This window comes from Sphingomonas paeninsulae (assembly GCF_003660165.1).
GTDB lineage: Bacteria > Pseudomonadota > Alphaproteobacteria > Sphingomonadales > Sphingomonadaceae > Sphingomonas_O > Sphingomonas_O paeninsulae.
Genome location: NZ_CP032828.1, coordinates 172,670 through 230,340 on the forward strand (window position 1 = coordinate 172,670; position 57,671 = coordinate 230,340).

Here is a 57,671-nt window from a genome sequence, read left to right on the forward strand (position 1 = left end):
CCGATTTCGACGCGATATGTTCGGCTTTTCCGTGCAGCGGCTGATGGAACCGGCGGTGGGCGGCCTCACCGGCGCCCTTATGGCGATAAGGACGCCTAGCGCTCCGCCCAGCGTCACGGCTATCGCGATCGGGACTGGGAGACATGGGCTGGTACCGTCGAGCTGCGGATCCCGAAACTGCGTAAGGAACTGATACCCAATCCGGTGAGCTCAGACTCATAATATTCCCAGCAGCCAAGATGGCTGCGCAGACTGAACGAAGATCCCAGTCGTTGGCAATTCCATATGGAATTGGATGACGCCGCTCATCCGTAGCCCTTGTGATTTCGCCGCATTTGAATAGGCAAATCACATAAGTCTGGCCATGTGGAATGAGGACGCGCTTAGTGGTAACCCACAAAAATATCTGCTTGCTACGGTGCCGCGCCTCGTCTTGTGTTGCGAGCTGCCCAAAATGAACACATTGCCGACTTGGCGCTCGTTGCTCTACGTGCCCGTAAACGTGCAGCGGTTTATCGATCGCGCGGTCAGGACCGATGCCGACGCGGTTCAGCTCGATCTCGAGGACAGCATTGCTCCTTCCGAAAAGGACAATGCTCGCGGCGTTGTAAAGAGTGCGGCTGCTTACATTTCAGCCAGTGGTAAGGATGTGATTGTCCGCATCAATCGCCCCCTTGGCTTGGCTGTTCGCGATATTGACGCCAGCATATGTCCAGAGGTTACCGCACTGTCGCTTCCTAAGGTGGAGAGCGCTGATCATGTGCGACTGATCAGCGAAACGATAGCTGAAGCAGAATCACGCGCTGGACTCATCGTCGGATCCATCAGGCTGATCGTGGGAATCGAGACACCGCGGGCGTGGCTTCATATGGAGGAGATTGCATCGGCCGACCCTCGGATCGTGGCGATGTTATTAGGAAGTGAGGATTTCGCCAGTGCGATCGGTATGAGCCCCAGCCCTGAAAACCTGCTAGGTCCGAAGCAGAGTCTCGTGATCGCAGCTGCATCGGCCGGCATTCTGGCGCTCGGCCTTGTCGGAAGCTTCGCCAATTATAAGGATACGGCGGCGTTTCGCGCCATGGTGGAGCGTTCCCGGGCTGTCGGCTTTCGTGGATCGAGCTGCATTCATCCGAGCCAGATTGCAATCTTGAACGAAGGTTTTAGTCCAAGCAAAAAGGAGGTTGATGCCGCGCGACGGGTAGTCGATATGTTCGACCAGGCTCGGTCTGAGGGACACGGAGCATTGGGGGTGGATGGTGCAATGGTAGATCTTCCCGTTATGCAGAGAGCGCGGGCACTGCTGGCCCTCGATGCGCGCGTCCAAGCGCAAAGGGGATCAATGATTTGACCCATCATCGAGTCTTTTTCTTCCAATCACCAGCCAACGCAAAGCGGAAATGACGCCTGCGACAATCAAATCCGCTCAACGCACTTTGAGGATTTTCGAACTGTTTGCTGAGTTGCGCCGCCCGGCGCGGGTCGCCGAACTCTTTCGTCGACTGGATCTTCCCCAGTCAAGCACATCGAAGCTACTGCGTTCCTTCGCAAAACTCGGCTATCTTCAATATGATGGAGAGCAGCGGACATATTATCCGACGCTCCGAATCACCCTGCTCGGCAGTTGGTTGCACGACCAATGGTTTGGGCATGACAGCCTGCTGGCGACAATGGAATCGTTGAGGTCCACACTGGGAACGAGCGTCCTACTTGGCATCCAGAACGACAAGCATGTGCTGTACATGGTTGCGTTGCAGGCGCTCGTTGCTCCACGTCCTGCGCTTTCAATCGGAACGCTGCGACCGATTTGCGTGGCGGCCGCTGGCAAGGCGCTGATGATGGGCAAAACCGACTATGAGATCGGGCTGCTCGTTCGGCGCATTAATTCCGAAGAGCCCGATCCCACTCGATATATCAACCTCGCCGAATTCCTTACTGATATCGAACAATGTCGAACCCGCGGCTATGCGCTTAGCGATGGCGCGGTAATGCCGGGCACCGGCGTGGTTGCAATGCCGCTGCCGCGGTTGCCCGGTCAGCCAGCCATGGTGCTGGGTGTCGGCGCAACGCTCGAGTGGTTGCGTCCGAACCTCAATTCTGTTGTCGACGCACTACGGAATAAGCTGACTGCGCTCGCAGCGGACACGCAGACTCAGCCTTTAACGCCAATGCCGGGAGGATAAAGTCGTTTCGCTGTCGATAGGAATTTCTAAGCCCCGCGCCAAAGCAAAAGTCCGATGGTTGATCTCACCGTTTCGATCACGCCGGTTCCCTGCCAATTATCATGGACGACGTTATGCAGCTTGGAGGGTTCGGCCGTAATTCAACGTTTTGGTAAAGACGGTGTTATCCGCAATCTTATTTTACAGTGCATGCGGAGCATGCAAACGCGGCATTTGATGCCCAGTATGAGCATGACGTCCGGATATGTCATTTGCTTGTCCCACCTGTCCAAAGAAAAGTTTAAGGCAGTTCGATTACTACTTTTCCAAATATGTTGGTTTGCCCATAATAATCGAACGCCTTGTCCGCATCGTCAAATGCTACGACGCTATCGACAATCGGACGGAGCTTCGCCAAGCCTATGGCATTCAACATTTCCCGCATCTCTGCGAGGCTGCCCAACGTAACGCCCTGCAGGCGCACCGCTCGCATCACGATCATCGGCAGGTTCACGGTCGGGTCCGAGGCGGCCAGCACACCGACGCTCAAGATCACCCCTCCACCCCGAATGGCGCGAACCGAATCATTGATCGTCCCCGCGACCTCGACGATCGCGTCCGCCCCTCGGCCATCGGTCAACGCACGTATTTGCTGGGGCCACTCTGCGTCCCCATAATCGATAACGTGATCCGCACCCAATTGCTTCACGCGCTGCAACTTTTCGAGGCTTGACGAGGTGACGACCGTTCTGGCGCCAGCGAGTTTTGCGAACTGCAAGGCAAATATTGACACGCCGCCGGTGCCCTGAATGACGATTGTCTCGCCAGGCCTTACTGCGCCATGCGTAACAACTGCGCTCCAGGCGGTCAGGCCAGCACATGTCAGCGTCCCTGCCTCCACGAAGCTGAGATGGTCCGGCACGTGAAGAATAGTGCTGGCGCGAAACAGCCGATGTGTCGCGAGTGTACCGTCATCAGGGCCACCATACATGATGCGATCGCGATCCGTCCGGAACGGACCGTCCTGCCAACCGGGTAGTCCGTGGTTCACTACACGGTCACCGACCGCGAAGCTTTTCACGCCGATGCCCACGGCAATGACATCTCCGGCTGCGTCGGAACAGGGTATCAGCGGCAATTCTTGCCGGGGGTTATACGCGCCACGGAGTTGCAGCACATCGCGATAATTGAGCGACACTGCCCGAATCGCGACCAGCACTTCGCCTGGCCCCGGACCCGGAATATCGCGCATCGCGCGCCGCAGCGCGCGCGCGCCACCTGGCCCGCCTCCAACAATTTCCCAAACCTGAGCAAGCATCTCGAAGTCCCTTTCAGTCTTGATCCTGCCAATTAATTCGGACTGCAACGCAATATTGGGCTGAACCCGATGGCATTCGCTGACGAATGACTGTCCGCGAGGCATTCAGTTTCTCGCTAATGCTGCTTTCTTCTCCGCGACCGCTGCCGAGTTCCCTCCGCACGAAAACTATATCGGTCGAACGGTGTCCTCTTACCGTTCCCACGATTGGTTTCGTGCGGCCGAAACCGGCGCCGCCGTGTCTTGCCACCACCCAATGAGTAGCGTTGAACTGACCATGCACGACGCTCCACCCCTCATCACGCATTACCGCGATCGAGAGTCTGCTTATCGGTCAACGGTGCAGGTGGCGAAGGGCCACCTTGTCGACTTTGCCGGTAGGCACATGCGGCAGTTCGTCGACGAAGATAACGGTCTTGGGGCATTTATAGCTGGCGATCATTGAACGCGCGAAAGCTATCAGGTCAGCGCCGCTGAACGAGCTGCCGGGACGGCGCACCACTATTGCGCAGACCGTCTCACCCCATTTTTCATCCGGAAGGCCGATGACGGAGGCCTCTTGAACCTCGGGGTGGGAGATAAGCGCGCTTTCAACCTCCGGGCTGTAGATATTCTCGCCACCAGAGATGATCATGTCCTTCATGCGGTCAACGACGTACAAGAAGTTGTCCTTCCCGATGTAGCCGATGTCGCCGGTATGCAGCCAGCCGTCGCGGATTGCGTCAAGTGTCGCAGCATGGTTATTCCAGTAACCGTCCATGACTTGATCACCCCGCAAACAAATTTCGCCATGGCCGCAAGGGGGTAGTTCCTCACCGTCATCGCCGATTATGCGCATTTCGGTGTGCATGAGAGGCTGACCAACTGAGCCGACGCGCTTGAGTGCTTCCTCGTTGCCTTCAAGTACAAGATATTGACGACGTAAAACCGTGTTGCCACCCTCGGTTTGGCCATATCCGTTGGAAAAGACGGGGCCAAAGGCCGAAATTGCGCGGCGCAAAAGCGGCACCGGCATCGCTGAACCGAACGAGATAACCGACTGCAGGGTTGATAGATCATACCGATCAAATGTGTGCAGCTCCAACATGAGTTGCAGCATGCTTGGCACGAGCGCTGAGATCGCTATCTTGTCATTCTGGATCGAAGCCAAGGCGGCTTCGGGATCAAAACTGCGATGGATGACAAGACGACCGCCGCGCAGCATCTGCGCAAGATAGATTGATCGTGCACCCTGATGGAACAGTGGCATGATGATGAGCGCCGCCGTTCCGATCGCGCTGCCATGTTCGATTGCTTGCGTCAGCCCCAGGGAGATTGGCTGCTTATGCCGGCACAACACGCCTTTAGGCCGTCCGGTGGTGCCGCTGGTGTAGATGATGCTGACGAAATCGTTGGCGGTTGCACGAAATGGCGGACCAGCGGGATCGCCGCTGGCTACATAGCTTTCGTAGTCGACCGCCCATGGCGGTTTCTCTTTCCCGATGCAGATGAACTGGGTTATTGTTTTACAGCGCGTACGCAATTCATCAACCAAATCAGCATAACCCGACTCAAAAATCAGCACGGATGGCTGTGAGTCATTCAGTATCCATTCGACTTCTGGCCCGGCGAGGCGAAAATTCACCAAGACGAGAATGAAGCCACAAACTTCTGCAAGGCCATAGGCTTCGACATATTCGGATCCATTCATCGCCAATATTGCGACGCGATCCTGCTTTCTGGCACCACCCCGATAGCAAGCGCTACCGAGCTGACGCACTCGCGCGGCGAAGCTCGCGAAAGTGACATCGCGTCCGTCACAGCTGATGAATATCTCATCGGGAAGATTTTTGGCATTCCGCTCGATGGCGTCACCCAGATTGTCGATCAAACTCATTTCGCTCCCCATCGCCGACACTCAGCGATCACCGCTGATGACCTGACCGGCCGTTTTGCAGGGTCCTATGCTCAGCTTTTCTAAAGTTAATGCCGAGTTGCCTAGGACACCCGATTCAACGCGGCATCTACATCGTCCATGAGTTCAGCCAACCCGTAAAACCAATCCTTCATAATAGATATCGAATCATTCCATGGCGAATGCCCTGCGGCACAACCGTGGCTACGGTTGCGCGAGGTCACCAACTTCACTCTAAGTGCAGGCGGTAGCGATAAGGCGAACGAACCATGAGTTGTCGAATCCGCCACCAACAGGGAATGGAGAATTACGTGCAATTCCTTTTAACTCTCGCGCGCGGCGCATCGCATTATCGCGTGGCGACGATACTCAATATGAGGGCCGCGAAAAGCAGCTCAAGGACCGCATGATGGCCGGAGGAGCTCTTGAGGGGATTCGCGTCGTTGACCTGACCAGTGTGGTCGTGGGTCCGGTGGCGACAATGTTTCTCGCTGATTATGGCGCCGACGTGATAAAAGTTGAAGCACCGGGTGGCGATTTGCTTCGCAAGCTCGGCGGCGCTTCGAAAAGCGGCCAACTCTCACCTAAGTTTCTCCACTTCAATCGCAACAAGCGCTCTATAGTGCTTGATCTCAAGCAGGCGGAGTCGATGGCTGCGCTCAGGAGATTGCTCGAAACCGCCGATGTCTGCGTAAGCAACATGCGGCCAAAGGCGATGGCGAAGCTGGGTCTCAGCATTGAGGGATTGCGAGAAATCAATCCAGCGATGATTTATTGCGGCCTTGTTGGATTCGGACAAGGTGGACGATATCGATCCAAGCCCGCCTATGACGGCATTATTCAAGGTGCTGGCGGCTTGACGGCAATTTTCGAAAAATCGGACGGCGAACCTCGCTTCGTGCCGATGACGATCGCCGATCACACCGTCGGTTTGATCGCCTCTCAGATGATCACATTGGCGCTCTATAAGCGTCAGATGACCGGCGCGTCCGACGCGATCGAAGTGCCAATGTTCGAGAATATGGCGGCATTCGTGCTATCCGAGCATATGGGGCAACTGAGCTTCGACCCTCCCCGCGGCGAACCCGGCGACTTACGTGTTCTCGACGCCGGGGCAAAGCCAGTTGCTACAAAGGATGGCCATATTTGCATTTCGGCCAATACTGATGCGCAGGCCTTTGCCATGTTTCGCGCCATCGGGCAGCCAGACCTGTGCGTAGATGCCAGGTTCAACTCGGTAAAAGCGCGTTATGATAACGTCAGCGCATATTTCGCACTGCGAGAATCGGCTCTGCTCAACAAGACGACCTCGGAATGGATTGAAATATTCGACGAGGCCGATGTTCCCGCAGGCCCAAGCCATACGCTCGAATCCCTTTTCCATGACGAACACTTGAACGATGTTGGGCTGTTTCAGACGCGGATTCATCCAACCGAAGGCGGTATCGTCGACATCACACTACCGAATAAATCGCAAGCATTGGCCCGCACAAATTATATGCTGCCACCATTACAGGGTGAACACACCCGTGAAATACTAACGGAATTGGGTTATACTGCTGCCGATATCGACAGCACGTTCGTGTCAGGCTCAGTTGCGGAACCTTACGCGCCAGTCACCAAAGACACGCTCAAGCACGCTTAGCCAGGAGAACATGATGCCATTGAAGCAAAGAGTGGCGGCGCTTACAGGCTCAGCGAACGGCATCGGTCGCGCTGCAGCGGTAAGGCTGGCGAGTGACGGCGCCAATGTTGCCTTGCTAGACAGGGATGCGGATGGCCTCGGCGAAACCGAACGGCTCATTGTCCAAAGCGGCGGACGCGTAATGACGCTGGTCGGCGACCTTACCGATGCGACCTTCGTCCAGGGCGCATTTGCACGTATCGCCGGCGAACTTGGGCCAGTGGACATCTTGTTGAATAATGTTGGCCAAAGCGCACGCGAAAAGGCGTCCGAGTTCTGGTGCTCCGAGCCCGCGCTCTGGGACTTCATGATCGACATCTCTTTGAAGACAACGATGCTGTGCTCGCATCAGGTGGTCGGCAGCATGCGTGAGCGTAAGCGCGGTCGCATCATTAATATCTCTTCAGAATCCGCATATATCGGCAGCAAGAATGCGACGGCCTATGCCGCTGCAAAGGCCGGCGTAATTGGATTTACGCGCTCTCTAGCCCGCGAACTGGCGCCGTTTCATGTTGGTGTAAACGCGGTGGCGCCGGGGTATACACGCACACAGGCACTCGATCGACTACCGCAGGAAATCGTGCAAAAGGCCATCGCCGAAATCCCGCTTGGTTTCGTCGGCGAGCCGGAAGACATCGCACATGCGATCGCGTTCTTTGCAAGCGATGAGAGTCGCTATATTACTGGGCAGACGTTGCTCGTGAACGGTGGTCGCTGGGCGAATTAAGCTGCGAACCAGCAGCCGACTAAGCAGCGGTATGGCATTGCTGCAGCTGTTGACAATGAGCTCCCAAGGTCTCCGCGATATCAAACCAACGTGGCGATTGCTATGCGGCCATTGCGGGCAAAATGATATTTGAGCACATTGCTGCCGTCGACCGACAAGGGACCGCAATGGACTAACCTCGCTTCGAGGGAATTCGGCTGGGTTTGTCGTCTGCCTAATGATATCGCCGTGGAGGTCGGTTCTGTCATCGACCCCGCAGTGCACTCGACGAACGTCCATTCGGTCATTCTCGTGGCTGAATCGAAACGCCGCATTCTATCTAGAATTAATCCGCGCGCCGGTTGCCTTTTTGGCCCGATATTACGAGAGTTTTGGTAGCGGCGCTTGTGAACTTAGGGATGCAGTTTTTTTCGCTCAGGCTCGATCGATCTCGCCGATTGCCGAGGTTTAAGTGGCGATGGTGCCTGATCACGGCCGGAACATTAGAGACTAATCCGGTTCGTATAAACCGCATGAGAGATAATAAATGAGTGAAGAGTGGAAAAGCTGATGCAAGCCGCCGACAAGCCAAGCACTGATCCTGTTTCGCCGGATTTCGACGTCGTCATCGTGGGGGCGGGCATCGGGGGCCTTTACTCTCTGTATAAGCTTCGCAGCCTCGGCTTTCGGGTCCATTGCGTGGAAGCCGCGGAAAGTGTCGGCGGAACTTGGTATTGGAACCGTTATCCCGGTGCTCGCTGCGACATTGAGAGCTTGCAGTACTCCTATTCTTTCGACGAGAAACTGCAGCAGGAATGGGAGTGGAGCGAGCGTTTCGCCGCACAGCCGGAAATCCTCCGCTATCTGGATCATGTCGCCGACCGGTTCGACCTGAAGCGCAATATCAGTTTCAACACATGGGTTGCGGGAGCCGATTTCGACGAGGCCGGCCACTTCTGGTCCGTGAAGATCAACAACGGCAGTACAATCAGCGCACGCTTCTGCATCATGGCGACCGGCGCCCTGTCGGCCCCACGGAAGGGTATGTTTGAAGGCGAAGATCGCTTCAAGGGCGAAATATATCACACAGCACTTTGGCCGCACACCAATCCAGATCTTACGGGCAAGCGCGTCGGCATCATCGGCACCAGTGCATCGGGCACCCAGGCCGTGCCGCATCTCGCACGGCAGGCAAGCCATTTGACCGTCTACCAGCGCACCGCGAATTTCAGCATTCCCTCCCGGATTGGGCCCGTCGATCCGGCCGAAGTTGCGGAACAGAAGGCGAATTATTCCGCCATTCGCGCCGAACAGCGCCGTTCGACAACCGGCGCGGTTTTCGAATTGCCGCATTGCGGCGCACTTGAAGTCGATGAGAAAGAGCGCGAAGCCATTTATGAACGGCGCTGGACGATCGGCGGTTTGAGCTTCCTTCGCAGTTTCAATGATCTGTTCACCAACGATGAGGCCAATGCGACCGCGGTGGCGTTCGTGCACAATAAGCTTCGTGAAAAGGTCAAGGACCAAGAAACCGCCGAGAAGCTCCTACCGCGTTCGCACGCCATCGGAGCGCGCCGGATCTGTACTGACTACGGCTATTACGAGGCCTTTAATCGCGACAATGTCAGCTTGGTCGATATTCTCGCCGATCCGATCGTCCAAATCACCGAGAAGGGCATCCGGACTGAGAGTGGCGAGATTGAACTTGATGTAATCGTCATGGCGACCGGATTCAACACGATGGTCGGCGCGCTGACCCAGATCGACATTCGCGGACGCGGCGGAGAGTTACTGCGCGACAAATGGCAGGATGGTCCTAAATCCTATCTTGGCATGGTCATGGCTGGATTTCCGAATCTGCTTACCCAGGCGGGACCGCTAACGCCGGGGACGTTGGGCATGTTCTATATGCTCAACGAGCAGCAGGGTAACTGGATTGCCGATCTGCTCGTACATATGCGTGACAATGATATCATTGAGGTCGAGGCAACGAGCGAAGCAGAAGTAGAATGGGTGCAACATATCCAAGATATTGCCAAGCATACGCTGCATTATAAAACGCCTGAATCTTCTTATTTCTTCTATGGGACGGACGGCAACCGAGTCTTTCTCGTCTTCATAGGTGGCTTCAACGTCTACAGCGATATTTGTAAAAAGGTCGCGGGCGAGGATTACAAGGGTCTCATTATGCGGGCTGCAGGCGGCGTCAATCAGGGCCAAGCCCCCTCTCCGCTCTTCCGCGAGAGCGATGGTAGCAAAGTGGCCACGGTATTCGAATAGCCGACGGACAAACCAAGATTAAATCGGAGTTTCGTACGGGTTCGTGGCAGGCAGCCGCAGGAGGTCGGTCCGGTGCCATCATTCCGGGTGCTGCATTGTTTTGTTTAAGGTCGATCTCGCTACTGCGTTCGAATGTCAATTTTCATAACGAGTTCACCCGCGGGATTAAGCGCCCAGAACAAGCCACCCTCGGTGTCAGCCACGCCGTACAGCGATGCCGTCTGATCCTCGAACAATGGTCTGACTGCCCGGACGTTGTAGCTCGAGACGGACTTACCGAGCCGTTGCCGAGCCATTTCCAATAGCAGCAAGGTTGTCAAACCGCCATTGGCGACCATAGCTGGGTAGCCCTCGACCTCGGTGGCATACGTCCGGTCATAGTGTATTCTATGCCCGTTGAAGGTTAGCGCCGAATAACGAAACAGTGCCACCGGATTGGCAATAAAACTACCCTTCCACGCGGGTTCGGGCAACTTTTCGGGAGCCTTGTCGACCGCGGACCGGTTGATCGGCTGCTCTGGACCAAGGTAAACGACTTGCTGATGTTCAGTCATGGCCAATCCAGCCGGTCCGTTAATCTCGTGACGAATGGTAACGAACACCATCGGGCCGTTACGCCCCTCCTTTGGCGTGACTTCGGTAATCGTGGATCTCCTTTCGACGGGATCCCCGATGCGTAGCGGCTTGACGAGTTCGACCGAGCGACCAGCGAATCGACGCCTCGGCAGCGCTATGGGCGGCAAGAAATCGCCGCGCAAGGGATGGCCATCCTCGCCTATGTCACTTTGCCGAGCTACGCCGGGGAACAGGACCGCGGTCCATGGAAACGGTAATTCATCACCGCGTTTAAGTTCGTCGAAGTCCAGGTCGAGCAGCGCCCCCAAGCGACGACACAGCGGGAGCGAGACCTCGTCCTGCTCGATGCGAACACGATCGGAATAGTCGACAATATCCAAACCTTGGGCCTCGTTATTCACCTCCCAGGACCGGGAGCAGTATTGTTCTTATTAGGCGCACAATTGCATCAGCAGAAAGCCCGAGAAGCCAGCCAGCACCCCAACCGAGAGCTTATTCCAAACGGAATGCCTGCGCCCTTGTGCGCCGTCGCCTTGCCCAACGGTCGGTAAATGGTCCACATCAGACTGAATTGGGGCAGAGGTTCCGACGTGTTTGGAGGTTTGGAGGTCAATGCCCGGGTTTGACGACAATGCCCCCTCGCCGGCCTGCGCGTAATCGACATCGCGACCTTGCTGGCGGGGCCGTTGATCGCAACGCACCTTGGCGATTTTGGCGCCGACGTCATTAAGGTCGAACATCCCTCAGGGGACGCGTTGCGGCATACGGGTTTCCGAAAGGATGGCGTGCCGCTCTGGTGGAAGGTCGGCGGACGCAACAAGCGGAGCATCACGCTCGACATCAAGCGCGGACCCGATGTGCTCAAGAAGCTGGTCAAGGATGCTGACGTGCTCATCGAGAGCTTCCGGCCGGGCACGCTTGAGAAATGGGGCGTCGGATGGGAAGAACTGTCCGCTATCAATCCGCGGTTGATCATGGTGCGAGTCACGGGTTTCGGTCAGACTGGACCTTATCGCAACCGCCCAGGCTTTGGAACACTTGCCGAAGCCATGAGCGGGTTCGCGCATATAACGGGCGAACCCCAAGCCTCACCAACGCTACCGCCGTTCGGTCTCGCCGACGGCGTCGCGGCACAATATGGTGCCTTCGCGACGATGTTTGCTCTCTATGAGCGCGACGCGAAGGGCAGCGGCAAGGGTCAGTTCATCGACTTGGCAATCTACGAGCCGCTGTTCGCGTTGCTCGGCTACCAGCCCACGCTTTATGACCAATTGGGAATCGTTCAAGGCCGCACCGGCAACCGGTCGCAGAACAACGCACCGCGCAATACATACAAGACGCGCGACGGGCGCTGGGTCGCGCTGTCGGCATCGACGCCCTCGATCGCGGATCGGGTGCTCCGGTTGGCCGGCGGCGATGCCTTCGCCGCGGATCCCCGCTTCGCCACTGCGGCGGGCCGGGTAGCGGCCATCGATGAGATCGACCGGGTGGTCGGCGGATGGATCGCGGCCCGCGATCTGACTGAGGTCATTCGCATCTTCGAGGAATACGAGGGCGCGATCGCTCCCGTCTACGACATTGCCCAGATCTTCGAAGATCCGCAGTATGCCGAACGATCGGACATCATAGCCGTCAACGATACCGAATTGGGCAGCATCAAGATGCAGAACGTCTTTCCGCGGCTGTCGCGCACGCCTGGCAAGGTTCGGCATACAGGCCCACGAGTGGGCGAACATAATGAAGAAGTATACCGCGAACTGGGACTCGACGCCGACCAGATCGCGCTCTTGCACGAAGGGAATATCATATGAGCGATGCCCCCAAGGATCGGTATCTGTTCGTGGTCCTGACCAATCCGGTCGAAGGGCAGGAGGAGATATATAATGATTGGTACACCAATCAGCATTTGCCTGACCTGCTACGAATTCCCGGTTTTATGGCCGCGCAACGTTTCGAGCTGACAGAGACGCAACGACTTATCCAATTCCCCCATCCCTATCGCTATGCGGCGATTTACGAGCTCGAGACCGATGATCTTGCAGCAACCTGCGATTTGATGGGCCAGGCGTCAGCCGAAGGCATGATGACCTCGACACCGTCGATTGCGCACGAGCGGATCGGATCAATCTATGCTCCCATTACCGACCGCGTGACCGCGGCGGGCTTCGAGTAAGCGCGATGGACATCATCGCGTCCGAGCTGCGTTTTCCCGAGGGGCCGATCGCGATGCCTGACGGATCGTTCCTGGTAGTTGAGATCGCTGGAAAGACGCTCACGCGGATAGATGCGCAAGGCCGTAAGAGCGTCATCGCAATGCTCGGTGGAGGGCCTAACGGCGCCGCCATTGGCCCGGATGGCGCCTGCTATGTCTGCAACAACGGTGGGCTTGGCTGGCATTCCGATCCCGACCAAGGCCTTCGTCCCGCCGGCACGCCTGCTGATTACGATGGCGGAAGGATTGAGCGCATCGATCTTACCACTGGTGAGGTGACGCGTCTCTACGACCGAGCCGGTGATCATCTTCTCAGCGGTCCTAACGACATCGTCTTTGACCGCCATGGCGGTTTTTGGTTTACCGACCTTGGTAAGTTCCGGCCGCGCAGCGCCGATCATGGTGGTGTCTATTATGCAACCGTCGACGGAGCCTCCATCCGCGAGGTGATCTACCCGATGTCGAGCGCGAACGGCATCGGTCTGTCGCGCGACGAAACACGGCTGTACGTTGCGGAGACAGCCGGTGCGCGGATATGGGAATTTGAGCTCTCTGCGCCCGGAGAGGTCGTTCGCCAGCCATTCCCGTCCCCCAATGGCGGTCGGATGCTGTTTGTATCGCCGCGCTTTCAACGCTTCGACTCACTGGCCATCGACGCAGACGGAAATATTTGCGTAGCCGCCATCTTCGAGGGCATGATCTTGGTGATATCGCCCACCGGGGAAGAAATCGCCGCACTTCCAATGCCCGACGTGTTTCCGACCAACATCTGTTTTGGGGGAGCCGATTTGCAAACCGCGTACATCACGCTTTCGGGGCACGGTTTGCTCGTTGCGCTGCCTTGGCCACGACCTGGGCTGCCGCTCAACTTCCTCAATGACTGACAGGTTTCGGGCATTCTGATTGGAATGCATTGAGCGCTTCCAACCGATCCGCAGGATCATGGTTGAATTGCTGATGGCGGCTCTGCATGGTCTTCTGCGAAGCGAGTATCCAATATGCCGATTACAGGGAAAATAGCGGCTGTCACGGGGGCGGCATGGGCATCGGGCGTGCATCGGCTCTGCGGCTGGCGCGCGACGGCGCACATGTTGCTGTGATAGATCGCGATGCAGATGCGATAGTCGAAGTGGTCGATGCCATTGGAGCCGCAGGCGGGCATGCCTTCGCCGCGATCGCGGATTTGCTGGACACTAAGGCGATAACGGACGTTTTCGCCAGGATAGAAGCCGATCTAGGTCCGGTCGACGTCCTGGTGAACAATGTCGGCCAGAGCGCTCGCGAGCGGGCAAAGCCATTCTGGGAAGGCGACCCCGAGATTTGGGACTTCACCCTCGGCATTTCTCTACGCAGCACAATGGTCTGCACCCGCCAGGTAATCAACGGCATGCGTGAACGCCGACTGGGCCGGATCATCAACATGTCATCGGAATCAGCATTCTACGGGCATGAGCTCACGATCGACTATTCAGCGGCGAAGGCCGGTGTGCTGGGCTTTACCCGCGCGCTTGCCGGTGCGCTGGCGCCGTGCCAGATCACGGTCAACGCTATTTGCCCCGGCCTTGTGCGGACCCGCGTGATGGACCAGCTTCCCGCCGATCACATACAGAACATGGCAGCCGCCATCCCGATGGGCTATATTGGTGAACCCGACGACATTGCTGCTGCGGTCTCTTTCTTCGCCAGTGAGGGTAGCCGATTCATCACCGGACAATCGCTTCTGGTCAACGGCGGCAAGTGGATGATTTAACCGGCTCGGCCGGATAAAGGAGAGTATCAATGACCGTGCAATGGAAAGATATGTTCTCGGCGAACGAGGCCCTCGGGACCGGACCGGTCTCGATCGATCCCTATGTTTCCGAAAGCTATTTTGAACTGGAGCGCGAGCATCTGTTCAAGAAGTCCTGGCTGCACGTCGCACGGGCGAACGAGATTCCCAATCCGGGCGATTTCATCACCCGCGAGATCGAGATCGCCAAGGCATCGATCATCATCGTCCGCGGCAAGGATATGAAGATCCGCGCTTTCCACAATGTCTGCTCGCATCGCGCGGCGAAGCTCGTCTGGGTCGAAAAGGGCAGCCAGGGGCGGTTCGTTTGCCCTTATCATGCGTGGACCTATGACCTCGAAGGCTCGCTGCGCGGTGTTACCGGCGAAGACAAGTTCGTTGGCCTTGACCGCAAGAACTGCGGACTTACGCCGGTCGCGTGCGACCTATGGGAAGGTTTCATCTTTCTGAACTTCGATCGGCAGCCCAAACAGACGCTGGCCGAATTCCTGGGCGGCTTCGCGGATTATGCGTCGGGCTATCCGTTTGACGATGCCACATCGGTTGCGCATCTCGAGTTCGGCGATTTGCACTGTAACTGGAAAGCCGCGATCGATGCATTCCAGGAAAGCTATCACCTCGGCTTTCTCCATAAGCAGACGCTGACCGGAGTCTTCTCGGGTAAGGACAACCCGCTGAGCGATCCCCTCGCCTTTCAGACCTATGGGCCCCACCGTACCATCTCGCTCTGGGCAAATCCGGATCACAAGGCTGGGCGGGTCGAGAAGCTCTCGCGCCAGTTCGGTTCGACGATAAACTCAACGACCGGCGAAACCCGCGCCGCCACCCAAGCAAAGCTGTTCGCCCAAGCGCCAGGTCTCAATCCAGCACGTCATCCCAACTGGGCGCTCGACGTCAACGTTATTTTCCCGCACACGATCTGGCTGGCGATTCCGGGCGCTTTCACTGTCCATCATTTCTGGCCGATAACGGTCAACCGGACGCGCTACGAAGCTTATAGCTATTATCCTGAGCCCAAGCGGGCGAGCGAGCGCTTCAGCCGCGAATATGGCTTCTGCCATTTCCGCGGTGTGGTGTCCGAGGACGTCTACAATATGGAATTCAGCCAGACGGCGATGGAATCCGGCGCAAAAAAACTGCTTCAGCTTCAGGAGAGCGAGATTTGTATCCGGCATCACTTGGCTGCGGTCGATGATCATATCCGTGCCGAAATGGTCGCATAATGTCGACGATGATAGTGAACGACCGCCCCCTCCCCATGGGCTTCGAGGATCTCGAACCCTTCGTCGCCGAATGGGCATTGCCACTCAACATGGCGCGTTACACCAAACGTGTGAACTCGACGATGGACGAGCTGAATAGCTTTTACGCCGCGATCGAGCCTCGCGCAGAAGAAGCGCTGCGACTCCTCGACACATATTCGATTGCCGAGATAGAGGGTCCCGAAGCGCGGCTGATGCACCTGTTGTTGATGCTGATCGACGTATCCTTAGCCGTTGAAGTCTATCGCATGCCCGCCCTCCCCTTGTCTCCCGCTCCGCAACGCTACGCCGTGACGATGGATAACATGTTCTTCAATTGACGATGGCGCGCTAACCAGGGACAAATGACATGAGCGACCCTTTTGAATCGCGACCTTCAAGCGGACCGCTGGTAGGCTTAAGGGTTGCCGAATTTGCAGGGCTTGGCCCCGCGCCTCATGCATGCATGCTGCTGTCCGATATGGGTGCCGAGATCGTACGTGTCGATCGGCCGGGCAGCGTGCCGCCCGATCCGACCGACGCCACCGTCAGGGGGCGACTTGGCACCGTAGCGCTGAACCTCAAATCGGCGGATGACGTCGAGGCCGCGTTGCAGCTGATCGAAAAGTCCGACATTCTGATTGAAGGCTTCCGGCCAGGGGTGATGGAACGGCTCGGCCTGGGTCCTGACGTAGCGCTCGCACGTAATCCGCGCTTGATCTACGGTCGGATGACTGGGTGGGGACAAACCGGCCCACTCGCGCAAGCAGCAGGCCATGATATCAACTATATTTCCCTCAGCGGTGCGCTGGCTGGTATCGGACCTCGAGATGGCAAGCCTGTTCCCCCGCTTAATCTCGTTGGCGACTATGGCGGCGGATCGCTTTATCTGACCGTTGGCCTGCTTGCTGCGCTACTAGAGCGGACCCGATCGGGGCTTGGTCAGGTTGTGGATGCGGCGATTTGCGATGGTGTGGCATCACTGATGGCCCTGCCGAACTGGCTATTGCAGCAACGTGGCAGTGATGCCCGCGAAGAACGCGGTTCGAATGTCGGCGACGGGGGGCGTTTCTTTTACAATAGCTATGCATGTGCGGACGGTCGATACGTTTCGGTAGGAGCATTTGAGCCACAATTCTATCAGGCGCTGTGCGAAGGAATGGGCGTTGCGGACGATCCCGATTTCAAGGAGCAAAAGCTCGGATATTTGGAATCGCGCAATCTGATCGCACGTGCCGAGACAATTTTTCGCTCAAAGACGTCCGCCGAATGGTGCGCGATTTTCGCTGTCAAAGATGCCTGCTTCACTCCGGTACTCTGGCCGAGTGAGGCACCTCACCACCCCCATAATGCCGAGCGGGGAATCTTTGTTGAACTTGGCGGCGTTCCACAGCCTGCACCTGCACCTCGGTTCGGTCGGACGCCCGGAAGATTGCAGGGCCTGACGCCGATCAAACCGCTGCAGATTGCCGACGTCCTGGCGGCGTGGGATTGGGAGGCGGCTAACGGAAAATGGCGATCAATATAATGAATGCGGCGGGAGAATGAGGTGGCTGGGACGGACAACGGTATCTACGTGGACAGCGCGCCGGAACGGCGTGCTGACCAGAAGGTCACCACTGTGATGCCTTCGGGTACGCAATTCCGGGCCACGATATCGCACGGGCAGGATAGTTCGATAAGGGAATTTGAGATCAAGGTGTTCTTTCAGGGGCAGCTAAGCGGCGAAGCTGCCCATATCCGTCCCATCGAGCGGTGGTGCGACCGCTAAGATAGCCGCCCGTGAGATTGATATGCTACCAGCCCAGTGATGCAGTATGGGGCGGCAGAGTTTCTTCGAGCGGTCGTGCTTTCGTGGCCATCTCGCTTAGGGATCGTTGCAGACATACCGTATTCCACAGGATTGCGGCGGTGAGGAGCGCTACCCCCTGATGCGCGGTGCTGCTGCCCTTGCCGACTTCGGTCGCGAAGAAGATTAAGCCGGTGAAAGCAGGCCGCGCGGGCGAGCGTGTTTTGGCTCTCTCATTTGTCGAGCTCGATTGTGGATCACGCCGCAGTTGCGGGTTTTCGAGCCAGTCGAGCGTGTTGTTGAAACGAATAGGCTTTGCTGATCGGGATGCGGTCCCGCGGGGTAATAAGGGTTCAGCGGGGCGCGATCGGCGATCTGCCGCGCGCTTAGTCCGGTAATTCTGTTCGACTGAATATCCAGGGCCCTTCAGGCAGGGGATGGGCCGCTTCGATCTCGCCTGCTTCGCCAGTAACGCGAAGCGTCTTGCCGGTAACGCCGACTGCGCGCTGCCTTGGCCAAGTTTAGTCACGGCTCATTTCCATCCGAGGCGGCGCGGGACACCGGGATCCTGAAATACAAAGTGGGTCGCGTCGCCCGCAGCAGCGTCAACAGGTCAATCTGCGCCAACACGGGGAGCTACGTCGAAACGCGCCTTGGCCAGGCTCCGCGCCCAAATATTCAGGCCGGGATCTCAAGACGGCGTTATGAATCGACCTGGCAATACTAAAGCGAATGATCTGCGCACCAGCCCGCTCGACAGTCGCGTAAACATGTACCGGACGGCCTGCCCAAGGTGCCGCCGATAGAAAACTTCGTGGACATCAGTACCGTGGGCGTTCTGTCGACGCGTTGTATAGCACGCAGCAGCCACATTCATCGCTCGGCTAAGCCGCCGGGGTAATTTGGCGCTGAACTCAAAATGCAACGGTCGGGGTGAGACCCGACCGTTGCTTCACCTGCGTTCATGCGCGACAACGACCGACAGTCTCTGATCACCGCTGGATGAAAGGCGGGGTTACTTCACTATGCTTTTCAGATGGCACACCGGCGCGCCGTCGCCGCCGATATTGAGACAGCAATCGGCAACCATTTTTCGGGCAAAAGGGATCACGGCATATTTGAAGAGCGGCGGGCCATGGGAATGGGCTGCGACCATGGCGAGCCACGCCTCTACCCGCACCACTCAGCTTTACGATCGCAGGCCCGATGATGTGACGCTTGATGACGTTGAGCGGGTGTTAATTGGGTCTAATAGCCCATGAGCTTGAGCACCTCGCTGCGACTCCTTGAGTCGTCGAGGAAACAACCCAGCAGGCGGCTTGTCGTCATTGTGACCCCCGGCGTACGGACGCCCCGACCGGTCATGCAGCCATGCGTCGCCTCGATGACTACCGCGACCCCCTGCGGATTGAGGTTATCCCAGATTGACTGGGCAACCTGCGCGGTCAGTCGCTCCTGGACCTGAAGTCTACGCGCATAGCCGTAAAGGACACGCGCCAGCTTCGAAATGCCGACGACTCGATCCTGCGGCATATAGGCGATCGACGCTTTCCCCGCGATCGGCGCCATGTGATGTTCGCAATGCGACTGGAACGGAATGTCCTTCAGCAGGACGAGCTCGTTATAGCCGCCGACCTCCTCGAAGGTGCGTGATAGGTGATAGCCGGGGTCTTCCTGGTAGCCCTCACAATATTCTTTCCACGCCCGGGCAACGCGCTTTGGCGTATCGAGCAGTCCCTCACGGCCAGGATCGTCACCGGCCCATGCAATCAGCGTGCGTATTGCATCTTCTACATTTTTGGGAACGTGCGGTTTTTCCTTTGGCACGTGTGCGAGCGGCGTCATGGTTTCCATTCTCAACTAACTAATTACGGTTCTCGCGTTTAGCCATAGCCAAACGCGTCTGGCTGGAGTGAGAAAACATTCCGCCTAGCGGACATAAATTGAGGAGGCTTTAACTTAGGCATAAAACCAGATTTGAATAACTCACTATTTTCTGAGCGCGGATGGGTTCTATTTGCCATGATACGGGCCGCCTGACCCGGACTGTGGCACTCTCTCGCTTACTCAAACAAGCATGGAGTGCTTCTTTATTACAGCTTCTCCGTCAGTTCAGGCACGAGCTTGAACAGATCGCCGACCAGCCCGATGTCGGACACCTGAAAGATCGGCGCATCCTCGTCCTTGTTGATGGCGACGATGATTTTCGAATCCTTCATGCCCGCAAGATGCTGGATCGCGCCCGAGATGCCGATTGCAATATAGACTTCGGGAGCGACGATCTTGCCGGTCTGGCCAACCTGATAGTCGTTCGGAACATAGCCCGCGTCGACTGCCGCACGCGATGCGCCGACACCGGCACCGAGCTTGTCGGCGAGCGGTTCGATGATCGTGTGGAAGTTTTCGGCGTTCTGGAGCGCGCGGCCACCCGAGACGATGATCTTTGCGCTGGTCAATTCGGGGCGTTCCGATTTCGCGATTTCGGCGCTGACGAACGTGGCAACGCCAGCGTCGCCGGTCGAGGTCACGGCTTCGATCGTGCCGCTGCCGCCTTCGCGTTCAGCCTTTGCGAAAGCCGTGCCGCGAACGGTGATGACTTTCTTGGCATCCGACGTCTGCACGGTCGCGATCGCATTACCGGCGTAGGTCGGACGGGTGAACGTGTCCGGGCCATCGACCGAAAGGATTTCGCTGATCTGCATGACGTCGAGCAAAGCGGCAACGCGGGGCGCGATGTTCTTGCCGATGGCGGTCGCAGGCGCGAGAAACGCGTCGTGATCGCCCATCAGTGCGACAATCAGCGGCGCGACATTTTCAGGAAGCGCATGTTCGAACGCGGCGTCATCAGCAACATGAACCTTGCCGACGCCAGCAATTTTGGTCGCCTCGGTCGCAACGGCAGCGATGCCTTTGCCCGCGACGATCAGATGCACTTCGCCGAGCAATGCGGCGGCGGTGATGACAGGAAGCGTTGGGTCCTTGACCGTGCTGCCGTCGTGTTCGACCCAGACCAGAGTCTTCATGCTACAACTCCCAGTGTCTTCAGCTTGGCGACCAGTTCATCGACGTCGGCGACCTTGACGCCCGCAGTGCGCTTCGACGGCTCGACCACTTTCAGCGTGGTCAGACGTTTTGTGACATCAACGCCATAATCGGCGGGTGTCTTTTGCGCCATCGGTTTGGATTTCGCCTTCATGATGTTCGGCAGCGACGCATAGCGTGGCTCGTTCAAACGAAGATCGGTCGTGACGATTGCGGGGATTTTCAGGGAGACCGTTTCCGATCCGCCATCGACTTCGCGCGTGACCTTGACCGTGTCGCCATCGACTTCGACAGCACTGGCGAAGGTGCCCTGTGGACGACCGAGCAAGGCAGCAAGCATCTGGCCGGTCTGGTTCGAATCGTCGTCGATCGCCTGTTTGCCGAGGATGACCAGCCCGGGCTGTTCTTCCTCGACGATCTTGGCCAGCAGCTTTGCAACGCCAAGCGGTTCGACTTCGGTTTCGCTGACGATCAGGATCGCGCGGTCGGCCCCCATGGCGAGCGCCGTCCGCAGCGTTTCCTGCGATTTCTGTTCCCCGATGGAAACCACGATCACTTCGGTAGCAACGCCTTTTTCACGAAGGCGCAGGGCTTCCTCGACGGCGATTTCGTCGAACGGGTTCATGCTCATCTTGACGTTGGCCAGGTCGACGCCCGAACCATCCGCCTTAACGCGCGGTTTCACGTTATAATCGATGACCCGCTTGACGGGGATGAGGATCTTCATAGTGTTTACCTGTTTCGCATCGATTTAGGCCACGTAGCAACAACCCAAACGTCATGCGACTGCATAATCCCAGACCACCGCGTTGAACGAGCGCAGCTTCATGTGCTCAGCGCCGGCGGGGATGCGTGTGACGACAAACAGGGAATTTCCCGTCAGACAGCTCGCCCTCACTTGTGGACATTGTCGCTTGACAGGATGACCGGTCGATGATCGCGGTCTTGCGCATCTTTTTTTGAGTAATTGTCACGACGTGATTTCCTGCTAACGTCCAATCGCAGTCGCCGCAACGCTTGAAGGCGGCAAAGCAGCTCAAGACCTTGATTACAATTTAATAGATGATCCGGATGTCATTTTGGGCCATGGCCGGATAACCGTCCGACTTTGTATTGCGCGAATGTTGCGACGCCGTTCCCCGTCTCGGTTAATCACTATCCTCTACCTAACGCACACGTGCTGGACCGATAGCTTGCCTTTTTGGCTGAAGCTGCGAGACAACGCGGCGCAACCTACACGGGTGGTGAAGAACTGTACGTAGTTGACGCGTCGATTGAGGTGCGCAAAAGTTCGGATCCGACTAAATCTCGGTCCATTACGCTCAAAGCCGTCGATTGTGAACGCCCCGGCTGCGTCGGGCTCGTTGTCACATAGGTACATGCCGGGGCGTGGTGGAGATCAGCAATCAGCGATTATGGCCTTAGCGAGCAGCGTCAGCTTGCGTCTCCGACAATACCCGCAAGACATTTCCGCTCCATAGTTTGGCAATGTCCCCGTGCGTGTATCCGCGTCGCTGCAAGGCCGCCGTGATATTGCCGGTCTTGCTTTCATCTTCCCACCCAATCAGGCCGGTGACGCCGTGATTGAAGTCGGTGCTGAGGCACACGTGATCTATGCCAATGGTTTTCACTGCGCGGTCCACGCTGTCGAGATATTGGTCGATTGTTGCCTTGGGGGCGACTCTGTTGAGTTCGGCATAAAGCGCCTCTCGCTTGGCAACAGTCAGCCCCTCATATCCGTTCTTCAGCACCCCATAACGATCGAGGACTTCTTGGAGTTTCTCCGCCGACGATGCTATGAGATAGTTGCTGAAAGCGACGATGCAAACAGCGCCGCCTCGGCCGGCGACAGCTTGCAATTCTTCGTTTGTCAGATTGCGGATATTATCGACCACCGAGCGGACGCCCGAGTGCGTGGCGAGCACGGGCGCCTTGCTGAGTTGTACTGTTTGGAGAAGGCCCTGCGTCGTTAGCTGGGAGACATCAAGGACGACCCCATAGCGGTTTGCGTCTTTAATCCATTGTCTGCCGAGGGCGCTAATTCCGTGGTTCGCACCGGGGATATCGCGGGCAAACGGCCTGGATGAATCGGCGAGCTCGTTGTTGCCGGCGTGGACGAAGCCGATGACCCGGACGCCTAGGTTAGCAAGCGATCGGACGGCGTCCTTGTCTTGTGCATAAGGCGACCCATTTAAGACGGTGAGCACGATAGCCACCCGCCCCGAAGCCGCTATTTTTGTTATGTCGGTCGGCGTGAGGGCAATGGCCGCCTTGTCCGGATGACGTGACGCGATTTCGCGGATTGCCTTAAGCTTGGCATCAGCGGTGTTGCGTTCGATACGATGTCCCTCCGGAGTCGGTGCATTTCTTGGGGCGTGAATCGACAAAAATATCGCTCCAACGCCGCCGGCGCGAAGCTTATCGATATCGACTTCGGTTCCAGCATCGATCGTGCCTTTCCGATCGGGATGCTCAAGCGGATCTGGAACGTCGGCATGCGCGTCGAGGACCAGGATTTTGCTGGGCTGTGAACCAGCGACGGCAGGTACCGCTGACGCAGCGATGGCGGCAACGCAAATTAGCGACAGTTGCATGGCGAAGATGTAGCGACGGTTTTTCAATTTACTTTTCCTTAAAAACGAGCCGCAACTCGTGCATAGTAACGGCCGCCGTCCGCCTCGTACGGGCGATAGGTCGGGTATCTGGCGCCAATGAACGACAGGCCGCTCGTCGAGCGATCGGGGTAGTTGCCCAGAAAGTTTTCCGCACCGATCGTGAGCTTTATTTCCTTTGTCACGGCGTAGGACGCCGAAATATCCAGGAATATCTCGGAACCGTAACGCTGATTGTCAGAGGGAGCGAAAAATGGAAGCGTGTCGGTGAATGCGCCATAATAACGGGCCCGACCTGCTAGGCCGATCTGGCCAATGACATATTCCGCACCGAGATTTGCTGTGTGATGAGGCAGCCGGTCCTGCACTTCCTGCTCAAGATTAGCGTTCACTATTTTTGGGTCACCGCCGGTGATCTTAGATTTATTATAATTATAGGCCGCCGTGACCAAAAGGCGCCCAATTCCGAGACGCGTGCTGTACGAACCTACTATGTCCACGCCGTCCGTGCGAGTGTCGTAGCCGTTGATAAAGAACCGGAAGGTCGATAGCTGCGCCGCTTGGCTCACGCCTTGCGCCACCAAGATGGCCCGTTGGGCCGAGGTCAGTGTCAAGGTCGAAGTGAGACCAAGACGATCGCGAATCTTGATGCGATAATAATCGACCGAGAGAGTCAGTCCTGCCACCGGTGTAAGAACGAACCCAGCGCTGTAGTTGGTCGCCCTTTCAGGCACTAGCGGCTTGCCGCCCGCCGCGGCTGCGATCGGGTTGGTCGATGGGATCAGGCCGTTGGTCTGAATGACTTGTTGGGCAGGGGGCGGAACATTGGGATCGGGACTTTGGGTGGTCATGGTCAGATTTTGTTGACCGACAGTTGGCGCGTGAAAGCCCGTGCTGAGGGCGCCTCGCAGGTTAAGCCACGATGTGGCCTTGAACCTCGTCGCTAGTTTGTAGTTCCAGGTTGAGCCGAAACCGTCGAAATCCTCAAACCGCAGCGCGCCGCTGAGGTTCAGGCGTTCGGTAAGATCAATATCGACGTCCGCGTACGCTGCGCGACTATCGCGCGACCAGCGTCCTGCCTGATCAGGCGTGGGAGATGGAAAGCCATTAGAGCCAGACGGCAGATCGTTGAGTGGACCGATGACGTAGGCCGCTTCGTCCCCTGCGCGGATTTCATAACGCTCCCTGCGCCATTCACCGCCGAATGAGACGCTGATCGGTCGAAACAGACCGGCGTCCACCAGCCAGGTGAAATCGGTGTTGACGGCATATTCGGTTTGTGTCTGCGCGCCAGCGTTGAATGACGTCGGCGATACTGGACCGAGCGATGCATTGATCGTATTTCGAATATTGTAGTCGATCCGATTGCGGCCGTAGCGCCCGCTCAAGTCCCAGCTCAGCGTGTCGGCAAGTTTTCCCCGAGCGCCCGCCACTAAACTTGCGTCCCTCGATTCGGCGGAGAATTTTGGTACAAATCCGGTCGGATAGATGTCAGCTAGGTGGTAGTTCGGATAAAGGAACGGCGGATTGTCCTGATAGAACGATCGAGCAAATATGGCACCCGTCGGATCCCGGAACAGGAAGTCATTCTTACTTTTGGTGCCATTGAAGTTGCCGAAGCCGTATAACTCGAGGCCTTCGGTAAGTGTGTATTTGGCGTTTCCAAATATCTTCCAGCTCTCAACCGCTGGTTGGCCAATCTTCGAAACCGCTGAACCGCGATCGGTTGCCTCTGAGTTGCTATATTCGCCGGATAGGCTGGCAACACCGCGATCGCCCAATTTAACGCCCGCGCGGCCTGCGACTTGATATGTTGTGCCGTCCCCCGCGTAATATTGACCACTCTGGGCATCGAGGCTGTACCCAACGCTTTCGTCCAGTATAAGATTGATCACCCCAGCGATGGCGTCCGATCCATATTGAGCGGATGCTCCGTCACGGAGCACTTCAATGCGGTTCAACGCGATCTGCGGGATCTGACCGAGATCGACCGCTTGCGATCCTTGTTGAGGAGTACTGATGTAGGCGGAGCGATGTCTCCGCTTGCCATTTATCAATACAAGCGTTTGATCGGGCGAGAGGCCGCGTAAGGTCGCCGGGCGTACGAACGCGGCGCCGTCATATGCCGGCAAGCGCTGCACATTGAAGGATGGTATTAGCCGAGCCATTTTATCATTGAGGTCCGACGATGGGGTGGCAGAACGCAGGTCGTTCGCGCTCAGGACGTCAATAGGCACGTCTGAGTCTGCGGCGGTTCTTGCCGATCCACGCGTACCCGTGACTACGATCGTCTCGGCATCGGTGGGACGCGCTTTATCTGCGTCTTGTGCACACACCGCTGTCGTCCCAAACGCCATCGCAGCCAAAAAGCTCGGTATGGCCGTCCATGGAGACGTGATGGAAAGCGTTCGCTCACCGCCGAAGATTTTATTTTGGCTCATCGATTATTCCCTCCCTTGTTAGTGACAGAAACTATAGCCCCATCCGACCGAAAACTTGTTCCAAACTATGCTCCTAGTTTGATTTTTACGGCAATAAATACCTATGATCACTGATCAAAGCAGAAAATCTTTCTGCAATTGAAGACTGGCTTGTTGAGTTTGGACCTCGCGAATCAGAAGGTTCGAATCAGATGATCAACTGAGAAGCGGCAAAGCTGTGGTCGACTTGATCTCTTGCATTGCAAACGAGGAACTGACGTCATGAAGGTCGGCAACCTTCGTCAGCTTGCGATAAATGCGATCATAATCGGCGATGTCACGGGCAACGATCTTCAGGAGATAATCAATTTCTCCACTCATCCGATAAAATTCGACAACTTCCGGAATTTGGGAAACGCCTTCGGCAAACGCATCGAGCCAGTCCTCACTGTGCTTCGCTGTGCGGATTGCCACGATCACCGTAACTCCTAAACCAAGGCGATCGCGGTTGAGAATAGCAACCCTGCGCTCGATAACACCTGCTTGTTCGAGACGCTTTATACGTTTCCAGCAGGGTGTCGTGGACAAGCCGACGGCCTCGCCAATTTCAGCGACCGATTGCGTTGCGTCATTCTGAAGGATGCCAAGAATTTTTCGATCGATCCTGTCTAGAACAATATTCTCTGCCATTATTAATTCCTAGAACGAATCCGTTAAAGATAGCCGAATCGGTAGCAACAAGAGAACCATATTTTCAACATAACTGTCTATATTTGTTTGGCCAAAAGCCAAGCAAACGGAGGACGCTTTAATGTTGAAACGCTATTTTAAGGATCACCTGCACAGCGTGGACGAGAGTTACGGTGAGCATATGAAACACGCGCTCGGCTTTGCCTTCGCTATGTTTCTTGGCGGGACGGCATGCCTGATCCACGCGTTCCTGCCTTTCCTTTTTGAAACGACAGGCAGCGGCCGTGTCCGGATGTTGCACGATAGTATGATAGCTAACCGCCACCGCACGTTGCACGAACCATTGGACGCTGCGCCGTCCGCTGCTGAATAACGTGACGGTCATAGCGCCAGATTTTAGACTTTTCCCATGCGCCTAATGCTGCCAATGGCGGCCGATCTTTACGGCGACCTGATTGACAAAGGTTCGCAGACCTGGCGTAATATCCTGCCCGGTTCGGCGGTCGTGACGGCAGCGACCTTGGCGGCGGCTTATCTCGCGGACCGTTATGGAGTTCCGTTAACGTTGATGAGCCTGCTTGTTGGCCTGTCTTTGAATTTTCTTGGCAATGATCCCCGACTCACAACTGGTTTTGCGATGGCCTCCGGCAGGCTTTTGCGTATCGGCATAATTCTCCTTGGCGCGCGCGTTACACTGGCCCAAGTTGTAGGTATTGGCCCGCTAGCGCTGTTTGGCATCGTCCTGATCGTTTCAGTGACGATAATGTCTGGAGTCTGGACAGCAAAATTGCTGGGGCATCGAGCCCCATTTTTTGGCATCTTGGCGGGTTCGGCAGTTGCTATATGCGGCGCATCTGCCGCGCTTGCTGTTGCAGCAATACTTGGCGAGCGTCGGATCGACAAAACGCAGTTGACACAGGTCCTTCTCGGTATTGCTGCGATGAGCGCCACGGCCATGTTCCTTTATCCTATCCTCGCTCACTTTATCCATTTCAATGACCGACAGGCAGGTTTTCTTCTGGGCGCCGCGATCCACGACGTCGCGCAAGCAATCGGAGCGGGATATTCATTCTCGACGTTGGCGGGAGAGACCGCCGCTATCGTGAAATTAAGCCGGGTTGCGCTGCTTGCCCCCGTGCTAATGATCATTTCTTACAAATATCCCCAGCCGGACCGCGCGTTGCGCGTTTCCGCCTTTCCTGGCTTTGTCGGCGGATTTTTCCTCATGGCCGCTGCCAACTCATTTGGCCTGCTCGCAGGCGCCAGGCACTACACCGATTTCGGGGCGACCATGTTGCTGGCGGCTGGCGTGGCAGCCACGGGAATCCGTGCACCGATGTCGGCCCTGAGCGCGGCCAGCGCTCGACCGCTTTTGGTCATCATCGTTGCATCCCTCGTCGCGCTCCTACTTTCGCTCGGTTTCGCGTCAATGGGGATGGGCTAGGCGCGACCTGCCATGGCCCTCTGTAGCACTTTGGATGAGGGAGGTACGCAAGGCCAGGCTGGCGTGACAGTATTTCAAAGCAAATATCAGTTCGCCCTATCAACGCTTGGTTCACCGATGCCGTTGTTGGCTGCCGCTGATGGGAGCCAACGACAGCGGCGTCAGCAGCGCGTCGATTCCTGGATTGTGACTGTAGCCTTCGACGCGCACGCGATCATGCTTTCGTTTGCGATCGGACGCGTGTCGATCTGGCGATCGACAGCAAACTGCGACCCTGTGACACGTCAAGATCGTAAAGTTGGCGATCAGGTCCGCGGCCTCACGGTCTTTATTCATCAAGCGACCGAAAAGCCGGTTCGGATCGAACCGATAACCGATTCCAAATCAGCTTATTCGCATGAGCATTTGAGAGTCGCAATTGACCTCCCGAGCCGCGCACGAAGATCCGCGCCAATCGCCACTAGATCATCGTCGCTAGGGCGCCCAACAAGGTCGGCGGCCCGGACGTCGAGGTAGAGCACCGTCGGGAAGGCAGCCGGGTTCGCAGACATGGGCTTTTTCTGGCACAATATGCCCGTGGTCGGATCTGCCGTTCCGACGAGCAGCTTCAGGCGTGCGACCGTCTGCGCAGGCTGTGATTTTGCACCCGAGGGCCGTGCATTCGGGTCCATTGCAGTCCATCGAGCAGCGCCGATGTCCCAGCTCGGCGTCAGCCGCATTACGCCGTCACCTACGCGAGGCCAATAGAAGCCGCCGCTCTAGATAGCCTTGCTCATCGGCATCAGGTCAGTGTTGCCCCAGACCAGCCAGCTTGATCCGGTTCGTGCGCCTTCCGACTTCGCTCAGGAGAGCGTTCGAATGGGAACATACGCCACACCCGAGATCGGCTTGAGGCCAAGCTCATTCTTGACGAGCGCTGCCAGGCCGACTGCCCCCTTCCTGAAGTCGCCCGGCCGTGTGGCAACCATGACTATTGTTCGGTCCGGCGACTGGCTCACGTCGCCTGCCTCATCGCGGTAATGACGCGTTCGATACGCGACCGTGACACTTCCGAGACCTTTGATCGTCATCGCACATGTATATCGCACATGGATCACGATCTCCGCAGCTGTTGATCGCGACGGTGTAGCCACATCGCGCTCGTGAACCACCACCGGCACAAAGCCATCTCGCGCAACGACGTGCAGCGCCCACCGGTATCACATCCATCCTTTGAGGGCGGCGACGGCCCTTGCTTTCGAATATTGTTTTGACACCCGACACCAAGCTACCCCTCACATGTGGGACAAATCATATTCAGGTCAGCGACCGACGATATGTGGTGGAAATTTGGCACTTGCGGAAATCCGCTTAGCAAAAACCAGGCCCAAACACTTCGTCCACCAAGGCTTCTTCTCTGCCGTGACGATCATGAACATCGTAAGCGCCAAATCTCTCCCACATATCGGCGATCGGTGATCTGAGTATGGTTTGCCCCTCATGTGAGGGGTAGCTTGGTGTCAGGTATCGAAACAACATTCGAAACGACTTTCGAAAGCAAGGGTGGCCGTCGTCCTCAGCGTATGGACGTGATCCCGGCGGGTGCTGCACGCCGGATGTGGGCACCCGATGCCAAGGCGCGGATCGTCGAGGAGAGCTTTGTCGCCGGTGCAAATATCGCGGCGATCGCGCGCTCCAATGACCTTTTACCCCAGCAGCTTTATGCGTGGCGGCACACAGTGTTGAAGGCGCGTGAGATGGCGTTTGTGCCGGTGGTTGTCGACGAGCCTGGCCTGCCGTCGCCGTCAGGATCATCCGCCGCGGAGATCGTGATCCATGCCGGTGCGATAACGATCCATGTTCCCGAAAATGTCACGGCTGCGCACATCGAACGCGTGCTTACCGCGATCAGGCAGGCGACGTGATCCTTCCGCCGGGACCGCTCAAAGTGATGGTTGCGACCAAGCCGGTCGACTTCAGGAAAGGAGCCGTCAGCCTGGCAGCGCTGGTCGAGAATGAGCTTGGTTTGAAGCCGTTCTCGGGCGTGGCGTATATCTTCCGCTCGAAACGCGCGAACCGGATCAAGCTGCTGGTCTGGGACGGCACGGGACTGGTGCTGGTGAGCAAGGTTCTCCAGACCGGCGGCTTTTGCTGGCCGCGGGTTGGTGACGACGTGATGCGACTGACGCCGAGCCAGGCGTCGGCGCTGTTCGAGGGTCTGCAATGGACCCGAATGCATGCGGCCCGGGTGCAAAAACCGCAGGTTGCGCAGTAGGTCGCACGCCTGAATCTGCTCGTCGAAATGGTGGTTGCGACGGCGGAAAAACATGCCAGAAATAGTCCATGTCTGCGAGCGAAGCCGACCTTCCCGACGATGTCGGAGTCCTCAAAGCGATGATAATCGCAGGGCTCGAACGCGAGGCGCGGATGCAGCATCTGCTCGATCAGCTGAAGCGGGCAACGTTCGGCAGGCGCTCTGAAAAGCTCAGTGCCGATCAACTGGCGCTGGCGCTCGAGGATATCGAAGTCGCGCAGGCCGAGCTGTTGGCGCTCGCCGAACAATCGCCGGTCGGTCCGAAAGCCGAGAAGAAGCGCAAGGAAACCACCGAACGCGCTTCGCTGCCAGCGCATCTGCCACGGATCCGCGAAGTGATCATGCCGGTCGAAACCGAATGTCCCTGCTGCGGCGGTGCGCTGCACTGTATCGACGAGGATGTCGCCAGTCGGCTCGATGTCATCCCCGTCCAGTATCGCGTGATCGTGACCGTGCGCCCGAAGATGGCGTGCCGCACATGCAGCGACGGTGTGTTCCAGGCACCCGCGCCAAAGCATGTCGTGCCCGGCGGCCTTCCCACCGAAGCGCTGATCGCCGACATGATCGTCAGGAAATACGCCGACCATGGTCCTTTTTACCGGCAGGCACAGGCACTGCGTCGCCAGGGCATCCAGATCGATCGCGGTACGATGTGCAACTGGTCGGGGCGTAGTGCCGCGTGGCTCGGGCGGATCACCCGGCGCATGAAGGCTGAACTGCTGTCGGGCGACCGGCTCTTTGTCGATGAGACCACTGCGCGGGTGCTGGCACCGGGCACGGGCAAGACAAAGACCGGCTATTTATGGGCGATCGCCCGCGACGACCGTGCTCATGGCGGGACCGATCCGCCGGCCGTGGTCTACAGCTACATGCCGGGGCGCGGCAAAGTCTGGGCCGCGCAGTTGCTCGGCAGCTATCACGGCATCGTCCAGTGCGACGGTTATGGGGCTTATAAGCATATCGAGGCCTCCGATCGTGCCGGTGGCGCGGGAAAGCTCGCCTTTTGTTGGGCGCACGTGCGGCGCGGCTTCTTCGACGCGACAAAAGGCGGCAACGCACCGGTGGCCGATGAGGCGCTGCGCCAGATCGCCCGTCTGTACGCCATCGAGGCCAAAATCCGGGGATCAGACCACGAGCATCGCCGCGCAATCCGTCGGGCTGAATCCGCACCTCTGGTCACGGCGATGAAGCTCTGGATGAAAGACATGCTGCCCAGGCTACCAAGAGGCTCCGGAACGGCAGGCGCAATCGGCTATGCGCTCAATCATTGGAACGGCCTCAATCGCTTCCTCGATGACGGGCGCATCGAGCTCGACAACAATACCGTCGAACGTTCGATGCGACCGATAGCCCTGCAAAGGAAAAATGCGCTCTTTGCTGGGCACGACCTCGGTGCCGAAAACTGGGCCATCATCGCCAGCCTGGTCGAAACCTGCAAGCTCAACGCCATCGATCCGCAAGCCTATCTGACTGACGTTCTCGGCCGGATCATCCACCGCAGCGACGGCGATCCCGTTGATGATCTGCTGCCGTATAACTGGACTGACAGCCGGGCCGCGAACCTGCCGAGCATCACTGCGCAAGCCGCGTAACCAATCCCCGTGGCGATGATTTAGCGCTTACTGAACATCAGTATGTCGCAATTAATACTTTTTGGGGGCATCCGACCCACATTTTCAATAAATCAGCACCTCATGGCGCACACAGAGTTATGCCGAACCGGATTGTGCGGGGATATTCTGCAATCTTTCCCGCAAAATATTCTTGAGGACTTTCCCTTGAAAATTTCGAGGAAGCGTATCGACAAGCTCGATCCGTTCCGGAATCTTTTGGCGAGCCAAGCCAGCAGCGATCAAATATTTTGAGATCTCCTGTTGGTCGATGCTACATCCTGTTTCGACGATCAGAAAACAGGCGACTCCCTCTCCTAGCCTTTCGTGAGGCATTGCCACTACCGCCACGTCAGTAATGGCTGGGTGGCAGATTAGAACATCTTCAATCTCACGTGCGCTAATATTCTCGCCACCACGGATGATGAGGTCCTTTTTTCGGCCGGTAATCGTAAGCGTGTTGTCAATACCAACTACACCAATATCACCGGTGAGGAAAAACCCGTCCGCGTCGAAGGCCTGTTCATTATCTTCTGGTCGCAGGTAGCCAACAAATTGCTCAGGAGCCTTGACGGCGATTTCACCCGCTTCCCCCTGCTTTAACAACGCGCCGCTAATCGAATCGGAAACATGAATTTCCACTCCCGGGGTGAGCACTCCGTCTGTATCGGCACCAAGATCAATTTGATCGCGCGTTGCAATGGCTAATGTAATACTTGGCACTTCGGTTAGGCCAAAGCATCTGCCAATAACGGCGTTGGGAAACCAAGCATGCGCCTCTCGGACGAGATAAGGTGCAACTGCCATTCCACCGCAAACAAACCGCTTGAAAGTCGGCAGATGCTCGTCTCGGCCCTGCGCTGCTTCCAGCAATTCCTGCAAAAAAGGAGCTGATGAGGTAGTGAACGTGACACCATGTTCGAGAAAGAGATCTACTGCAGCATGAGGGTTCCATTTTTCTTGAAGTATTACTGGCGCGCCAATTGCCCATGGGAGCTCGAACGCCATTAGTGCACCGGTAATATGACTGACCGGCGAGGCCATAAAGATGACATCCCCATCGGTCAGTTTCCAATAATCGATATAGGATTTAATTTCCGCTTGAAGGGTGTTGTGAGTGTGCATCACGCCCTTTGGGCGGCCTGTTGTCCCGGAAGTGTACATGACGATCTTGACGCTGTCGGCACTGACCTCAGGCAACCGGAGCTGTGCTTGCTCAGCCATGATAAAATCGGACCATGCAATAAAGTTCCCAGGATTGCTACGAAGCACCACGACCGTTTCAAGGTCGGGCAACTCTCCTGCGACACTCTCAATCATCTCTACGTAGTCAAAATTACGAAAGATCCCTGAGACGAACAGCAGTCGGCACCCGCTGTCGCGCAGCATAAATCGTACCTCACTCTCGCGCAGTATTGGAAGCACGGGGATTAGCACGACACCGGTCAAGCTGGCGGCAAGATAGATCGCCATGGTTTCGGCCCAATTCGGCAACTGCATTGCAACGACGTCGCCCGGTCCCAGCCCGCGTTGAATCATTGCAGCGGCGAGAGCATTCGATTGCTCCCATATTTGCCCGACTGTGAATTTTACGTCACCCTCGACGACCAGCACGCGCTCCGGATTGCTTCTAAACATTCCGCGGGCAAGTGCCGCGATGGTCAGATTTGTCCATTCTCCGCTCGCGACACGCGTGCGAATTAATTCGTCTGTCAATAGAGTGTGCATTCCGCCGACGTCTCTTTGCATTTCATGCTCTTTCTTAATGCCGAAAATATGCGACCGCCCAGCTCGCAGCGATCATGAACGGGTTCTGAATATCATTTCGGCGCACTCCACGCGGAGGACGACCTAAGTGTATCATGCCGATAGCGCCCCGGCATATTGTCATCCGTTACCTTCCACATTGAACACATGCCCACCCGCGCCCAACAGTTGAACCTGTTTAGATATGTTACTAGGCTTGCGGCCGAGCATCAAACGAAAAGCGTCGGCAATTTCGAGGTTGGCGATCTGGAACCGCGAAATCGTCGGTCTGCATCAAGGATGGTAGATTGTATGGACGTTATCTCAGCCTTTCTTCGAACTGTCCGGCAGCAACCTGACAGTATTGCCATTATCGACGGCGATGAGCGAGTGAGCTGGCGCGAGTTGGCTGAGCGCATCGGGATAATTGCTGCAGCGCTCCGTCGGTTCGGGGTCCGTCGGGAAAGTACAGTCGCTATTTTATCCCTTAGCTCCACAAAGGTGTTTGAACTTTTCTATGCAGTGCCGTGGGCGGGAGGGAGGGTCTGCCCGCTCAACTACCGTCTTACTGCGACGGAAATTATTGAGATCGTTGAAGACGCCAATGTCGAGATACTTTTTGTGGACGAGGCGTTCGTCGATAGCGTTCCCACGCTGAAGGCGAGTGCGCGACACATCATATTTGTAGGCGCGGGCCAAGCGCCGGAAGGGATGATCGACTATGAAAGTTTGCTTGGAGAAGCTCAAGCTCTCCGCCACTCAGATTGCAGCGAAGAGGATGTAGCATGCCTTTACTACACTGGCGGCACAACCGGCAAAGCCAAGGGTGTCATGCTCACGCACCGCAACATCTTTGCGAACGCCCTTAACTTTGCCCTTGCCACCAATCTTACCGAGCAGGACCGGGTACTCCATTGCGGACCAATGTTTCACGTAGCTTCCGGGTCTCGCGTGTACAACGCCGGCATATTCGGCGCATCAAATGTCATCATCCCGCGCTTCGAGGCGCATGAGGTTTTGAAAAACATTGAGCTCCATCAGGTGTCGGTCGTATCGCTCGTTCCAACCATGCTGAACACCATCGTTCATCTTCATGACTTCGGATCGTATGATGTGTCATCGCTTCGGATGATCCTTTATGGAGCTTCGCAGATATCACCCGCGCTACTTGATACAGCGATGTCAAAGTTTGACGGCGTGGCTTTTTGTCAGGCCTATGGTCAAACTGAGGTGGCGCCGTTCGCGACCGTGCTCGCACCGCGCTACCATTGTCTCGATGGCCCGCTCTCCGGAAAGTTGCGATCAGTCGGACGCCCGATTGGAAGCGTCGAGGTTCGGGTTGTCGATACCGATGACAGCGACTTACCTACGGGCACCGTCGGCGAGATCATAATCCGTGGCCCGAACGTGATGAAGGGCTATCTTAATAAGCCCGAACTTACCGCAATCGCCTTGCGTGGCGGCTGGATGCACTCCGGTGACCTTGGCTTTTTCGACGAGGACGGCTTCCTGTACGTCGTCGATCGCGCCAAAGATATGATCATCAGTGGCGGTGAGAATATTTACTCAGTTGAGGTCGAGAACGCTATCTGCGCGCATCCGGCAGTCTCCGAGTGCGCAGTGTTCGGAATACCCGACATTCAGTGGGGTGAAACCGTGCATGCAGTCATTGTGCTCAAAAAGGATTATCGTCTTGAAAGCTCTGACATTATCCAGCATTGCAGACGTCTGATCGGAGGCTTCAAGCTGCCGCGGTCAATCGAGTTCCGCAACGAACCGATGCCGCTCAGCGGTGCGAATAAAATACTCAAAAATACCCTGCGCGACGCATATCTGACATCGCGAACGGGCTGACGCCCCACAGGTAACGACCCCTCCCCTTTCGGCACTCATGCTTTAGCGATTAAACGGGTCAGACGACAACGTCGTCAGATCACGTTCTTTTCGCGTAGCGACCTCATCATTTCGTTGTCATAGCCAAGCTGTTGAAGGATTTGATCAGTGTGCTCGCCCACCAGCGGCGCTCGCGTCCGGATGGTTCCCGGCGTACGCGAAAGCAGAAACGGCGTGTCCATGATCGGTGCTGGGGTTGGCAGGCCCGGGTAGTCCATGGATTTGAAAAAGCCCATTGCCTGGATATGCGGATCTTCCAGAGCTTGCTGAGGGGAAAGCATCGGAGAGGCCGGAATGCTCAATGCACCGAGTGCTGCCACGGCCTCCGCATTGGTTCGCGAGAGGCACCACTCCGCCATTCGCCCATTCAGAACATCGCCATTCTTTGCCCGCAATTCGTCGCTCGCGAAGCGGCAATCGCTCAACCAACGCTCCTCGCCCATCATCCGGCACCACCGTTTGAACTGGGGCTGTCCGATAATCTGAACAAGGACCCATCCATCCTTGGATCGATAAAGGTCAGATGGCGCTCCAACGTAGCTGCGGTTGCCTATCGCTACCCGATCTGATTTACAAACTGCCTGTTCCATCAACATTATGTTTGACATCATGAGTGCCGTTCCGAGCAGCGATCCCTCGACTTTTTGGCCCTCGCCAGTCCTTTCTCGATGGATCACGGCGGCAAGCGTCCCCACCGCCAACGCGAGCGACGTCCCAAAATCCACATAGGCCGCAGCCGACCGCATCGGTGCTTCGGGCGTCCCCGAGCGGTATATTGCCCCGCTCATTACCTGACCGACGCCATCATAACCGACACTATCGCTATACGGTCCGCCATTGCCGTAGGCAGTGCCGTTCGTGAATATGATGCTGGGCTTAATCGCCGCCAGAGTTTCGTAATCAAGTTCTAACATTCTCAACGTCTTATCCGGAAGATTCAGGACGACGATATCGGCCGATTCCACAAGCTTTCGCTTGATCTCTTTTCCCTCAAACGATTGCGGATCAAGCGTCATCGAGAGCTTGTTGCGGTTACATTGGAGGAACATTGCTCCATCGCCGTTTTCCGACAGCGGGTTGACCCCCCTGTCCTCGCCACCTTCCCGGCGTTCGACTCGGATCACCTCGGCGCCCAAGTCGCCGAGCAACGCGGCGCACCACGGCCCGGAGATATATCTCCCAAAGTCGAGCACTCGCATGCCGGCCAATACCTGATTCATATCGTGAAGGTTCCAATTGCAGTTGTTATTCGCATGGGTTTGCCGATCAGTGTTTCATTGAAGCGGAGACTTAAAGTTAGAGGCTGGTAGGATTGGACCGACGGAGAAGGCTACCTTCGAGCTCGCTTGCGACTTGCGCGGTGGTGCTGGAACTGCCTCAATTATCAAATCCATTAATCCTCTTAGGTCAATCCCCTTTTTATGACATAGATTACCTAGCTATAGATATCTATCGACTTTCTGAAGTTGCCGTGTCAAATGCAATTCGTGAGAACGGATAAAGCGCAACGAGCGATGCACGGACATCAATTTTAGCGTGCGGCATATTTTGGAGCGGGTATGCAATATCTGCCGGGAGCGCGGCCCAAGCCCAAGATTGCCGACCTCGTCCTCAAGCGACTGCAATTGGTTTTGAAGGGGTTTTTATGAATAGCGTTGTCGTCACGGACAAATCCGTCGCCACGATCTCCGTCGAGGATGGTATTGGGGTCGTTTCCATTGACTCGCCGCCGGTGAATGCTCTTGGCGCAGTCGTGCGGCAATCGCTCAATGATAGCTTTCGCCAGCTTGCTAATGATGCAGCGGTAAAAGCCATAGTTCTCATATGCGAAGGCCGGACGTTTTTCGCGGGCGCTGACATCTCTGAGTTTGGAAGACCAATCCAGGAACCGCGGCTAGCTACTATTTTTGATCTGATAGAAAACATGTCAAAACCGGTCTTGGCAGCGATACATGGGACCGGCCTGGGCGGCGGTCTCGAGCTGGCGCTCGTGTGCCATCATCGTGTTGCCGAACGCACCGCGAAGGTCGGCTTACCTGAAGTAAAGCTCGGCCTCCTCCCGGGTGCCGGCGGCACCCAGCGACTTCCGCGGATCGTGGGCATAGAAGACGCCCTTGAGCTTATTACAAGCGGGCGCCAGATCGGTGCAGCGGAGGCCCAGAGGCTCGGCCTGATTGACGCCCTCGCCGAGCCAGGCGCGCTTCGCACGACCGCGATACAATTTGCGCGCCAGGTCGTCGCCGACGGGCGGCCGCTCACGCGAATTCGGGATCGTGAGGACGCGATTGCAGCCGCGCGGGGCAAGCCCGAAATTTTTTCAGACTTCCGGACGAAGAATTCGCGGCTCTTTCGCGGCTTCCGTGCGCCGGAGGCCATCGTCAAAGCGGTGGAGGCGGCGGTAAACTTGCCGTTCGAAGCGGGCATCGCCCGGGAGCGCGAGTTACTTGGCGAACTGGTGGCGTCTGTCGAATCCCAAGCTCAACGCTATATGTTCTTCGCGGAACGCGAGACGACCAAAATTCCCGACGTGCCTTCAGATACACCCGTACGACCTGTGAAGTCGGTCGGCGTGATCGGTGCTGGGACGATGGGCGGGGGCATCGCCATGACCTTCTTGAATGTGGGAATCCCGGTGACGTTGGTGGAAACTAGCCAAGCGGCCTTGGATCGCGGGCTCGGGGTGATCAGGTCAAATTACGAGAACACCGCCAAAAAGGGCCGGATGAGCGTTTCTCAGATAGAAGAACGAATGGAGCTGATCACTCCTGCCCTTGGCCTCGATGCGCTCAGCGACGTCGATCTCGTGATCGAAGCGGTCTTCGAGAGTATGTCGGTCAAAAAAGAGATATTCAGCAAGCTAGATCAGATCGCCCGACCCGGGGCCATACTGGCATCAAACACTTCATTTCTTGATTTGGACGAAATCGCAGAAGCGACAACGCGTCCGGAAGATGTGATCGGCCTTCATTATTTCTCGCCCGCAAATGTCATGCGACTCCTTGAGGTCGTGCGCGGCGAAAAAACAGCGCTAGACGTAATTGCAACGGCGATGAAGTTGGCCAAACAGACAGGAAAGCAGCCGATTTTGGCGCGGGTATGCAATGGCTTCGTCGCCAATAGACTGATGTCTCCCCGCTCGCGGCAGGCGGAAGCGCTGGTCTTGGAAGGTCCAACCCCGAGCGATATAGATCGCGTAATGGTCGAGTACGGCTTCGCCATGGGCCCCTTCCAAATGGCCGATCTGGTCGGGCTCGACGTCCTTGGACGGAACGATAGCATTCGTACGCTTCGTGGTGACCTCGTTGCCAAGGATCGGCTGGGACAAAAGAAAAATGGAGGATATTACGACTATGACGAGCGACGAAAGCCACAGCCGTCTCCGGTTGCGGCACGGTTAATCGCAGAATTTGCAGCCGCACAGGGAGTCCAAAATCGCGGCGTACAAACCGACGAAGATATTCGTGCTCGCCTGCTTTTTCCGATTGTCAACGAAGGAGCACGCATTCTGGAAGAGAAAATCGCTCTCCGGGCATCAGACATCGATGTTGCTGCGGTGCTTGGTTACAACTGGCCCGCGTACACCGGTGGTCCGATGTTCTGGGCCGACACTATCGGTCTCCCGTTGATTGTAGCGAACCTGCGAGCGTTTCAAGATCAATATGGAGATACTTTCAAGCCAGCCGCACTGTTGGAACAGCTGGCAAAAGATGGCAAAAGCTTCACCAGAAAGTAGCTTAATGTCGGGCACGATCGTCGCTGGACGCGCCCGGCTGCAGCTGTTTCTGGCGATGGCGACCGATCGAAAGTGATCGGCTCACTACCTTGTAATTGAGCCGGTGGGGGCGTCGCCTTTTCATTTTCCGAGATTTCACCACCGCGCTCACCGACACGCACGATAGGACCGGCATGATTAATGCGGACGCCATTTCAAATTTCATAGGCCGGCAGCGCACGGAGCATGACATTGCGTCCGCCAGAAGCGTCGGTGGGCTGGCAGCTTTGCTGGATCATGAGAATCCACCTTGGGCGCCGCGAGAACTCCCACCTCTTGGTCACTGGTTGTGTTTTCCACCATCAGTGGCACAATCGAAACTTGGCGGCGACGGTCACCCCCTCCGTACGCCAGATGGTTTGTTGCCCTCCGTCGATCTCCCGCGGCGCATGTGGGCAGGAAGCCGCATCCGATTTGCAAAACCGATCTTGCTGGGTACTCCGATCGATCGGCGTACTACAGTGATTGCTGCTAAGCCGAAGTCGGGAAGAACGGGCTCTATGCTGTTCGTAACGCTAAAGCACGAAATCATACGCGCTGACGGCAGCGTAGCCATCGTCGAGGAACAGGATATCGTCTATCGCGAAGCGAGCCGGCCAACGGCCTTTGCGCCGCCGCTTGAACCCGCCCAACTCGCAAGCGCTGGGCCGACGCGGACGGTCGTACCCGACCCGACCATGCTTTTTCGATATTCTGCGCTGACGTTCAATGCGCATCGGATTCACTACGACAGCGAGTATGCCCGTAACGTCGAGGGGTATGAGGCGCTGGTTGTGCATGGGCCTTATGTCGCGACACTGTTAATGGATCACGTCTTACGCCAACACACTGGTATTACTGTGACTTCCTTCAGTTTCCGCGCCAAGGCGGCCGTGTTCGCGGGACAGTCGCTTTTGCTACAACTGGTAAAGACGGCGGACGGAGCGGAGTTAACGGCGGTCGTTCCTTCTGGGATTGCCATGACGGCTACCGCGGAATTCGTGTGTCCATGATGCGCTGGCGTTCCCTCCTGTTCGTTGCCGCGAATGACGATCGGCGGCTTGCTAAGGCTGCCCAGCGTGGGGCCGACGCTATCATACTCGACCTCGAAGATGCTGTGCCGAAGGACGACAAGGCTTCGGCACGGGAACTCCTCCCCGCTGCAATTGAGCGCCTCGTCGATGCAAGAGCTCAAATCGTCGTTCGGATAAACGTGGATTGGCTCGATGCTTTCGCCGATTTGAACGCGGCCGTCCGACCCGGCGTTGCCGCGATCATGGTGCCAAAAGCCGAAAATAGGGGTCGTCTGGCAATCATCAGCCAGATCGTCGCGGAGATCGCGTCCGCGAAAGGCCTTACTCAGGTGCCAGGGCTAATCGCCCTGATCGAAAGTCCGAAAGGTTGCGATGCAATCTCCTCCATAGCGGCACTTGATACGATCGTCGGGCTCGCATTTGGTAGCGAAGATTTTTCTCTGGCTTTGGGCGTTCCGCCCTCGCCAGAATCGCTTGATTTGCCCTGCCGGTTGCTTGCACTTGCCGCGGCGAGGCGCGGCGTCATGGCCTTGGGCGTGCCGGTTTCGATCGGGACGATCAAGGACCGCGATGCATGGCGGCTCGGCGTTGAACGCGCACGCCTCATTGGATTGAACGGCGCTTTGTGCATTCATCCAGATCAGGTTGGGCCCGCAAACGAGGGATTTCGTCCATCCTCTGTAGAACTCGAACGCGCTGAACGCGTCGTTAAAGCGTGGGTGGCCGCTGGAAGTAGCGGCGTGATAACACTGGACGGCCACATGATAGATCGCCCGGTGGTGGTTGCCGCGGAGCGGTTGCTGGCCCAGCTGCGCTGAGCGAAACATTGGCTTCTCAAAGGTAACCTAATTCCTCGATTGTAGTTTGCCCCGTGCGATTATTTGCGCCTGAATTTCAGCAGCACCCTCGAAGATATTGAGAATTCGAGCATCGCACAGCACCCGGCTAATCTCATATTCGAGGGCGTATCCGTTCCCACCGTGTATCTGCAGGCTCGAATCGGCATTCGACCAAGCTACGCGCGCAGCCAGCAGTTTGGCCATTCCTGCATCGATGTCGCAGCGCCGGCCCTTGTCCTTCTCTCGTGCAGCCGCATAGGTAAGCTCCCGGGCAAAAACATTCTCAACCAGCATCATCACCAGCTTATCGGAAACACGCGGGAATTCGATCAGAGACCGGCCAAACTGATTTCGTTCGATCGCATAGGCAAGTCCAAGCTCATACGCCCGCTGCGCTACCCCACCGCTCGAGCGGCTGTCTGAATTCGAGCGCCTTCGAAAGTCTGCATTAGCTGTCTGAAGCCTTGACCCTCAACGTTGCCGAGCAAAGTAGAATCCGAAGTGGGAAAATCGCTGAATGCGAGCTCATACTCTCGCATACCGCGATAGCCGAGCACTTCGATTTCGCCGCCTTCCATCCCTTCTGCAGGAAACGGAGTGTGCTCGGTACCTCGCGGCTTGGGCAATAGAAACATGCTCAGGCCGCCATGACCTGCAACCGCAGGGTCGGTGCGTGCGAGTAACGTCATTAAGTCGCTGCGGGCGGCGTGCGTTATCCAGGTTTTGCTGCCATCAATCACCCAACCTCCCCATCACAGCGGGTCGCTCGAGTGCGTAATCCACCAAGATCAGAGCCGTTGCCGGGTTCCGTAAAGACTGCGGTAGGAAGGACCTTACCAGAGGCGATTTTTGGAAGCCAATCCGATTTTTGGGTGGCTGTACCGGCTAGGCTGATGAGTTCACCCGCGATCTCAGAGCGGGTTCCCAGCGATCCAGCGCCAATCCAGCCTCGGCTGAGCTCTTCTGTAACAATGCACATCACCAACTTGCCGAGTCCGAGACCGCCGAACTCCGTGTCAATGCAGACACCGAATGTCCCGAGCGCCGCCATGTCCGCCACCACATCATCAGGAATAAGAGCGTTGGCAAGGTGCCAACCATGCGCGTGAGGCAAGATCCGCTCATCCGTAAAACGACGATACTCAGCCCGAATGGCATCGAGCGTTTCATCACCCAGTGTTTCGGTGACCGTTCCGCCAGCGCGGATCATCGCAATCAAGGTCTTCCGGGTTTCAACGGTGTTGCCCTGAAGGAAAAACCAGTCAACTGCTTGAACTGTCCTAAGTTGGTCGGCGGCATTTCGTATCCCGAGATCCTCAGGTCGTACCATCTCGCTCTGGCTCATCGCCACGCCGCCGACTAGCTGCGCTAAATATTCGCCAATACCGATACGGACGACAAGCGCATCAAACTCGGAAAATAGATCGCCCTCATACAGCCTGTTTGCCCAGTGTGCCATCGTGGACAGCGCTTCGACAGTAGACTGAATCCAAGCATAGCCATGTACCATTCGCTGTTGGCTATCCATCAGCTCACCGACAGGCGCGCCGTCGGGACATACCGCCCGTCGAACGCTCTCGAGCGCCGCATCGGCAAAAACTTCTGCTGCCTCAGCAGCAGAACAGGCCATATCAACGACGTCCGATTTGGTTAGTCCATCTTCGGCGACGAAAAGAGCTGAACGCACTTGGGTATCCCCCATCCATAAGTCACTCCCGTTGCAGCAAGCGTGTAGCCCATTGGCGCGCTTACAGACAAACGAGATCTAAGCTGTGTTCTATATGGCATAACGCCTTACATATGCAACTTCGTAGGATATCTTTGCTTTTCTGTTAATACCTGTCGGGGATGCTACCCAAAGATGGCGTTTCGCCCTAGCGCGAAATCGCAGCTTAGAGATGGGAATTTCCTGTTCGCAACGAGCAAGTGTGCGATCGAAATGATAAAAGCTACCTGAACGGGCAAGAGATGAGCGACAACTGCGAAGTCTCCCCGGTCTGGCATCTCGGCGAGGATCGTTCTACACCTGTCTAATCTGTTTGTTCAACGTGATTAAAGAATGCGATAACGGGAAGATGTTGCTGTATGTCGATGGTAAAAGACGCCGCGCGCAGAGTAAATATTTTGGATGAAGAATGGTCGGTCTCTTCCTCTACGGTTCGGTTGCCCAAGACCGCGGAGCTTGTCGCGGGACGCATCCGAAAGCGAATCATCCGGGGTGAGCTAAACGAGGGCGATTTTTTGCCCCCCGAAAATCAGCTAATGGCGTCATTTGCGGTTTCCCGACCGACGCTACGGGAAGCTTTGCGGATACTTGAATCCGAAAATTTCATTAGCGTGATGCGCGGCTCGCGAAGTGGTGCCAGAGTTCATCGGCCGCCGGTAGAGAACGCCGCCAGATACGCTGGATTTTTGCTGCAGATCGAAGGCACGACGGTTGCCGATGTGTATGAGGCTCGTCTTGCGATCGAGCCCTATGTGGTCAGCAAACTGGCTCGCTCTCAACCGGACGGCGCGACAGACCGTCTACGCGCAGAGGTTGGGCGGCTGCGCAAGATGGTCGATGACCGTCGATATTTGGAGTTCATGGTGGCGATTGCTGAATTCCACCGCCTTCTGGTGGAAGTTAGCGGACTGAAGACATTATTACTTCTTACAAGTATCCTTCAAGAAACCGTTGCGCGCTATCAGGTAAAGTTTTTCGAAATACACGAACTACCAGAGGAGCTCCAGCGCCAACGTGCTTCTTCGGGACTTCGATCTTTTGATAAAGTCATAACGCTGATTGACGCAGGAGAGGCTCGCGCAGCGGAAGCGCATTGGCATCTGCATCTGGTGAATGCAAATCTGGCCTGGGTTCCCGCTGGACTTAAAGCGAAAGTTGTCGATGTTCTTGACTGACTTAGCAACTTCTTTGATGAAGCCCTTTTCGTAACTCGAGCCAAGTTGCCAGTGTTCGAGATCGCAGCCTCGCTGGTGCATGTATGGGTCACGTAGCGAGCGCTCGGATGAAGCGTTAGCCGTGTGTTTGGTAGCGTCTGATCAGGGTGGTCGGACGATCGCGCAGAACACACGACGGCCCGACCCACGCATGCCATCTACAACCCGGCCGCACGATCAATGAAACTCTGGTTCGACCCAAGAGGGAAAAATATCTGGCAACCCATCGGATACCTTCCCAGGAAAATGGGGTTTTCGCTTTTCGAGGAATGAGGCAATCCCCTCCTTTGTATCGGCGGTCGGGCCGCGGAAATGAACAGCTCGGCTATCAGCCATGTGAGCCGCCATCGGATGGGCTGCGCCGGCTAGCCGCCAAAGTAGCTGACGAGTCAATGCCACCGAAATCGGAGACGTGTTGTCGACGATTTCCCGTGCGATTTCGCGAGCTGCTGGCATAAGATCATCTGGCTCGTGAAGCGAGCGGACGAGGCCACGGTCGCGAGCTTCGACCGCGGAGATCTGCCGACCAGTAAAACACCATTCCAAAGCTGTCGGCAGGCCCACAATGTGCGGTAGAAACCAGGTCGAGCCCGCTTCCGGCACTATACCCCGCCGCGTGAAGGGAAATGCGTATTTGGCCGTCGTGCTCGCGAGACGGATGTCCATCGCCGTCTGTAACGTTGCCCCAATGCCAGCAGCTGCACCATTCACTGCCGCAATGATCGGCTTCAGACTGTTGAATAACCGCAATGACATCCAGCCGCCCCAATCACGGTATATGCCATTAACCATCAGCCGTTCGCGGTCTCTGCCTTGGCTCGCATAATCAAACGTCGCGGCGCCCTGCGACAGATCGGCACCAGCACAGAATGCCCGATTCCCGGCACCAGTAATGATCACGACGCGAACATCATCGTCTGCATCTGTCGCATCGATTGCGGCGACGAATTCAAGCATAGTATCGATCGAAAACGTATTCATCTTGTCAGGACGGTTGAGCGTAATCGTTGCGATCCCATCGGACGTCTCGTAAACGATATTATTGAACGTTGATGTCATTAATCACTCCAGACATGGTTTATTCAGTACCAAATCAAAAATTTAAATTCGATAGACACGTTCGGCTGTACCGCCGAAAACGTCGGCCTGCTCAGCGTCACTGAGCCCTGCTACCGCCTTCTCGAATGTGGCAAGAAGGCCTTCGAACTCGCCATAAAGCTGTTCAACAGGAAAGTTGCTTGCGAACATGCAGCGTTGTGGCCCAAACAAATCCAAGCAATACTCCCAGTATCGGCTGAAAGCTTCCGAATCCGTGCGATGAAAGGTCATGCCCAAGCCGGAAAGCTTGCATATCGTTCCGGGCACCGCTGCGAATTCAGCGATCTCGTTTTTCCACTCGGCAAAATGATCACGGTCTGTCTGCAGCGGCCAGCCTGTATGCTCGATGATAAACGTAAGATCAGGGTGACGCGCCGCAGCGACCGCAGCCCGCGCAATTCCGCCCCCTGGGTGCGCCACTGCGTCATACACAAGCTTTCGCTCACTCAACAATGACAGGAGATTTTGACCTTCAGGACTTGAATAATCGATTTCCTGTAACAGTCGGATGCCCCGATATAGAGGTGTAGTCATCTGGTCATCAAGGATCGCCTCGATCTTGGATATTGGCTGTGTGGAATCGAGCGTACCAATGATGGCCTTTAAACCCCCATGCGATTGCGCAATTTCAGCCAGCCAATGAGTCTCCTGATAGGCGCTTTGCGGTGTTGCCGTTGCAGAAACGTGTATAAATTTCTCGACGCTGACCCCGGAAAGCGCGCTATAATAGTCCTCAATGGAAAATACTTGCGGCCAACGGGAAACATCACCCAGACCGAAATTATTGTCCGGGGTTGGGAAGTGGTACCAGCCCTTAGTTACGTCCCAGAGATGCATATGAGGGTCGACAAATTTTCTTTTTTCCAATTGCATTGCCTAACCCTCAAAACCGCCGATATGAGCGCGCCGCCACTTATATAACCTACACAGCGATCTGGCGCTAGTCTTGTCTACGGACATTTTCAACGTGCTGGAAAAGACATCGGGAATCGCGGCGGGCCCTTCCCCGAACAACCAGCGGGATTATACTGCTCAATAGGGTGCCACGGCGGACTCAACGATTCTTCTGTCGTGGAGACTCGCAATTTCGCCTGCGCCTAGTCCGAGCAATTCCGCCAGAACTTCTTCGGTATGCTCGCCTAAAAAAGGCGCTCGAACGGGATTGCCACGGTTAGACTGGCAAAACGTGCCAGGTGCGCCTGGTACGGGATAGGTGAACCCGCTTGGTTGCCGGATCTCAGCAAACAACGGGTTGTCACGAACCAATGCTGGATCTGCAATAGCCTCGCCAACGGTTTGATAAGGCCCCCAGCACACACCATGCGCGCTAAACGCGGGGGCGAGATCATCGGTGGTCCGTGCTCCAATCGCCATCTCGACAAGAGGGATTAGCACGTCGCGATGCCTGAACCGCAACCCTTCATCGCTCGCAAAGCTGAGCCCCAGGCGGGTTTCAATCTGAGCTACAGCTTCCTCAATCGCCAGCACGCTAATGAGCCCGCTCCAATGCCGCGGCGTCAATGCCATCACCATTATCCGCTTCCCTTCAAGCGTGATGAAATCACGACCAAAGGCACCGAAAACGTCGTTGCCCAGCCGAGGACGCTCGGTGCCGAACTCAAGAAATTCTGCAAACTGCCCAAGGTTTGCCACAGAAGACGCGGCAATATCGGCAAGCGGCACGCGCACCTCCTGCCCTTCCCGGTTCTCTGACGATGCCTCTCGGCCGCTAAAACCGTGAATGCAGCATATGCACCGGTCAGTAAGTCCCAGGCGGGGAGGACATGATTGACCGGTTCATTCCCCAACGAAGGCGGGCCTGTCAGATACGGGATGCCAACAGCAGAATTGACGGTATAATCGAGCGCAGCCGAGCCGTTTGCCGTGCCTGTTACCCTGATCGTTATAAGATCCGGGCAAAGGCGCGCTAATTTATCATGCGAAAGAAAGCCCTCGGTCGGATAGTTTGTGAGGAAAATCCGGCCGCGCGGGTCGGGCGATGTGGCGATCCTCGCTGCGAGTTCCCGCCCCTCGGCCGAACTTAAATCAATTGCGACTGATTTTTTCCCCTTGTTGAGACCTTCCCAGTAGAAGCTGTCGCGTCCAGCGGAAACCGGCCAGCGCCGATAGTCTGGCCCGCCGCCAATCATATCAAACCTGATGACTTCAGCACCGAGCTGAGCGAGATACATCCCTCCGAGTGGAGCGGCGACGAATGACGACCCCTCCACTACGCGTAGGTCAGACAAAATCTTATACATAGCTGCCCTTTTTCAAAAGTTTTGCGCAATAATCTGACGTATAGGCTGCTTTTGGATTGGCACCGTCAACCTCGCGGCATCGACGCGCATTAAACGATGGAGCTCACCCGCGCTCTCGCCACTCAACGCCTCCGTATTTGCGGCGCCATTTCTTGGACCACAGATAGCATCCTGTCTATCCATGTCGAATTTCTCGCATGATTGGCCTTGGCGACAGTGGAAAGCTTAGTAAGACATTCGCGAGAAGTTCGTAACGCACATCCACGTAGCATACTAGGTTGTATGTCTTGAAGTTTGTGGTTACTGGTTCAGCAGATGACGAATCACGAGTAGCCGCAACGGCGGATCTTGAGTGCGTCGATCGCAGTTATTGAAGGAGCAAAGCTCTATGAGCTTTATGTTGCGTGACCGTGTTGTAGTCGTTACCGGCGCAGGCCGCGGTATTGGCAGAGAAATCGCCCTGCTTTGTGCACAGGAAGGCGCTGCGGTCGTCGTCAATGATTTCGGCGGCTCTGCCGAAGGAGAAGGCGGCGACACTAATCCCGCCCGCGACGTCGTAAATGAAATTGTTGCCGCGGGCGGAAAAGCGGTCGCCAATCTGGCGAGCGTGTCGGACCCGGCCGGCGCGACTTCGATCATAGAGGATGCAGTCAAGCATTTTGGTCGGATCGATGCGGTCGTGAACAATGCCGGAATCTTGCGTGATCGAATCTTTCACAAGATGAGCGAGGTCGATTGGCGCGCTGTGCTCGAGACGAACCTTTACGGCCCGTTCCTCGTCTCAAAGGCTGCGGCGCCGTATTTCAAGGAGCAGAAAAGTGGATCATTCGTTCATTTCTCGTCCGCGTCCGGGCTGATCGGTAACTTTGGGCAGGCAAATTATAATTCAGCCAAAATGGGAATAGTGGGCCTGTCAAATTCGATTGCACTCGATATGGAGCGTTTTGGTGTACGCTCCAACTGCATCGCGCCGTTTGCATGGAGCCGCCTGACGGCGACAATTCCGGCAGAAACTGACGCCGAAAAATTGCGAGTGGAACGGCTGAAGACGATGACAGCGGCCAAGATAGCGCCTTTGGTCGTTTGCCTGGCTAGCGATTCAGCGCACTGCGTGACGGGCCAGATCTTCGCAGTTCGGAAGAATGAGATTTTCCTGTTCAGCGTACCGCGCCCAATCCGGTCTATGCATCGCTCCGATGGTTGGACGGCGGAAACGGTCGCTAGTGATCTTATACCGGCGTTTCGGTCCAGCTTTCACCCATTGGAGCGGTCTGCTGACGTGTTCTGTTGGGACCCGGTGTAGGGTGGCCTCAATGCCATTTAATTATGAGAAGGTCATCAATCTTCGCCGGGAGCTGGAGCAGTCCTACACCGCCCGCGATACAATGCTTTACGCTCTTGGCATCGGCGCTGGCATAGATGCGCAAACGCCGGCCCAGCTGCGATACGTCTACGAGAATGCACTGCAGGCGTTTCCGAGCATGTCGACGGTGATGGCTGCGCCCGGATTTTGGCAGCAGGAGCCGGAATTTGGCATTGACTGGGCAAAGGTTTTGCATGGCGAACAGTCGGTCGTCATGCACAAGCCGCTGCCGGTTGAAGGCAAAGTGGCGGCGGTTCTCACCGTAGATTCGATCTACGACAAGGGTGAAGGGCGCGGCGCCCTGCTTTACTCGACGCGCGAAGTCTACGATCGGTCAAATGGCGACCTGCTCGCCACGGTGCGCCAAGGCTCGTTTCTACGCGGCAATGGCGGACAGGGCGGATTGAGTTCAGGAGCACCGAAACCGCATGAATTGCCGGTGGATCGGAAGCCGGATATAACTCTCACCCTTCAAACGCGGCCCGAGCAAGCGCTCCTTTATCGCCTCTCGGGCGACTATAATCCGCTTCACGCCGATCCGCTCGTTGCCATTCGCTCTGGGTTCCTCAGGCCGCTTCTTCATGGGCTGGCTACTTATGGGGTGGTGTGCCGCGCCTTGCTCGAAGCGTTGTGTGACAATGACGCGACGCGGATGAAGCGCCTCGACGTGCGTTTTACCAGTCCGGTCTATCCGGGCGACTCCATCACCACTGACATCTGGAAACAGGGCGACGGAAAGGCGAGCTTCCGAGCACGTGTTGCCGAGCGCGATGTCTTGATAATCAACAATGGCTATGCCGAATATAGGTGAATTTGATGTGACTATGACTGGTATTCTTGCTTATGGCGCTTACGTTCCCCGCCTGCGGCTGCAGCGTTCGGTCGTCGCTGCCGCGCACGCCTGGTTCAATCCGGCGCTTAAAGGGCTCGGAAAAGGCGAGCGCGCGATGGCCAATTGGGATGAGGACGTCATCACCATGGCGGTCGAGGCGAGCCGCGACTGTCTGACCGGACTCGATCGCGCCGTGATCGAGTCCGTTTCCCTCGCTTCCACTAGCGCACCAAATGCTGACCGACAAAACGCCGGCATCGTGAAGGAAGCACTCAATCTTGCGGATACGACTGGCTCGTTCGATCTGTCGGGCGGGCAGCGCGCCGGAACGTCCTCTTTGATCCAGGCTCTCGCCGCCGGGCCCAGACAGGTCACGCTTTGTGTGGCGTCGGAACGGCGCAAGTCAAAAGCAGGGTCCGAGGCTGAACTGAACAACGGTGATGCGGCGGCCGCTCTGCTCGTTGGTTCGGGGGATGTGGTAGCGCGGTTTATGGGATCGCACAGCGTCAGCGTCGATTTCGTCGACCATTTCCGTGCCGCGAATAAAGAATTTGATTACACGTGGGAAAGCCGTTGGATCCGCGATGAAGGGTATGCGAAGATCATCAGTGGGGCTGTGAAGCAGGCGCTCGACAAATTCCAACTTAATCCGGCAGAGATCGATCACCTGATCGTACCGATTACTCTTCGCGGCGTGGCGGATGGGATCGCCAAGAAAGTCGGCATAAGGCCTGAAGCGGTTTGCGGCACCTTGGCAGGCACTGTCGGCGAGGCTGGAGCGGCACATGCTTCCCTGATGCTTGTCGCCGCGCTTGAAGTCGCCAAGCCGGGCGAGCGGATTTTGGTGACGGGATTCGGGCAAGGCTGCGATATCATCATCCTGGAGGTCACCGAGGCGATCGCCAAGCTGCCGCCACGGAAAGCTACAAGCGGCTGGCTCGCGCGTCGCCAGCCGGAAACAAATTACCTTAAATATCTGTCTTTCAATGGTCTACTTGATATGGACAAGGGCATGCGCGGTGAGGCCGACTTCAAGCAACCGCTTACGGCACTTTATCGTAATCGCAAGACTGTGTTAGGCTTGGTCGGCGGCCGCTGCACTAAAACGGGCACAGTGCAATTTCCCAAAACAGACATTAGCGTCAATCCTAACGATCCGACCATTGGTACGCAGGAAGATTATCCTCTGGCGGATCGTGCCGCGCGGATCCTGACATATACGGCAGACAATTTGACCTATTCGCCTGATCCGCCAGCTTATTACGGCATGATCGAATTCGAGGAGGGTGGCCGCATGATGGCCGAATTCACGGACGCGGATCCCGAGTCGGTGGAAGTTGGTCGAAACGTTGATTTGGTCTTCCGGATAAAAAGTGTCGACGATTTGCGCGGCTTTACCAAGTATTTCTGGAAAGCCGTTCCGGTGAAACAATTATAAAGGAGTTCGTTACATGGCCAAGGGCATCAAGGATAAAGTAGCGATACTTGGTATGGGGTGCGCGCGGTTTGGCGAGAGGTGGGACGCCGATGCCGACAATTTGATGGTCGAGGCCTATCAGGAGGCATTGACCGACGCAGGCATAGAGACCTCGCAGATCGATGCGGCATGGTTGGCCGTGGCGTTCGATGCGGTGAACGTAGGCCCGTCGGGAATTCCGCTCGCAACGGCGCTGCGGCTCAACGGTGTCGGCGTCACCAAAGTCGAGAACTATTGTGCCAGTGGCACCGACGCCTTTCGTGGAGCGGTCTATGCGGTTGCCTCCGGAGCGGCCGACATCGCGCTGGCGCTTGGTTGCGAAAAGCTCAAGGATACCGGCTACGGCGGATTGCCGGTTCGCAGCCGCGGTACGATGTTCGACATGGTCGGCGTCGTAGGCTCCGCACCGGGCAGCTTCGCGCAATTGGCAGCCGCCTATCGGGCGCAGCATGGCGTGTCAAAGGAGGATCTGAAACACGCAATGGCCCATGTGTCTGTGAAAAGTCACGCGAACGGGGTGAAGAACCCGCGCGCACACCTGCGCAAGGCAATCGACATCGAAACCGTGATCAACGCGCCGATGATCGCCGAACCGCTGGGCCTGTTCGATTGCTGCGGCGTATCGGACGGTGCCGCCTGTGCGATCGTCACCACGCCGGAGATTGCGCGCTCCCTGGGCAAGTCCGACATTGTGTCCGTTAAGGCCGTGCAGATGTCAACGTCCAACGGCTGGGAGCTTCAGGGATCCGGCTGGAACGGGAGCTATTTCCATACAACCAGAATTGCCGCAGCCCATGCGTATCAAGAAGCAGGAATCACCAATCCACGCGAACAGCTAAGTCTTATGGAAGTACATGATTGCTTCTCAATTACGGAACTGGTGACGATGGAAGATCTCGGTGTTTCAAAGGAAGGCGAAGGTTGGCGGGATGTACTGGACGGGTTCTTCGACGCAGACGGCACCATCCCGTGCCAGATCGATGGCGGCCTGAAGTGTTTCGGCCATCCTATCGGCGCGTCGGGATTGCGCATGATCTACGAAAATTACCTGCAATTGCTAGGACGCGCTGGGGATCGACAGAGGAAGGATCCTCCCGTTTTCGCACTTTCCCACAATCTGGGTGGCATGCCGAACCAGAATGTCAGCGCCATTTCGATCGTAGGCATGCTGGGAGCCTAAGGAAAACCGTCGGCAAGGATCAGCGATCTCATGTTCACACAGGGCTGCGAGATAGCGCGCGGCACCCCAACCTTCCTGGTCGGCGCGCGCGGCAAAAGCCTGCCAGTGCTGACCGATGCTGGGGAGGCGCAGGCTGGACAACATGACACTCAGGCGGGAGGCATCGATGATGGTCTCAGAGAAGGGCATTGGCGCTTTCCTGATGCAGCAAGAGGGTGTCGTAAACGGCAAGGTCAGGGGGGCGAACGACAACTGTGGGTACAGCGATCGGTGGCGGTGCGACGGCGATACGTGCCGTCTCGACATCGGGAAGATTACCGGCGGCGAGCACCTGTTCGAGGTGATTGGCAAGAGCGGCTTCGCAAGCACGGGTTGCAGCCAGATGGAGCAGTCCGACATAGACGCGACAGGCGCGTCGCGGCTCGAGCGTGGCATCGAGCACGTCCCAGGCGCGGCGGAAGATATCCCGGGGGAACATGCCGTCGCGTAAGACCGAGCGACGGAAGGCCTGTGGCTTTTTGACCAGCGCGTCGATGATGTGTCGATAATCAACGACATGTGCAGGTCCGTTGGCGCTACGCCGTCGCCGCTGAAGAACAAGGACCTCGGTGCTGCCGAGGAAACAGACCAGGCGGCCATCGTAGATATGAACCTGAGCCGCGATCCGATCAGTCGCGACGGCACGGTATACAGTACGGCGCACCGCGATCGTCGGGGTTCGGGTGACGGTTACCACAGTATGGCTGAAATCGGTCGTGCGGAACTGCGGCAGGACCGCCATGCCCGCCAGCTCGGCCGCGACTTCAGCGTGGCGGCGAGCGTTCCGCCGGGTGACATGTTCGGTGATAAACGCCTGATAGGCAGCGACGTCGGCAAAATCGTTTGCGCCGCAACGCGAGGGCTTCACGCAGCGTGCGCTTCAAATGGCCATGAGCGGCCTCAACAGATCCATTCTCGTGGCTGACGCCCAGGTTGTTACGGGTCGGCTCGATCCGGTAATGATCGCAAAAGCTCTGATAGCCTTTTGCCGCATTGTCATAGGACTCGCGGTTGCGGCCGCACGGGATGCCACATGGCTATCAGGCGCCGGCCATCGTCTCCAGGCTCCCACCATCCGCCACGATGGCCTGACAGGTCACGAGGCTGGCCTGGCTCGATAGCAGCCAAACGGCAAGATTGCCGATTTCGTCCGGATAGCCGAGCCTGCCGATCGGGACAGCATTCGTGATCGCACTGACAAATTCGGGATCCTTCTCGCGAAGATCTTGGAGCATTTGGGTTTCGATCGTGCCCGGACAGATGCAGTTGACGCGTACACCCATCGAGGCACCCTCCAATCCGGCCGTCCGGGTGAGACCGATGAGGGCGTGCTTGGTTGCGACATAGGGCGCCAGCATCGCAAAGCCGCGCAGGCCTGCCTGCGACGAGATGTTGATGATCGAGCCCGATCGAGCCGCTTCCATCATCCGCATTTCATGCCGCAGGCAGAGCATTACGCCGCGCTGATTGACAGCGTGGATGCGGTCATAGTCGCTCATCGACAGTTCAGAGACACGTGCGGGTGCAATCTGGATCGCCGCGTTGTTCACGGCGCCGTCGAGTCTGCCATAGGAATCCGAGATGACCCCGAAAAGCCGGTCGACATCGTCTTCCCGGCTGATGTCCGCCGCGACGAACATGGCCTTTCCGCCACGGATCCTGATCGCGGCGACGGCTTCCAGCCCCAGGCCCTCCCGCCGTGCGGCCACGACGACGATGGCGCCCTGCTCGGCACAAAGCGCCGCGATCGACTGACCGATCCCGGAGTTGCCACCCGTCACCAAGATTATCTTGCCTTCAAGCATAGCCGTTCCTTCGCAGGAAAGCCTTATCGTTTACTGACAAACGGCCCGACGATCCGCGCCTTGGTATGCGGCATCGCGGGATCTGCGACGACGGGCTCAAACCTCAGCTTCCGCCGGCGAGCGAACATTCGCTGAGCTCCGCAGCAAGCGTCCCGGCAATTCCCCGGTGGAAATGCCATTCTCGAAGGTCACCACGCCGCTGACGATCGTGGCGCGATAGCCAGTCGCGGTCTGCACGAGCCTTCTGGCGCCCGTCGGCAGGTCACTGAGCATCATCGGCTCAGAGATGTTGAGCTTGTCGAAATCAATGATGTTGATGTCGGCCTTCATACCGGGCGCCAAGACGCCCCGGTCACGGAGTCCATAGAAGCTGGCGGTACCGCGGGTCTGCCGCTCGACAATTTGTTCGATCGTCAGCCTCGGCCCTGCACGGTCCCGCGCCCAATAGCTGAGTGTGAAGGTTGGAAGCGCCGCATCGCAAATGACGCCGACATGAGCGCCGGCATCCGACCCGCCCAGAATGACCGAGTTGTCGAGAAAAGCGTCGTGAAGAAAATCAAGGTTGTAGGCGTCGGAATAATTGATGATAACGGTGAACACATATCCATTGCCTTCGCTCTCCATCATCATGTCGTAGACAATGCTTTCGGCAGGCCGATCCTGACGCCGTGCCTCGGCGTCGACGCTATCCTCCCAGCTCGGCTCATAGTTGAGCGAACCGTCGGTATCCTTGAGCCGGAACATCATCGCAAAGCTGACACCGAGCCCCTCGAACGGATTCTTGTACGACTTTTCGGACAATATCGCCGCTTGGACCGCGGGCTTCTTCAGCTCGACGAGCTGCTCGGCGAAGGAGAGGCCTGCAATCCGATCATAGGACGGCCGCCCCATGAATATGTGGAAGCTGCTCTGCCAGCCCATGATGATCCCGATGGGCCGCATCGTGATTTGCGCCCACACGTCCGCCTTGCTCCGCCGCGCCTGCTCCGTCAGCGCGAGCGTCTTTTGCCATTGTTCGGGGCTGCCCGGATGCTGTTGGAAGGTGAAGTAGAACTTCACCCCATATTTGCGGGAAAATTCGGACATCCAGTTGATATCCTCGGCAGCGGACAAGCCTTCGGGAAGCAGATCAAAATCGAGATCTCCGTCGAACAGGAGATCCGACACCACGCCGAACGCTCCATGCCCGGCCATGCCGAGCGCCTCGGCGATACCCTCCATCTCTTCGATGGTGACACGCGTGCCCGGCACGATCGAGCCATCGGCCGCGCGATGGGTCGACACGCGCGACGTGGTGAAACCGAACGCGCCCGCATTCATCCCTTCCAGAACCAGCTTCGACATCTCGCCGATTTCTGCCGCGTTCGCCGGTTCGTTGGATCTTTGCGCACCCATCACATAGGTGCGAACCGCCGCATGCGGCACCTGGGCCCCGATATCCATCACATATGGCTTCTTGTCGAGTTCTATCAAATATTCGGGGAAGGTTTCCCAGTTCCAAGTGAGGCCCTCGCTAAGCGCGGATCCGGGTATGTCCTCGACTCCCTCCATGATGTTGATCAGTTCATCGCGCAACGACGGTTTGACCGGCGCGAAGCCGACCCCGCAATTGCCCATGATGGCTGTCGTCACGCCGTGCCAGCACGAGGGCGACAAATAAGGATCCCAGCTCACCTGCCCGTCATAATGCGTGTGGATATCGACCCAGCCCGGCGTGACCAGAAGTCCTGCGGCGTCGATCTCCTTCCGACCCTTCGCGCCCACGACCCCTACCAAGGTGATGACCGCGCCATCAATGGCGACATCGGCGCGGCGCCTCAGCGCGCCAGTGCCGTCGACCACGATTCCGTTGCGAATAACCAGGTCATGCATCTGGACTCTCCTTCAAAGACATATTGGCCAACATGGCCCGACCTCATCATGTGCTGACGGCGACGTCCTTCCGGACGCGCTCAGTCGGCTATCAACGAGGGATGGTTCAGAGGCTCGAGCTCCTTGAGATCGAGGTGGTTGAGCCGGTCGATCGCCCATTTCGATGCCGCACGCAGCATTGATGCGGGCCCGATCGCGATCGACCAGGCGATTCGGGGCTCATCCGAGACATTAGGGAAGGCGCCGTGGAGCGTCAGCCCATCATGGATGGCACATTCGCCCGCCTTCAGCGGAACGCCGACCGGATTGCCGATTATCTCGAAATCGGTAGGCCGCAGCAGATCGGTGAGCTGATAATCCTGGGCCATGGGCAATTTGCCCAATGGACCCAGTCGATGCGACCGCGGGATGTAACGCATGCACCCGGCTTCCTCAGGCACGTCGTACAACGGTGTCCAAACCACCAGCAGTCCGCGGCGGTCGACGGGAAGATAAGTGAGATCCTGGTGCCACATGGTGGGCCGCGTGCCATCCTTGGCCGGCGGCTTGATCAGCACATGATCATATAGGATCCGCACGTCTTCGCCGAGCAGATGCCGTGCCAGCGCAGCATATTTCCTGACGATCGGCATGACTTCAGGATATTCCAGCCGAATATCGAATCCCGTCTCCGGAATCCTGAATTGCATCAGATACCGCTTGTCTTGGCCCTCGACGCGGACACCCGTCTGACGCTGATCCTCGTCCGAACCCGCCCCTTCCAAATCCGCGGCGGATTGCGATGCCAGCCGGGCCTCCGCCGCCACGACCTTCTGGACCGCCGACCGCAGCGTTTCGAGCTCAGACGCCGATATCAATCCTCCCTTGATCAATGCCCATCCCTGTCTCTGAAATTCCGCGGCATCAACCTGTGCAAGGTCATCCATTATCGACTCCTTTTCTGATGCTGCTCATCAGCTTGTGATCCGCTCCGGAAAGTTGGGCGGCCGGTTCGCGATCAGTGACCTGATACCTTCCTGAACGTCGTCACCACCGAAGCACATGAACTCCATCGCCACGGACGCATCGAACGTCGGGCCGGCGGTTCGGTAAAAATTGTTGAGCACCTGTTTGGTCCATCGCATCGCGCGCTGCGATCCGTTCGCCAGTTTTCGCGCGATCTCCATCCCTCGCTCTTCGAGCTCGCTTTCGGGAGCGACGAGGGAGATCAGGCCGATGCGCTCGGCTTCGGCACCGGACAATTCGGCGCCCGTCAGCAGATAATATTTGGCTTTCGCCATGCCGATATGTAGCGGCCACATCGTGCCGTTGTCCCCAGCGGCAGCCCCATAGGCGACATGGGCATCACAGATAATCGAGTCGGGCGCCGCAATGGAGACGTCCGCCAGTACCAGCGCCGGCACGAACGCTCCCGGATAGAGAGCAACGATCGGCTTGGTACAGTTGATGATGTTGTAGATCAGATCCGACGCTTCCTTGTAGACACGCATCCGGACCGAATAATCCTCCACCACTGCACGCATCTGGCGGATCGTGGCATCGCCATAGCCGGCCATGGTATCGGAATCGGTTTCGGCCAGATTCTTCCCAAACAATATTGCGCGCACATCGGAATCGCGTTCAGCCTCTAGGAATAGCCGAGGAAGTTCGGCGTGTGTCTTACCGACGTCACCGGCCCGCATGGCGATCCGAAGAATTCCTTCATCCTTTTTCTCGATGCTCAGTCCTTCAAATCCATCGTACTTATCCAACATACACCTCCTCTTCACTCTTTATTATTAC

The 57,671-nt window shown here is 56.9% G+C and carries 47 protein-coding genes and 4 pseudogenes (1 of these 51 cut by a window edge); 29 read left to right on the top strand and 22 right to left on the bottom strand.

Features of this window, described 5'->3' with window-relative positions:
* From D3Y57_RS20630 to D3Y57_RS02010, 3 genes and pseudogenes are all read left to right on the top strand, one after another.
* Positions 1-186: pseudogene (locus D3Y57_RS20630) on the top strand (transposase); its annotated part reaches 49 nt to the left of the window's first position; the annotation flags it as partial.
* A 268-nt stretch (positions 187-454) separates the two neighbouring features.
* A complete protein-coding gene (locus D3Y57_RS02005; protein ID WP_162986887.1) occupies positions 455-1,348 on the top strand; it encodes an HpcH/HpaI aldolase/citrate lyase family protein in 894 nt (297 codons plus the stop codon).
* 49 nt (positions 1,349-1,397) lie between these two features.
* Entirely contained in the window at positions 1,398-2,180 is a 783-nt protein-coding gene (locus D3Y57_RS02010; protein WP_121150880.1) for an IclR family transcriptional regulator, read from the top strand.
* Between the two features lie 280 nt (positions 2,181-2,460).
* Here the strand turns inward: D3Y57_RS02010 and D3Y57_RS02015 are convergent, their stop codons facing one another.
* Together D3Y57_RS02015 and D3Y57_RS02020 are read right to left on the bottom strand one after the other, a co-directional pair.
* On the bottom strand, positions 2,461-3,477 hold the full coding sequence (locus tag D3Y57_RS02015) for a zinc-dependent alcohol dehydrogenase family protein (protein ID WP_121152061.1): 1,017 nt from the start codon (positions 3,475-3,477) through the stop codon (positions 2,461-2,463).
* 334 nt (positions 3,478-3,811) lie between these two features.
* Positions 3,812-5,353: an AMP-binding protein gene (locus tag D3Y57_RS02020; protein ID WP_162986888.1), complete on the bottom strand. Its 1,542-nt coding sequence runs from the start codon at positions 5,351-5,353 to the stop codon at positions 3,812-3,814.
* Between the two features lie 292 nt (positions 5,354-5,645).
* On the opposite strand from D3Y57_RS02020, the gene D3Y57_RS02025 reads away from it, so the two are divergent.
* The 3 genes from D3Y57_RS02025 to D3Y57_RS02035 all read left to right on the top strand — a co-directional run bounded on the left by D3Y57_RS02025 (position 5,646) and on the right by D3Y57_RS02035 (position 10,041).
* Entirely contained in the window at positions 5,646-7,016 is a 1,371-nt protein-coding gene (locus D3Y57_RS02025) for a CaiB/BaiF CoA transferase family protein (protein ID WP_239025791.1), read from the top strand.
* A 10-nt stretch (positions 7,017-7,026) separates the two neighbouring features.
* Positions 7,027-7,782, top strand: a complete 756-nt coding sequence (locus D3Y57_RS02030) for an SDR family NAD(P)-dependent oxidoreductase (RefSeq protein WP_121150884.1) — start codon at positions 7,027-7,029, stop codon at positions 7,780-7,782.
* Positions 7,783-8,319: 537 nt separating this feature from the next.
* Complete coding sequence (locus D3Y57_RS02035; RefSeq protein ID WP_239025792.1) at positions 8,320-10,041, top strand: flavin-containing monooxygenase; 1,722 nt, start codon at positions 8,320-8,322, stop codon at positions 10,039-10,041.
* A gap of 119 nt (positions 10,042-10,160) precedes the next feature.
* On the opposite strand, the gene D3Y57_RS02040 is transcribed toward D3Y57_RS02035, so the two are convergent.
* Entirely contained in the window at positions 10,161-10,997 is an 837-nt protein-coding gene (locus D3Y57_RS02040; protein ID WP_162986889.1) for an HTD2 family dehydratase, read from the bottom strand.
* A gap of 51 nt (positions 10,998-11,048) precedes the next feature.
* Positions 11,049-11,357: a hypothetical protein gene (locus tag D3Y57_RS19990; protein WP_162986890.1), complete on the bottom strand. Its 309-nt coding sequence runs from the start codon at positions 11,355-11,357 to the stop codon at positions 11,049-11,051.
* On the opposite strand from D3Y57_RS19990, the gene D3Y57_RS02045 reads away from it, so the two are divergent.
* The 9 genes and pseudogenes from D3Y57_RS02045 to D3Y57_RS20635 all read left to right on the top strand — a co-directional run.
* A complete protein-coding gene (locus D3Y57_RS02045) occupies positions 11,304-12,428 on the top strand; it encodes a CaiB/BaiF CoA transferase family protein (RefSeq protein ID WP_347400369.1) in 1,125 nt (374 codons plus the stop codon). The genes D3Y57_RS19990 and D3Y57_RS02045 overlap by 54 nt on opposite strands.
* Positions 12,425-12,790 carry a DUF4286 family protein gene (locus D3Y57_RS02050; protein WP_121150890.1) on the top strand — a complete coding sequence of 122 codons (366 nt, stop codon included), beginning with the start codon at positions 12,425-12,427 and terminating at the stop codon, positions 12,788-12,790. Before D3Y57_RS02045 ends, D3Y57_RS02050 begins: the two co-directional genes overlap by 4 nt.
* Positions 12,791-12,795: 5 nt before the next feature.
* Positions 12,796-13,713 carry an SMP-30/gluconolactonase/LRE family protein gene (locus D3Y57_RS02055; protein WP_121150892.1) on the top strand — a complete coding sequence of 306 codons (918 nt, stop codon included), beginning with the start codon at positions 12,796-12,798 and terminating at the stop codon, positions 13,711-13,713.
* Positions 13,714-13,799: 86 nt separating this feature from the next.
* Positions 13,800-14,579 carry an SDR family NAD(P)-dependent oxidoreductase gene (locus tag D3Y57_RS02060; RefSeq protein WP_121150895.1) on the top strand — a complete coding sequence of 260 codons (780 nt, stop codon included), beginning with the start codon at positions 13,800-13,802 and terminating at the stop codon, positions 14,577-14,579.
* 29 nt (positions 14,580-14,608) lie between these two features.
* The gene (locus tag D3Y57_RS02065; protein WP_121150897.1) at positions 14,609-15,841 is read left to right on the top strand and encodes an aromatic ring-hydroxylating oxygenase subunit alpha; all 1,233 of its coding nucleotides are present in this window, start codon (positions 14,609-14,611) and stop codon (positions 15,839-15,841) included.
* Entirely contained in the window at positions 15,841-16,200 is a 360-nt protein-coding gene (locus D3Y57_RS02070) for a hypothetical protein (protein WP_121150899.1), read from the top strand. The genes D3Y57_RS02065 and D3Y57_RS02070 overlap by 1 nt, the downstream gene beginning before the upstream one ends.
* 29 nt (positions 16,201-16,229) lie before the next feature.
* Entirely contained in the window at positions 16,230-17,387 is a 1,158-nt protein-coding gene (locus D3Y57_RS02075; protein ID WP_121150901.1) for a CaiB/BaiF CoA transferase family protein, read from the top strand.
* A 21-nt stretch (positions 17,388-17,408) separates the two neighbouring features.
* The gene (locus D3Y57_RS02080) at positions 17,409-17,630 is read left to right on the top strand and encodes a hypothetical protein (protein ID WP_162986891.1); all 222 of its coding nucleotides are present in this window, start codon (positions 17,409-17,411) and stop codon (positions 17,628-17,630) included.
* Positions 17,631-18,675: 1,045 nt separating this feature from the next.
* A pseudogene (locus tag D3Y57_RS20635) lies at positions 18,676-18,910 on the top strand (site-specific integrase); the annotation flags it as partial.
* Here the strand turns inward: D3Y57_RS20635 and folE are convergent.
* The 6 genes from folE to D3Y57_RS02120 form a co-directional block, all read right to left on the bottom strand.
* Positions 18,897-19,493: a GTP cyclohydrolase I FolE gene (gene folE, locus D3Y57_RS02095; protein WP_239025793.1), complete on the bottom strand. Its 597-nt coding sequence runs from the start codon at positions 19,491-19,493 to the stop codon at positions 18,897-18,899. The pseudogene D3Y57_RS20635 and the gene folE sit on opposite strands and share 14 nt — an antisense overlap.
* 248 nt (positions 19,494-19,741) lie before the next feature.
* Positions 19,742-20,671 carry an electron transfer flavoprotein subunit alpha/FixB family protein gene (locus D3Y57_RS02100; RefSeq protein WP_121150909.1) on the bottom strand — a complete coding sequence of 310 codons (930 nt, stop codon included), beginning with the start codon at positions 20,669-20,671 and terminating at the stop codon, positions 19,742-19,744.
* Positions 20,668-21,417 carry an electron transfer flavoprotein subunit beta/FixA family protein gene (locus D3Y57_RS02105; protein WP_121150911.1) on the bottom strand — a complete coding sequence of 250 codons (750 nt, stop codon included), beginning with the start codon at positions 21,415-21,417 and terminating at the stop codon, positions 20,668-20,670. Before D3Y57_RS02105 ends, D3Y57_RS02100 begins: the two co-directional genes overlap by 4 nt.
* 694 nt (positions 21,418-22,111) lie before the next feature.
* Positions 22,112-23,311, bottom strand: coding sequence for a dipeptidase (locus D3Y57_RS02110; RefSeq protein WP_162986892.1), 1,200 nt, complete (start codon positions 23,309-23,311; stop codon positions 22,112-22,114).
* A gap of 11 nt (positions 23,312-23,322) precedes the next feature.
* Complete coding sequence (locus D3Y57_RS02115) at positions 23,323-25,743, bottom strand: TonB-dependent receptor plug domain-containing protein (RefSeq protein ID WP_121150915.1); 2,421 nt, start codon at positions 25,741-25,743, stop codon at positions 23,323-23,325.
* Positions 25,744-25,938: 195 nt separating this feature from the next.
* The gene (locus tag D3Y57_RS02120; protein ID WP_121150918.1) at positions 25,939-26,412 is read right to left on the bottom strand and encodes an Lrp/AsnC family transcriptional regulator; all 474 of its coding nucleotides are present in this window, start codon (positions 26,410-26,412) and stop codon (positions 25,939-25,941) included.
* A 121-nt stretch (positions 26,413-26,533) separates the two neighbouring features.
* Between D3Y57_RS02120 and D3Y57_RS02125 the strand changes: the two genes are divergently transcribed.
* Together D3Y57_RS02125 and D3Y57_RS02130 are read left to right on the top strand one after the other, a co-directional pair.
* Complete coding sequence (locus D3Y57_RS02125) at positions 26,534-26,785, top strand: DUF6356 family protein (RefSeq protein WP_121150920.1); 252 nt, start codon at positions 26,534-26,536, stop codon at positions 26,783-26,785.
* A 36-nt stretch (positions 26,786-26,821) separates the two neighbouring features.
* Positions 26,822-27,856 (top strand): YeiH family protein, encoded by a 1,035-nt coding sequence (locus tag D3Y57_RS02130; RefSeq protein ID WP_239025794.1) that lies wholly within the window; start codon positions 26,822-26,824, stop codon positions 27,854-27,856.
* Between the two features lie 389 nt (positions 27,857-28,245).
* Here D3Y57_RS02130 and D3Y57_RS02140 read toward each other — a convergent pair whose 3' ends face one another.
* Positions 28,246-28,575 carry a hypothetical protein gene (locus D3Y57_RS02140; protein ID WP_121150924.1) on the bottom strand — a complete coding sequence of 110 codons (330 nt, stop codon included), beginning with the start codon at positions 28,573-28,575 and terminating at the stop codon, positions 28,246-28,248.
* Between the two features lie 777 nt (positions 28,576-29,352).
* On the opposite strand from D3Y57_RS02140, the gene D3Y57_RS02150 reads away from it, so the two are divergent.
* The 3 genes from D3Y57_RS02150 to tnpC all read left to right on the top strand — a co-directional run bounded on the left by D3Y57_RS02150 (position 29,353) and on the right by tnpC (position 31,741).
* On the top strand, positions 29,353-29,760 hold the full coding sequence (locus D3Y57_RS02150; RefSeq protein ID WP_121150928.1) for a transposase: 408 nt from the start codon (positions 29,353-29,355) through the stop codon (positions 29,758-29,760).
* Positions 29,757-30,110 (top strand): IS66 family insertion sequence element accessory protein TnpB, encoded by a 354-nt coding sequence (gene tnpB, locus D3Y57_RS02155; RefSeq protein ID WP_121150930.1) that lies wholly within the window; start codon positions 29,757-29,759, stop codon positions 30,108-30,110. The genes D3Y57_RS02150 and tnpB overlap by 4 nt, the downstream gene beginning before the upstream one ends.
* A 68-nt stretch (positions 30,111-30,178) precedes the next feature.
* The gene (tnpC, locus tag D3Y57_RS02160; protein ID WP_121150932.1) at positions 30,179-31,741 is read left to right on the top strand and encodes an IS66 family transposase; all 1,563 of its coding nucleotides are present in this window, start codon (positions 30,179-30,181) and stop codon (positions 31,739-31,741) included.
* Positions 31,742-31,858: 117 nt separating this feature from the next.
* On the opposite strand, the gene D3Y57_RS02165 is transcribed toward tnpC, so the two are convergent.
* A complete protein-coding gene (locus D3Y57_RS02165; RefSeq protein ID WP_121150934.1) occupies positions 31,859-33,508 on the bottom strand; it encodes an AMP-binding protein in 1,650 nt (549 codons plus the stop codon).
* Positions 33,509-33,817: 309 nt separating this feature from the next.
* Here D3Y57_RS02165 and D3Y57_RS02170 point away from each other — a divergent pair, with 309 nt between their 5' ends.
* Positions 33,818-35,359 (top strand): class I adenylate-forming enzyme family protein, encoded by a 1,542-nt coding sequence (locus D3Y57_RS02170; protein ID WP_162986893.1) that lies wholly within the window; start codon positions 33,818-33,820, stop codon positions 35,357-35,359.
* 74 nt (positions 35,360-35,433) lie between these two features.
* On the opposite strand, the gene D3Y57_RS02175 is transcribed toward D3Y57_RS02170, so the two are convergent.
* Positions 35,434-36,618, bottom strand: a complete 1,185-nt coding sequence (locus D3Y57_RS02175; protein WP_121150938.1) for a CaiB/BaiF CoA transferase family protein — start codon at positions 36,616-36,618, stop codon at positions 35,434-35,436.
* 425 nt (positions 36,619-37,043) lie between these two features.
* On the opposite strand from D3Y57_RS02175, the gene D3Y57_RS02180 reads away from it, so the two are divergent.
* The 3 genes from D3Y57_RS02180 (at position 37,044) to D3Y57_RS02190 (ending at position 41,001) form a co-directional block, all read left to right on the top strand.
* A complete protein-coding gene (locus D3Y57_RS02180; RefSeq protein WP_121150940.1) occupies positions 37,044-39,131 on the top strand; it encodes a 3-hydroxyacyl-CoA dehydrogenase NAD-binding domain-containing protein in 2,088 nt (695 codons plus the stop codon).
* Between the two features lie 173 nt (positions 39,132-39,304).
* Positions 39,305-40,162 (top strand): HTD2 family dehydratase, encoded by an 858-nt coding sequence (locus D3Y57_RS21715; protein WP_121152069.1) that lies wholly within the window; start codon positions 39,305-39,307, stop codon positions 40,160-40,162.
* Positions 40,159-41,001, top strand: a complete 843-nt coding sequence (locus tag D3Y57_RS02190) for an HpcH/HpaI aldolase/citrate lyase family protein (RefSeq protein ID WP_121150942.1) — start codon at positions 40,159-40,161, stop codon at positions 40,999-41,001. The genes D3Y57_RS21715 and D3Y57_RS02190 overlap by 4 nt, the downstream gene beginning before the upstream one ends.
* 27 nt (positions 41,002-41,028) lie before the next feature.
* On the opposite strand, the pseudogene D3Y57_RS02195 reads toward D3Y57_RS02190, so the two are convergent.
* Positions 41,029-42,652 (bottom strand): annotated as a pseudogene (locus tag D3Y57_RS02195) (acyl-CoA dehydrogenase family protein).
* A gap of 455 nt (positions 42,653-43,107) precedes the next feature.
* Here D3Y57_RS02195 and D3Y57_RS02200 point away from each other — a divergent pair.
* On the top strand, positions 43,108-43,923 hold the full coding sequence (locus tag D3Y57_RS02200) for a FadR/GntR family transcriptional regulator (protein WP_121150944.1): 816 nt from the start codon (positions 43,108-43,110) through the stop codon (positions 43,921-43,923).
* Between the two features lie 216 nt (positions 43,924-44,139).
* Here the strand turns inward: D3Y57_RS02200 and D3Y57_RS02205 are convergent, their stop codons facing one another.
* The 3 genes and pseudogenes from D3Y57_RS02205 to D3Y57_RS02215 all read right to left on the bottom strand — a co-directional run bounded on the left by D3Y57_RS02205 (position 44,140) and on the right by D3Y57_RS02215 (position 47,321).
* Positions 44,140-45,021, bottom strand: a complete 882-nt coding sequence (locus D3Y57_RS02205) for an enoyl-CoA hydratase-related protein (RefSeq protein WP_121150946.1) — start codon at positions 45,019-45,021, stop codon at positions 44,140-44,142.
* Between the two features lie 42 nt (positions 45,022-45,063).
* On the bottom strand, positions 45,064-45,933 hold the full coding sequence (locus tag D3Y57_RS02210) for an amidohydrolase family protein (protein WP_121150948.1): 870 nt from the start codon (positions 45,931-45,933) through the stop codon (positions 45,064-45,066).
* A 159-nt stretch (positions 45,934-46,092) separates the two neighbouring features.
* Positions 46,093-47,321, bottom strand: a pseudogene (locus D3Y57_RS02215) (CoA transferase).
* A 397-nt stretch (positions 47,322-47,718) separates the two neighbouring features.
* Here D3Y57_RS02215 and D3Y57_RS02220 point away from each other — a divergent pair.
* Genes D3Y57_RS02220 through D3Y57_RS02235 form a run of 4 tightly spaced genes read left to right on the top strand, consistent with a single transcriptional unit; the run spans position 47,719 to position 52,173 of the window.
* Positions 47,719-48,624 carry an SDR family NAD(P)-dependent oxidoreductase gene (locus D3Y57_RS02220; protein ID WP_121152071.1) on the top strand — a complete coding sequence of 302 codons (906 nt, stop codon included), beginning with the start codon at positions 47,719-47,721 and terminating at the stop codon, positions 48,622-48,624.
* Positions 48,625-48,634: 10 nt separating this feature from the next.
* Complete coding sequence (locus D3Y57_RS02225; RefSeq protein ID WP_121150950.1) at positions 48,635-49,495, top strand: MaoC family dehydratase; 861 nt, start codon at positions 48,635-48,637, stop codon at positions 49,493-49,495.
* 13 nt (positions 49,496-49,508) lie between these two features.
* The gene (locus D3Y57_RS02230; RefSeq protein WP_121152073.1) at positions 49,509-50,954 is read left to right on the top strand and encodes a hydroxymethylglutaryl-CoA synthase family protein; all 1,446 of its coding nucleotides are present in this window, start codon (positions 49,509-49,511) and stop codon (positions 50,952-50,954) included.
* 13 nt (positions 50,955-50,967) lie between these two features.
* Positions 50,968-52,173, top strand: coding sequence for an acetyl-CoA acetyltransferase (locus D3Y57_RS02235; RefSeq protein WP_121150952.1), 1,206 nt, complete (start codon positions 50,968-50,970; stop codon positions 52,171-52,173).
* Positions 52,174-52,348: 175 nt separating this feature from the next.
* On the opposite strand, the gene D3Y57_RS02240 is transcribed toward D3Y57_RS02235, so the two are convergent.
* The 5 genes from D3Y57_RS02240 to D3Y57_RS02260 form a co-directional block, all read right to left on the bottom strand.
* On the bottom strand, positions 52,349-53,080 hold the full coding sequence (locus tag D3Y57_RS02240; RefSeq protein WP_205590041.1) for a hypothetical protein: 732 nt from the start codon (positions 53,078-53,080) through the stop codon (positions 52,349-52,351).
* A 172-nt stretch (positions 53,081-53,252) separates the two neighbouring features.
* Complete coding sequence (locus D3Y57_RS02245) at positions 53,253-54,017, bottom strand: SDR family NAD(P)-dependent oxidoreductase (RefSeq protein WP_121150954.1); 765 nt, start codon at positions 54,015-54,017, stop codon at positions 53,253-53,255.
* A gap of 96 nt (positions 54,018-54,113) precedes the next feature.
* Positions 54,114-55,889, bottom strand: a complete 1,776-nt coding sequence (locus D3Y57_RS02250) for an N-acyl-D-amino-acid deacylase family protein (protein WP_121150956.1) — start codon at positions 55,887-55,889, stop codon at positions 54,114-54,116.
* Positions 55,890-55,969: 80 nt separating this feature from the next.
* Entirely contained in the window at positions 55,970-56,815 is an 846-nt protein-coding gene (locus tag D3Y57_RS02255; RefSeq protein WP_121150958.1) for a phytanoyl-CoA dioxygenase family protein, read from the bottom strand.
* A 27-nt stretch (positions 56,816-56,842) separates the two neighbouring features.
* The gene (locus D3Y57_RS02260; protein ID WP_121150960.1) at positions 56,843-57,643 is read right to left on the bottom strand and encodes an enoyl-CoA hydratase-related protein; all 801 of its coding nucleotides are present in this window, start codon (positions 57,641-57,643) and stop codon (positions 56,843-56,845) included.
* Positions 57,644-57,671 lie beyond the last annotated feature (28 nt).

Excerpts from the sequence above, each read along its gene's own strand:
- D3Y57_RS02005 (WP_162986887.1), top strand. The coding sequence starts at position 455 with ATGAACACATTGCCGACTTGGCGCTCGTTGCTCTACGTGCCCGTAAAC.
- D3Y57_RS02010 (WP_121150880.1), top strand. The coding sequence starts at position 1,398 with ATGACGCCTGCGACAATCAAATCCGCTCAACGCACTTTGAGGATTTTC.
- D3Y57_RS02015 (WP_121152061.1), bottom strand. The coding sequence starts at position 3,477 with ATGCTTGCTCAGGTTTGGGAAATTGTTGGAGGCGGGCCAGGTGGCGCG.
- D3Y57_RS02020 (WP_162986888.1), bottom strand. The coding sequence starts at position 5,353 with ATGAGTTTGATCGACAATCTGGGTGACGCCATCGAGCGGAATGCCAAA.
- D3Y57_RS02030 (WP_121150884.1), top strand. The coding sequence starts at position 7,027 with ATGATGCCATTGAAGCAAAGAGTGGCGGCGCTTACAGGCTCAGCGAAC.
- D3Y57_RS19990 (WP_162986890.1), bottom strand. The coding sequence starts at position 11,357 with ATGTTCGACCTTAATGACGTCGGCGCCAAAATCGCCAAGGTGCGTTGC.
- D3Y57_RS02050 (WP_121150890.1), top strand. The coding sequence starts at position 12,425 with ATGAGCGATGCCCCCAAGGATCGGTATCTGTTCGTGGTCCTGACCAAT.
- D3Y57_RS02055 (WP_121150892.1), top strand. The coding sequence starts at position 12,796 with ATGGACATCATCGCGTCCGAGCTGCGTTTTCCCGAGGGGCCGATCGCG.
- D3Y57_RS02060 (WP_121150895.1), top strand. The coding sequence starts at position 13,800 with ATGGTCTTCTGCGAAGCGAGTATCCAATATGCCGATTACAGGGAAAAT.
- D3Y57_RS02065 (WP_121150897.1), top strand. The coding sequence starts at position 14,609 with ATGACCGTGCAATGGAAAGATATGTTCTCGGCGAACGAGGCCCTCGGG.
- D3Y57_RS02070 (WP_121150899.1), top strand. The coding sequence starts at position 15,841 with ATGTCGACGATGATAGTGAACGACCGCCCCCTCCCCATGGGCTTCGAG.
- D3Y57_RS02075 (WP_121150901.1), top strand. The coding sequence starts at position 16,230 with ATGAGCGACCCTTTTGAATCGCGACCTTCAAGCGGACCGCTGGTAGGC.
- folE (WP_239025793.1), bottom strand. The coding sequence starts at position 19,493 with ATGACGCCGCTCGCACACGTGCCAAAGGAAAAACCGCACGTTCCCAAA.
- D3Y57_RS02100 (WP_121150909.1), bottom strand. The coding sequence starts at position 20,671 with ATGAAGACTCTGGTCTGGGTCGAACACGACGGCAGCACGGTCAAGGAC.
- D3Y57_RS02105 (WP_121150911.1), bottom strand. The coding sequence starts at position 21,417 with ATGAAGATCCTCATCCCCGTCAAGCGGGTCATCGATTATAACGTGAAA.
- D3Y57_RS02115 (WP_121150915.1), bottom strand. The coding sequence starts at position 25,743 with ATGAGCCAAAATAAAATCTTCGGCGGTGAGCGAACGCTTTCCATCACG.
- D3Y57_RS02120 (WP_121150918.1), bottom strand. The coding sequence starts at position 26,412 with ATGGCAGAGAATATTGTTCTAGACAGGATCGATCGAAAAATTCTTGGC.
- D3Y57_RS02125 (WP_121150920.1), top strand. The coding sequence starts at position 26,534 with ATGTTGAAACGCTATTTTAAGGATCACCTGCACAGCGTGGACGAGAGT.
- D3Y57_RS02130 (WP_239025794.1), top strand. The coding sequence starts at position 26,822 with ATGCGCCTAATGCTGCCAATGGCGGCCGATCTTTACGGCGACCTGATT.
- D3Y57_RS02140 (WP_121150924.1), bottom strand. The coding sequence starts at position 28,575 with ATGCGGCTGACGCCGAGCTGGGACATCGGCGCTGCTCGATGGACTGCA.
- tnpC (WP_121150932.1), top strand. The coding sequence starts at position 30,179 with ATGTCTGCGAGCGAAGCCGACCTTCCCGACGATGTCGGAGTCCTCAAA.
- D3Y57_RS02165 (WP_121150934.1), bottom strand. The coding sequence starts at position 33,508 with ATGCAAAGAGACGTCGGCGGAATGCACACTCTATTGACAGACGAATTA.
- D3Y57_RS02170 (WP_162986893.1), top strand. The coding sequence starts at position 33,818 with ATGGACGTTATCTCAGCCTTTCTTCGAACTGTCCGGCAGCAACCTGAC.
- D3Y57_RS02175 (WP_121150938.1), bottom strand. The coding sequence starts at position 36,618 with ATGAATCAGGTATTGGCCGGCATGCGAGTGCTCGACTTTGGGAGATAT.
- D3Y57_RS02180 (WP_121150940.1), top strand. The coding sequence starts at position 37,044 with ATGAATAGCGTTGTCGTCACGGACAAATCCGTCGCCACGATCTCCGTC.
- D3Y57_RS21715 (WP_121152069.1), top strand. The coding sequence starts at position 39,305 with ATGATTAATGCGGACGCCATTTCAAATTTCATAGGCCGGCAGCGCACG.
- D3Y57_RS02190 (WP_121150942.1), top strand. The coding sequence starts at position 40,159 with ATGATGCGCTGGCGTTCCCTCCTGTTCGTTGCCGCGAATGACGATCGG.
- D3Y57_RS02200 (WP_121150944.1), top strand. The coding sequence starts at position 43,108 with ATGTCGATGGTAAAAGACGCCGCGCGCAGAGTAAATATTTTGGATGAA.
- D3Y57_RS02205 (WP_121150946.1), bottom strand. The coding sequence starts at position 45,021 with ATGACATCAACGTTCAATAATATCGTTTACGAGACGTCCGATGGGATC.
- D3Y57_RS02210 (WP_121150948.1), bottom strand. The coding sequence starts at position 45,933 with ATGCAATTGGAAAAAAGAAAATTTGTCGACCCTCATATGCATCTCTGG.
- D3Y57_RS02220 (WP_121152071.1), top strand. The coding sequence starts at position 47,719 with ATGTTGCGTGACCGTGTTGTAGTCGTTACCGGCGCAGGCCGCGGTATT.
- D3Y57_RS02225 (WP_121150950.1), top strand. The coding sequence starts at position 48,635 with ATGCCATTTAATTATGAGAAGGTCATCAATCTTCGCCGGGAGCTGGAG.
- D3Y57_RS02230 (WP_121152073.1), top strand. The coding sequence starts at position 49,509 with ATGACTGGTATTCTTGCTTATGGCGCTTACGTTCCCCGCCTGCGGCTG.
- D3Y57_RS02235 (WP_121150952.1), top strand. The coding sequence starts at position 50,968 with ATGGCCAAGGGCATCAAGGATAAAGTAGCGATACTTGGTATGGGGTGC.
- D3Y57_RS02245 (WP_121150954.1), bottom strand. The coding sequence starts at position 54,017 with ATGCTTGAAGGCAAGATAATCTTGGTGACGGGTGGCAACTCCGGGATC.
- D3Y57_RS02250 (WP_121150956.1), bottom strand. The coding sequence starts at position 55,889 with ATGCATGACCTGGTTATTCGCAACGGAATCGTGGTCGACGGCACTGGC.
- D3Y57_RS02255 (WP_121150958.1), bottom strand. The coding sequence starts at position 56,815 with ATGGATGACCTTGCACAGGTTGATGCCGCGGAATTTCAGAGACAGGGA.
- D3Y57_RS02260 (WP_121150960.1), bottom strand. The coding sequence starts at position 57,643 with ATGTTGGATAAGTACGATGGATTTGAAGGACTGAGCATCGAGAAAAAG.